Origin of the sequence: Streptomyces sp. NPDC058741, assembly GCF_042746715.1 — a bacterium.
Taxonomy (GTDB): Bacteria; Actinomycetota; Actinomycetes; order Streptomycetales; family Streptomycetaceae; genus Streptomyces.
Map to the genome: position 1 here is coordinate 1 of NZ_JBHYQH010000015.1, position 56,865 is coordinate 56,865.

At 73.4% G+C, this 56,865-nt stretch carries 45 protein-coding genes and 2 pseudogenes (1 of these 47 only partly in view); 20 read left to right on the top strand and 27 right to left on the bottom strand.

The window, feature by feature from the left end:
• The first annotated feature begins 1,167 nt into the window (after positions 1-1,167).
• A complete protein-coding gene (locus ACFW6P_RS14730) occupies positions 1,168-1,962 on the top strand; it encodes an MIP/aquaporin family protein (protein WP_386359254.1) in 795 nt (264 codons plus the stop codon).
• 21 nt (positions 1,963-1,983) lie between these two features.
• Positions 1,984-3,504 carry a glycerol kinase GlpK gene (gene glpK / locus ACFW6P_RS14735; protein WP_386423807.1) on the top strand — a complete coding sequence of 507 codons (1,521 nt, stop codon included), beginning with the start codon at positions 1,984-1,986 and terminating at the stop codon, positions 3,502-3,504.
• Between the two features lie 85 nt (positions 3,505-3,589).
• On the opposite strand, the gene ACFW6P_RS14740 is transcribed toward glpK, so the two are convergent.
• From ACFW6P_RS14740 to ACFW6P_RS14760, 5 genes are read right to left on the bottom strand one after another with little or no spacing between them, the layout of a single operon-like run.
• Positions 3,590-4,195 (bottom strand): ATP/GTP-binding protein, encoded by a 606-nt coding sequence (locus tag ACFW6P_RS14740; RefSeq protein ID WP_386359256.1) that lies wholly within the window; start codon positions 4,193-4,195, stop codon positions 3,590-3,592.
• Positions 4,176-7,838: a hydantoinase B/oxoprolinase family protein gene (locus tag ACFW6P_RS14745; RefSeq protein WP_386423809.1), complete on the bottom strand. Its 3,663-nt coding sequence runs from the start codon at positions 7,836-7,838 to the stop codon at positions 4,176-4,178. Before ACFW6P_RS14745 ends, ACFW6P_RS14740 begins: the two co-directional genes overlap by 20 nt.
• 24 nt (positions 7,839-7,862) lie before the next feature.
• Positions 7,863-8,258 (bottom strand): DUF742 domain-containing protein, encoded by a 396-nt coding sequence (locus ACFW6P_RS14750; RefSeq protein WP_386359258.1) that lies wholly within the window; start codon positions 8,256-8,258, stop codon positions 7,863-7,865.
• Positions 8,259-8,267: 9 nt separating this feature from the next.
• Positions 8,268-8,702, bottom strand: a complete 435-nt coding sequence (locus tag ACFW6P_RS14755) for a roadblock/LC7 domain-containing protein (protein WP_386359259.1) — start codon at positions 8,700-8,702, stop codon at positions 8,268-8,270.
• Complete coding sequence (locus tag ACFW6P_RS14760; protein ID WP_386359260.1) at positions 8,699-11,755, bottom strand: nitrate- and nitrite sensing domain-containing protein; 3,057 nt, start codon at positions 11,753-11,755, stop codon at positions 8,699-8,701. Before ACFW6P_RS14760 ends, ACFW6P_RS14755 begins: the two co-directional genes overlap by 4 nt.
• Positions 11,756-12,160: 405 nt before the next feature.
• On the opposite strand from ACFW6P_RS14760, the gene ACFW6P_RS14765 reads away from it, so the two are divergent.
• Positions 12,161-12,781: a hypothetical protein gene (locus ACFW6P_RS14765; protein ID WP_386423811.1), complete on the top strand. Its 621-nt coding sequence runs from the start codon at positions 12,161-12,163 to the stop codon at positions 12,779-12,781.
• Between the two features lie 132 nt (positions 12,782-12,913).
• A complete protein-coding gene (locus ACFW6P_RS14770) occupies positions 12,914-13,690 on the top strand; it encodes an IclR family transcriptional regulator (protein WP_386359262.1) in 777 nt (258 codons plus the stop codon).
• 93 nt (positions 13,691-13,783) lie between these two features.
• On the opposite strand, the gene ACFW6P_RS14775 is transcribed toward ACFW6P_RS14770, so the two are convergent.
• The 4 genes from ACFW6P_RS14775 to ACFW6P_RS14790 form a co-directional block, all read right to left on the bottom strand.
• Positions 13,784-18,415: a hypothetical protein gene (locus ACFW6P_RS14775; protein ID WP_386423813.1), complete on the bottom strand. Its 4,632-nt coding sequence runs from the start codon at positions 18,413-18,415 to the stop codon at positions 13,784-13,786.
• Positions 18,416-18,450: 35 nt separating this feature from the next.
• On the bottom strand, positions 18,451-19,332 hold the full coding sequence (locus tag ACFW6P_RS14780) for a hypothetical protein (protein ID WP_386359264.1): 882 nt from the start codon (positions 19,330-19,332) through the stop codon (positions 18,451-18,453).
• A 31-nt stretch (positions 19,333-19,363) separates the two neighbouring features.
• On the bottom strand, positions 19,364-20,890 hold the full coding sequence (locus tag ACFW6P_RS14785; RefSeq protein WP_386359265.1) for a hypothetical protein: 1,527 nt from the start codon (positions 20,888-20,890) through the stop codon (positions 19,364-19,366).
• 68 nt (positions 20,891-20,958) lie between these two features.
• Positions 20,959-21,654, bottom strand: coding sequence for a GntR family transcriptional regulator (locus ACFW6P_RS14790; RefSeq protein ID WP_386359266.1), 696 nt, complete (start codon positions 21,652-21,654; stop codon positions 20,959-20,961).
• A gap of 170 nt (positions 21,655-21,824) precedes the next feature.
• Here ACFW6P_RS14790 and ACFW6P_RS14795 point away from each other — a divergent pair, with 170 nt between their 5' ends.
• The 5 genes from ACFW6P_RS14795 to ACFW6P_RS14815 are packed head-to-tail and all read left to right on the top strand — an operon-like array spanning position 21,825 to position 26,203.
• Positions 21,825-23,126, top strand: a complete 1,302-nt coding sequence (locus ACFW6P_RS14795; protein ID WP_386359267.1) for an MFS transporter — start codon at positions 21,825-21,827, stop codon at positions 23,124-23,126.
• Positions 23,123-23,950 (top strand): putative hydro-lyase, encoded by an 828-nt coding sequence (locus tag ACFW6P_RS14800; RefSeq protein ID WP_386359268.1) that lies wholly within the window; start codon positions 23,123-23,125, stop codon positions 23,948-23,950. Before ACFW6P_RS14795 ends, ACFW6P_RS14800 begins: the two co-directional genes overlap by 4 nt.
• 14 nt (positions 23,951-23,964) lie before the next feature.
• A complete protein-coding gene (locus ACFW6P_RS14805; protein ID WP_386359269.1) occupies positions 23,965-24,723 on the top strand; it encodes a LamB/YcsF family protein in 759 nt (252 codons plus the stop codon).
• A complete protein-coding gene (locus tag ACFW6P_RS14810) occupies positions 24,720-25,337 on the top strand; it encodes an allophanate hydrolase subunit 1 (protein ID WP_386423815.1) in 618 nt (205 codons plus the stop codon). The genes ACFW6P_RS14805 and ACFW6P_RS14810 overlap by 4 nt, the downstream gene beginning before the upstream one ends.
• Positions 25,334-26,203: a biotin-dependent carboxyltransferase family protein gene (locus ACFW6P_RS14815; protein ID WP_386359271.1), complete on the top strand. Its 870-nt coding sequence runs from the start codon at positions 25,334-25,336 to the stop codon at positions 26,201-26,203. Before ACFW6P_RS14810 ends, ACFW6P_RS14815 begins: the two co-directional genes overlap by 4 nt.
• A gap of 41 nt (positions 26,204-26,244) precedes the next feature.
• Here the strand turns inward: ACFW6P_RS14815 and ACFW6P_RS14820 are convergent.
• From ACFW6P_RS14820 to ACFW6P_RS14840, 5 genes and pseudogenes are all read right to left on the bottom strand, one after another.
• A pseudogene (locus tag ACFW6P_RS14820) lies at positions 26,245-27,022 on the bottom strand (SGNH/GDSL hydrolase family protein).
• Positions 27,023-27,126: 104 nt separating this feature from the next.
• Positions 27,127-28,284 carry a glycosyltransferase gene (locus ACFW6P_RS14825; protein WP_386359280.1) on the bottom strand — a complete coding sequence of 386 codons (1,158 nt, stop codon included), beginning with the start codon at positions 28,282-28,284 and terminating at the stop codon, positions 27,127-27,129.
• A 131-nt stretch (positions 28,285-28,415) separates the two neighbouring features.
• Positions 28,416-29,543 carry a glycosyltransferase family 4 protein gene (locus tag ACFW6P_RS14830; protein ID WP_386359272.1) on the bottom strand — a complete coding sequence of 376 codons (1,128 nt, stop codon included), beginning with the start codon at positions 29,541-29,543 and terminating at the stop codon, positions 28,416-28,418.
• 183 nt (positions 29,544-29,726) lie between these two features.
• The gene (locus ACFW6P_RS14835; RefSeq protein ID WP_386359273.1) at positions 29,727-31,145 is read right to left on the bottom strand and encodes a HEAT repeat domain-containing protein; all 1,419 of its coding nucleotides are present in this window, start codon (positions 31,143-31,145) and stop codon (positions 29,727-29,729) included.
• Between the two features lie 300 nt (positions 31,146-31,445).
• Positions 31,446-31,838, bottom strand: coding sequence for an ankyrin repeat domain-containing protein (locus ACFW6P_RS14840; protein ID WP_386359281.1), 393 nt, complete (start codon positions 31,836-31,838; stop codon positions 31,446-31,448).
• A gap of 297 nt (positions 31,839-32,135) precedes the next feature.
• Here ACFW6P_RS14840 and ACFW6P_RS14845 point away from each other — a divergent pair, with 297 nt between their 5' ends.
• Both ACFW6P_RS14845 and ACFW6P_RS14850 read left to right on the top strand, forming a co-directional pair.
• Positions 32,136-32,330, top strand: coding sequence for a hypothetical protein (locus ACFW6P_RS14845; RefSeq protein ID WP_386359274.1), 195 nt, complete (start codon positions 32,136-32,138; stop codon positions 32,328-32,330).
• Between the two features lie 51 nt (positions 32,331-32,381).
• The gene (locus tag ACFW6P_RS14850) at positions 32,382-34,100 is read left to right on the top strand and encodes a hypothetical protein (RefSeq protein ID WP_386359275.1); all 1,719 of its coding nucleotides are present in this window, start codon (positions 32,382-32,384) and stop codon (positions 34,098-34,100) included.
• A gap of 6 nt (positions 34,101-34,106) precedes the next feature.
• Here ACFW6P_RS14850 and ACFW6P_RS14855 read toward each other — a convergent pair whose 3' ends face one another.
• The gene (locus tag ACFW6P_RS14855) at positions 34,107-35,606 is read right to left on the bottom strand and encodes a PLP-dependent aminotransferase family protein (RefSeq protein ID WP_386423817.1); all 1,500 of its coding nucleotides are present in this window, start codon (positions 35,604-35,606) and stop codon (positions 34,107-34,109) included.
• A 99-nt stretch (positions 35,607-35,705) separates the two neighbouring features.
• On the opposite strand from ACFW6P_RS14855, the gene ACFW6P_RS14860 reads away from it, so the two are divergent.
• The 4 genes from ACFW6P_RS14860 (at position 35,706) to ACFW6P_RS14875 (ending at position 39,158) form a co-directional block, all read left to right on the top strand.
• Positions 35,706-36,359, top strand: coding sequence for a YitT family protein (locus tag ACFW6P_RS14860; RefSeq protein WP_386359277.1), 654 nt, complete (start codon positions 35,706-35,708; stop codon positions 36,357-36,359).
• Entirely contained in the window at positions 36,356-37,123 is a 768-nt protein-coding gene (locus tag ACFW6P_RS14865; RefSeq protein ID WP_386359278.1) for a glycerophosphodiester phosphodiesterase, read from the top strand. Before ACFW6P_RS14860 ends, ACFW6P_RS14865 begins: the two co-directional genes overlap by 4 nt.
• A 50-nt stretch (positions 37,124-37,173) precedes the next feature.
• On the top strand, positions 37,174-38,517 hold the full coding sequence (locus tag ACFW6P_RS14870) for an MFS transporter (protein WP_386359279.1): 1,344 nt from the start codon (positions 37,174-37,176) through the stop codon (positions 38,515-38,517).
• Between the two features lie 266 nt (positions 38,518-38,783).
• A complete protein-coding gene (locus ACFW6P_RS14875; RefSeq protein ID WP_003977404.1) occupies positions 38,784-39,158 on the top strand; it encodes an RNA polymerase-binding protein RbpA in 375 nt (124 codons plus the stop codon).
• A 125-nt stretch (positions 39,159-39,283) separates the two neighbouring features.
• On the opposite strand, the gene fxsA is transcribed toward ACFW6P_RS14875, so the two are convergent.
• The 4 genes from fxsA to ACFW6P_RS14895 form a co-directional block, all read right to left on the bottom strand.
• On the bottom strand, positions 39,284-39,859 hold the full coding sequence (fxsA, locus tag ACFW6P_RS14880) for an FxsA family membrane protein (RefSeq protein ID WP_386358116.1): 576 nt from the start codon (positions 39,857-39,859) through the stop codon (positions 39,284-39,286).
• A gap of 82 nt (positions 39,860-39,941) precedes the next feature.
• Positions 39,942-40,745 (bottom strand): polyprenol monophosphomannose synthase, encoded by an 804-nt coding sequence (locus ACFW6P_RS14885; protein WP_386358117.1) that lies wholly within the window; start codon positions 40,743-40,745, stop codon positions 39,942-39,944.
• Positions 40,746-41,269: 524 nt separating this feature from the next.
• The gene (locus tag ACFW6P_RS14890) at positions 41,270-42,871 is read right to left on the bottom strand and encodes an amidohydrolase (RefSeq protein ID WP_386423819.1); all 1,602 of its coding nucleotides are present in this window, start codon (positions 42,869-42,871) and stop codon (positions 41,270-41,272) included.
• Positions 42,872-42,956: 85 nt separating this feature from the next.
• Complete coding sequence (locus ACFW6P_RS14895; protein WP_006136660.1) at positions 42,957-43,397, bottom strand: Lrp/AsnC family transcriptional regulator; 441 nt, start codon at positions 43,395-43,397, stop codon at positions 42,957-42,959.
• 268 nt (positions 43,398-43,665) lie between these two features.
• Here ACFW6P_RS14895 and ACFW6P_RS14900 point away from each other — a divergent pair, with 268 nt between their 5' ends.
• Together ACFW6P_RS14900 and ACFW6P_RS14905 are read left to right on the top strand one after the other, a co-directional pair.
• The gene (locus ACFW6P_RS14900; RefSeq protein WP_386358120.1) at positions 43,666-44,100 is read left to right on the top strand and encodes a hypothetical protein; all 435 of its coding nucleotides are present in this window, start codon (positions 43,666-43,668) and stop codon (positions 44,098-44,100) included.
• Positions 44,101-44,300: 200 nt separating this feature from the next.
• Entirely contained in the window at positions 44,301-44,543 is a 243-nt protein-coding gene (locus ACFW6P_RS14905) for a hypothetical protein (RefSeq protein WP_386423821.1), read from the top strand.
• Here ACFW6P_RS14905 and ACFW6P_RS14910 read toward each other — a convergent pair.
• Positions 44,506-45,678: an acyl-CoA dehydrogenase family protein gene (locus ACFW6P_RS14910; RefSeq protein WP_386358123.1), complete on the bottom strand. Its 1,173-nt coding sequence runs from the start codon at positions 45,676-45,678 to the stop codon at positions 44,506-44,508. The two genes, ACFW6P_RS14905 and ACFW6P_RS14910, sit on opposite strands and share 38 nt — an antisense overlap.
• Before the next feature lie 333 nt (positions 45,679-46,011).
• Between ACFW6P_RS14910 and ACFW6P_RS14915 the strand changes: the two are divergent.
• Positions 46,012-47,285: pseudogene (locus ACFW6P_RS14915) on the top strand (glycoside hydrolase family 18 protein).
• Positions 47,286-47,335: 50 nt separating this feature from the next.
• Here the strand turns inward: ACFW6P_RS14915 and ACFW6P_RS14920 are convergent.
• Positions 47,336-47,992: a TetR/AcrR family transcriptional regulator gene (locus ACFW6P_RS14920; protein WP_386358124.1), complete on the bottom strand. Its 657-nt coding sequence runs from the start codon at positions 47,990-47,992 to the stop codon at positions 47,336-47,338.
• Positions 47,993-48,153: 161 nt separating this feature from the next.
• The gene (locus ACFW6P_RS14925; RefSeq protein WP_386423823.1) at positions 48,154-49,533 is read right to left on the bottom strand and encodes a peptidase C39 family protein; all 1,380 of its coding nucleotides are present in this window, start codon (positions 49,531-49,533) and stop codon (positions 48,154-48,156) included.
• 208 nt (positions 49,534-49,741) lie between these two features.
• Here ACFW6P_RS14925 and ACFW6P_RS14930 point away from each other — a divergent pair, with 208 nt between their 5' ends.
• Together ACFW6P_RS14930 and ACFW6P_RS14935 are read left to right on the top strand one after the other, a co-directional pair.
• The gene (locus ACFW6P_RS14930; RefSeq protein ID WP_386423825.1) at positions 49,742-50,398 is read left to right on the top strand and encodes a uridine kinase; all 657 of its coding nucleotides are present in this window, start codon (positions 49,742-49,744) and stop codon (positions 50,396-50,398) included.
• A 430-nt stretch (positions 50,399-50,828) separates the two neighbouring features.
• Positions 50,829-52,691, top strand: a complete 1,863-nt coding sequence (locus tag ACFW6P_RS14935; RefSeq protein ID WP_386358188.1) for an AAA family ATPase — start codon at positions 50,829-50,831, stop codon at positions 52,689-52,691.
• A gap of 20 nt (positions 52,692-52,711) precedes the next feature.
• On the opposite strand, the gene ACFW6P_RS14940 is transcribed toward ACFW6P_RS14935, so the two are convergent.
• The 5 genes from ACFW6P_RS14940 to ACFW6P_RS14960 form a co-directional block, all read right to left on the bottom strand.
• Positions 52,712-53,788: a hemolysin family protein gene (locus tag ACFW6P_RS14940; protein ID WP_386358128.1), complete on the bottom strand. Its 1,077-nt coding sequence runs from the start codon at positions 53,786-53,788 to the stop codon at positions 52,712-52,714.
• Positions 53,785-55,119: a hemolysin family protein gene (locus ACFW6P_RS14945; RefSeq protein WP_386358130.1), complete on the bottom strand. Its 1,335-nt coding sequence runs from the start codon at positions 55,117-55,119 to the stop codon at positions 53,785-53,787. The genes ACFW6P_RS14940 and ACFW6P_RS14945 overlap by 4 nt, the downstream gene beginning before the upstream one ends.
• 240 nt (positions 55,120-55,359) lie before the next feature.
• Complete coding sequence (locus ACFW6P_RS14950; protein WP_386358131.1) at positions 55,360-55,812, bottom strand: PH domain-containing protein; 453 nt, start codon at positions 55,810-55,812, stop codon at positions 55,360-55,362.
• A gap of 13 nt (positions 55,813-55,825) precedes the next feature.
• On the bottom strand, positions 55,826-56,677 hold the full coding sequence (gene hisG, locus ACFW6P_RS14955; protein ID WP_386358134.1) for an ATP phosphoribosyltransferase: 852 nt from the start codon (positions 56,675-56,677) through the stop codon (positions 55,826-55,828).
• Between the two features lie 47 nt (positions 56,678-56,724).
• Positions 56,725-56,865: the 3' portion of a phosphoribosyl-ATP diphosphatase gene (locus ACFW6P_RS14960; RefSeq protein WP_137305876.1), read on the bottom strand. The gene runs 132 nt beyond the window's last position; only the last 141 of its 273 coding nucleotides appear in the window; its start codon lies off the right edge, out of view; the stop codon is at positions 56,725-56,727.

Genomic DNA, 56,865 nt, shown 5'->3' on the forward strand with positions numbered 1-56,865 from the left:
CGGCCGCGGCCGGAGACCCGACCGTGCGCCGCGGCGGCCACCGCGACCGGCCCTCGGCCGGCCGCTCCGGGCGCGGGCCTGGGAGCGCAGGGCGTCGTGGCCGCCTGCGCCCTGGTCGCCGCCCGCGGCCGGCTCATGCATCCGGACCGAGGCGGCGTTCACCTCATCTCGTCGATCGGAGCACGGCACCGCTCGGCGCTGCCCCCGGCATCGTCCGCCGCGGCGACGACACCCGCGGCTTCCAGGTCCTGCCCCGCCGCCGGGTCGTGGAAGGATCCTTCGCCCGGTGCCCGCGCAACCGGCGCCTGGTCCGGCACTACAAGCGGCGCACCGACACCAGCGAAGCCGTCGTCCTGTGGCCGATGACCATGCTCATGAGCCGCCGCCCGGCACCCGGGTGCGGGCGGCGTGAACCTGCCCGGCTCGTGTTCCACCAGCCGGCCCCGTTCCACCAGCCATTTCAGCCGTGCCCTCGCGCCTTCGACGCGGGAGGCGGAGGCTCTGTCCCAGCCCAGCACCACCGCTGCCCGCCGGCACCTGGCCCGGGCGCATGCGGCCGCCTGCGGCGGTCCGCGGATCCGTACGGAAGGGCCGCGCAGGCCGGGCAGGAACCGGGCGGGTCTCGTCCGGTTGAGAAACCGCCAGGCCAGGTGGATGCTGGACACTAGCCAGCGAGGTGTCAGGTACGGGCTGAGCGGTCGCCGAGGCGGAGCTCAGCGAGGGCCGGACACCGAGTGGAGGCCGGACATCCGAAATCCAGGCCGCGCGGCTCACCTGGGGCGCGCGGGTCCCGAGCAGATCTGAACAACGACCCGACCGGGCCGTCGAGGCCGTGCAACCGGCCCCCGGCCAGACGCAGCCCGGCGACCGTCGCATGGCCGACAACCGTTGCGGTCGACGACCTTGACGCCCTTCTGGCGCCGGTGCACCTTGCCGGCGTCAGCCGACATCGCCGTCCGTGGTCGGCGCATTCCGGCAGTGCGGCGCGTGGGCGCGCCAGCGCCAAGGCTCCCTCCCCCACGGGCGGTTCGGCTGCGACGGCACGCTCGTCACGAATGCCGGGCGGGGCACGGGACCCCCCTGCCTTCGGCTGAAGTAGCCATGGGAAACGCACCCTGCACGTGAGGACCGGGGCGTACCGTCCCGGGCCACGGCCTAGGAGCCGCCATGAGTAACTGGGACATCTATGTCGGCGAACTGATCGGCACGACGATACTGATCCTGTTCGGCGCGGGCGTCTGCGCCGCCGTCACCCTCAGATTCTCGAAGGCCCGGGCCTCGGGCTGGATCGTCATCGCGTTCGGCTGGGGTTTCGGCGTCCTGGCCGGCGCCTACACCGCCGCGCCGCTTTCCGGCGGCCAGATCAACCCAGCGGTCACACTGGGGCTGGCCGTGGACACGGGTGTGTGGGACAAGGTCTGGATCTACCTGCTCGGACAGATCTCGGGCGCGATGCTGGGAGCCATCCTCACCTACCTGGTCTACTTCGCGCAGTTCCAGGCCAACGTACGGCAGACGGGCACCACGGAAGGGACGCTCGAGGAACCGGTCCCGACACTCGGTATCTTCTCCACGATCCCGGAGATCCGGAACCCGGTCGCCAACCTGATGACGGAGATCCTCGCGACCATCTCCCTGGTTCTTCCCATCCTCGCCCTGGCGGGTAACAACAGGGTCGTCAAGGGCGTCGGCATCGGCCCCGTCCCGGGCGCGGCCGGTATCTACGGCTCCGGCATCTCGATCCTGCTGGTGGCCCTGCTGGTCGTCGGCATCGGCCTCTCGCTCGGCGGGCCCACCGGCTACGCGATCAACCCGACACGTGACCTCGGTCCGCGCATCGTGCACCAGTTCCTCCCGATCCCCAACAAGGGGACGTCCGACTGGGGGTACTCCTGGGTGCCCGTCATCGGTCCCGCGATCGGCGGCATTCTCGGGGCACTCATCTACAACGCAGCCTTCTGACCCAGCGATCTAGGGGTAGCCATGACGGACAACTCCGAGAAGTACGTCGCAGCCATCGACCAGGGCACCACCTCCAGCCGCTGCATCGTCTTCGACCACGACGGCGCGATCGTCGCCGTGGACCAGCGCGAGCACCGCCAGATCTTTCCCAAGCCGGGCTGGGTGGAGCACGACGCCACCGAGATCTGGTCCAAGGTGCAGGCGGTGGTGGCCGGGGCACTGGCCAAGGCCGGGCTGCGCGCCGACCAGCTGAGCGCGCTCGGCATCACCAACCAGCGCGAGACCACCCTGCTGTGGGACCGCACGACGGGCAAGCCGGTGCACAACGCCGTCGTCTGGCAGGACACGCGGACCGCGGCGCTGTGCAACCGGCTGGGCGGCTCGGACGGTCAGGACCGTTTCCGCCGGCAGACGGGCCTGCCACTCGCCACGTACTTCTCCGGGCCCAAGGCGGCCTGGCTGTTCGAGAACGTGCCCGACCTGCGGGCCCGGGCCGAGCGGGGCGAGGTAGCCTTCGGCACGATGGACTCCTGGCTGATCTGGAACCTCACCGGCGGCACGGACGGCGGACGGCACGTCACCGACGTCACGAACGCCGGGCGCACCATGCTGATGGACCTGGAGACACTCCAGTGGGACTCCTCGATCCTCGAGGCGATGGGCATCCCGGAAGCCGTGCTGCCCGAGATCAAGTCCTCCTCGGAGGTGTACGGAACGGCCGTCGGGCAGCTGGCCGGTGTGCCCGTGGCGTCCGCGCTGGGTGACCAGCAGGCGGCCGTCTTCGGGCAGGCCTGCTACGACGTCGGCACCGCGAAGAACACCTACGGCACGGGCAGCTTCCTGCTGCTCAACACCGGCAACCGCCCGGTACCGTCCAAGAGCGGGCTGCTGACCACGATGGGCTACAAGATCGGCACGGAGGCGCCGGTCTACTGCCTGGAGGGGTCGATCGCCATCACGGGCGCGCTGGTGCAGTGGTTCCGCGACCAGCTCGGCATCATCCGGACCGCCGACGAGATCGAGCCCCTGGCGGCCAGCGTGGAGGACAACGGCGGCGCGTACATCGTGCCGGCCTTCTCGGGCCTGTTCGCGCCGTACTGGCGCTCGGACGCACGCGGCGTCGTCACCGGCCTGACCCGCTACGTCACCAAGGCGCACCTCGCGCGCGCGGTGCTGGAGGCGACGAGCTGGCAGACGCGCGAGGTCGTGGACGCCATGTACCAGGACTCCGGCGTGCACATCACGACCCTGAAGGTCGACGGCGGCATGACGAAGAACAACCTCCTGATGCAGCATCAGGCGGACGTGCTCGACGTGCCGGTGGTGCGGCCCAAGATCTCCGAGACGACCTGTCTGGGCGCCGCGTACGCGGCCGGTCTGGCCACCGGTGTCTGGAACGACCTGGACGAACTCAAGGCGCACTGGCAGAAGGACGTCGAGTGGACGCCGTCCATGGACGCGTCGGTGCGGGACCGCGAGTACCACAACTGGCACAAGGCCGTGGAGAAGAGCTTCGGCTGGGAGGAGCACGGCGACAGCTGAACCACGCGCGCGTGGCGGGTCGTTCCCGGGCGGCGGCCCGTACCCCGGCCGGTGGGGGTACGGGCCGTTCCCGCCTGCCGGTGGGTCAGCCGCTCACCGTCTGGCGGCGGCCGGCCGCGTACGCCATCGCGTGCTGGACCACTCCGACCAGCGCTTCCTTGACCGACTCGCGGTCGCGGGCGTCACACATCATCAGCGGCACGCCCTCGTCGAGGTCGAGGGCCTGACGGACGTCCTCGACCGGGTAACGGGGAGCGCTCTCGAAGCAGTTGACGCCGAGGAGGAAGGGGATCGAGCGCCGTTCGAAGTAGTCGACGGCGGCGAAGCAGTCCTCCAGGCGGCGGGTGTCGGCGAGCACGACGGCACCGAGCGCGCCCTCGGAGAGCTCGTCCCACATGAACCAGAAGCGCTCCTGGCCGGGCGTGCCGAAGAGGTACAGCACCAGGTCCTCGCGCAGGGTGATGCGCCCGAAGTCCATGGCCACCGTCGTGGTGTGCTTCCCTTCGACACCGCTGATGTCGTCGACCGGGCGCCCGGCCTCGGTGAGCAGTTCCTCGGTGCGCAGCGGCCTGATCTCGCTGACCGCGCCGACGAGCGTGGTCTTGCCCACGCCGAAGCCGCCGGCCACCAGGATCTTGAGCGTGACGGGCTCGACCGGAGGCTTCCCGCGCTCAGAACGCCCGAAGATCATCGATCTCTTCTCCTGCTTGATGGGTGTCGGGCGAGGGAGGGCCGTAGCCTCCGCCGCCGGGGGTTTCGATGACGAGTACGTCGCCGGTGAGGACGTCCGCGCAGTCGCTGCCGCCGATTTCGGTCACCGTGCCGTCGGCGCGTTCCACCCGGTTGGCGCCGAGCGCGCCCGGCTCACCGCCCGCCATGCCGTACGGAGGGACACGGCGGTGCTGGGACAACGTCGAGACGGTCATGGGCTCCAGGAAACGGATGCGGCGCACGGCCCCGTCCCCGCCGCGCCAGCGTCCGGCGCCGCCGCTGCCGCGCCGGACCGCGAACTCCTCGAGGCGCACGGGCAGTCGCCATTCCAGGATCTCCGGGTCGGTGAGGCGGGAGTTGGTCATGTGGGTCTGGACGACGGGTGCGCCGGGGAAGCCGTCGCCCGCGCCGGAGCCGGAGGCGACGGTCTCGTAGTACTGGTGGCGTTCGTTGCCGAAGGTGACGTTGTTCATGGTCCCGGAGCCCTCGGCCTGGACGCCGAGCGCCGCGTAGAGGGCGCCCGTGATGGCCTGGGAGGTCTCCACGTTGCCCGCGACGACGGCGGCGGGCGGCTCGGGCGCGAGCAGGCAGCCGGGCGGTACGACGATCCTCAGGGGACGCAGGCAGCCGTCGTTCAGGGGGATGTCGTCGGCGACGAGCGTGCGGAAGACGTACAGGACGGCCGCGTTGACGACCGCGAAGGGGGCGTTGAAGTTGGTGGGCAGCTGCGCGGACGTGCCCGTGAAGTCGATGGTCGCGGCCCGGTTCCCGTGGTCCACGCGGACCGTCACGCGGATGACGGCGCCCGAGTCGGTCTCGTAGGCGTACGCGCCGTCGTCCAGGGCGTCGATGACGCGGCGCACGGCCTCTTCGGCGTTGTCCTGGACGTGGCGCATGTAGGCCTGGACGACGTGGAGGCCGAAGTCCTCGATCATGTGGCCGACCTCGTCGACGCCCTTCTGGTTGGCGGCGATCTGGGCGCGCAGGTCGGCGAGGTTGGTCTTCGGGTTGCGGGAGGGGTACGGCGCCTCGGTGAGGAGCCGGAGGGTCTCCTCCTCGCGGAAGCGGCCGTTCTCGGCGAGGAGCCAGTCGTCGAAGAGGACGCCCTCCTCCTCGATGGTGCGGCTGTCGGCCGGCATGGAGCCGGGGGCGATGCCGCCGATCTCGGCGTGGTGGCCGCGCGAGGCCACGTGGAAGAGGATCCGGGGGTCACTATCCGTGCCGGCCTGCGGAGTGGTGGCGAAGACCGGGGTGATCACGGTGACGTCGGGCAGGTGCGTGCCGCCGTGGTACGGGTCGTTGACGGCGTAGGTGTCGCCCGGGCGCATGCGGGAGCCGCGCCGGCGGATGACCTCCTTGACGCTCGTGCCCATCGAGCCCAGGTGGACGGGGATGTGCGGGGCGTTGGCCACCAGGTTCCCGTCGGGGTCGAAGAGGGCGCAGGAGAAGTCCAGGCGTTCCTTGATGTTGACCGACTGGGCGGTCGATTCGAGGCGCGCGCCCATCTGCTCGGCGATGGACATGAAGAGGTTGTTGAAGACCTCGAGCCGGACAGGGTCGACTTCCGTAGCCAGGCGGGAACTCTGCGTGACCGCGGCGCGTTCCATGACCAGATGCCCCTCGCCGGTCGCAGCGGCCCTCCAGCCGTCGTCGACGACGGTGGTGGAGCCGGCCTCGGTGATGATCGCGGGGCCGGTGACGGTGTCGCCGGGGGGAAGGTCCTCGCGGTGGTGGAGGGGGACGTCGCGCCACGTGCCGCCGGTGTGGAGGCGGACGGTGCGCGGCACGGCGGGAGCGCGGCCGGCGCTGCCGCCGGTGGGGGCCTCGTGGGGGGCGAGAGCGGAGAGATCGGGGGGTTCGGTGATGCCGGTGGCTTCGACGGAGAGGGCTTCGACGACGATCGGGCGGTCGAGGGTGAAGGAGTACGTGGCGCGATGACGTTCCTCGAAGGCGTGCCGCATCGCGTCGGGACCGGTCAGCGCGACGGTGAGGGTGGTGTCGGTGCCGTCGTAGCGGAGCTCCGCGCGGCGGGTGGTCTCGATGTGCTCCTCGGGGACGTCCTCGGCGAGGAGTTCGGCGCGGGCCGCGGCTTCGAGGGCCTCGGCCGTCCTGAGGACGGCGGGCATCGAGGCGGGACCCAGGGGTGCCTCGACGGACTGCTCGCGCATGGCGGTGGTGTCGGCGAGGCCGATGCCGAGCGCGGAGAGGACACCGGCCATGGGCGGCACGAGGACGGTGCGGATACCGAGGGAGTCGGCGACCATGCACGCGTGCTGGCCGCCGGCGCCGCCGAAGGTGGTGAGGGCGTAGCGGGTGACGTCGTGGCCCTTCTGCACGGAGATCCGCTTCACGGCGGAGGCGATGTTGGCGACGGCGATCTGCAGGTAGCCCTCGGCGACCTGCTCGGGGGTGCGGTCGTCGCCGGTTCTCTCGCTGATCTCACGGGCGAGGGCGGTGAAGCGGTCGCGGACGAGGGCCTCGTCGAGCGGCTCGTCGCCGCCGGGGCCGAACACGTTCGGGAAGTGGGCGGCCTGGATGCGGCCGAGCATGACGTTCGCGTCGGTGACGGCGAGCGGGCCGCCGCCCCGGTAGCAGGCCGGGCCCGGGTCCGCGCCCGCCGAGTCCGGCCCCACGCGATAGCGGGAGCCGTCGAAGTGCAGGACGGAGCCGCCGCCGGCGGCGACGGTGTGGATGTCCAGCATGGGGGCGCGCAGCCGGACACCGGCGATCCGGCTGGTGAAGACGCGTTCGTACTCCCCCGCGAAGTGCGAGACGTCGGTGGAGGTGCCGCCCATGTCGAAGCCGATGACGCGGTCGAAGCCGGCGAGCTGCGACGTGCGGGCCATGCCGACGATGCCGCCGGCCGGCCCGGACAGGATGGCGTCCTTGCCTCGGAACTGCCCGGCCTCGGTGAGGCCTCCGTTGGACTGCATGAACATCAGCCGGACGCCGTCGAGCTCGTCGGCGACGTGCCGGACGTAGCGGCGCAGCACGGGCGAGAGGTAGGCGTCGACGACGGCGGTGTCCCCGCGGGGGACCAGCTTCACCAGGGGGCTGGCCTCGCTGGAGAGCGAGATCTGCGGGAAACCGATGCGGGCGGCGAGCTCACCGACGGCCTGCTCGTGGGCGGGGTGGAGGTGGCTGTGCACGCAGACGACGGCGACGGCCCGGATCCCGTCGTCGTACGCCTCCTGCAACGGCCCGGCGAGGGCGTCGAGGTCGGGTGCGCGCAGGACGGTGCCGTCGGCGGCGATCCGCTCGTCGACCTCGACGACCCGCTCGTGGAGCAGTTCGGGCAGGTCGATGCGTCGGGCGAAGATGCTGGGGCGGTTCTGGTAGGCGATGCGCAGGGCGTCGCGGAAGCCGCGGGTGATGACGAGCAGGGTGCGTTCGCCCGTGCGTTCCAGGAGGGCGTTGGTGGCGACCGTGGTTCCCATGCGCACGGCCTCGACGGGCTCGGCGGAGCCCGCGAGAAGGGTGCGGACGCCCTCGACGGCGGCGTCGGTGTAGCGCGCCGGGTTGTCGGACAGGAGTTTGTGCGTGAGCAGCCGGCCGTCCGGGCGCCGCCCGACGACGTCGGTGAAGGTGCCGCCCCGGTCGACCCAGAACTGCCAGCCAGTCACGTCAGTACCCCGCTTCCGCGCTGCTCACAGCGCCCGGAGACCGTTGATCACGTCGCGCAGAATACTCTCGTCCGGCAGTTCGGCAGGTGGTACGGGCCGGTTCACATGGACGAACTCCGCGTCCACGAGATCGCCGATGAGGACCCGTACCACCCCGATCGGCAGGTCGAGTTCCGCTGCGAGTTCGGCGACCGACTGCGGGGCGTCGCGGCACAGCTCGACGATGTCCACATGCTCCGGGGAGAGCATGTGGTCCGTCTCCGGGTCGTCCGCGTGCGGTTCCGCGACCACGACCGCGATCAGGTCCAGGCGGTGCTGGCCCTGGCTGCTGGTGCGGCCGCGGGTCATGGCGTACGGGCGGACGACCGGTCCGGCTTCGTCGTCGAACCAGTGGCTTCTTCCCTGACCGTCAGCGCTCATGTCATCCCACTACCCGCCTGCGGGCAGCTCGGTGCGCGGAGCGGCGCCCAGATGCACGCCCACCCGCTTCACCAGGAGCGTCATCTCGTAGGCGACCTGGCCGACGTCCGAGTCGGCGTCGGCCAGGACGGCGAGGCAGCTGCCGTCGCCGGCGGCGGTGACGAACAGGAAGGCGTCGTCGAGCTCGACGATCGTCTGGCGGACGCTGCCGGCCTCGAAGTGGCGTCCCACGCCTTTGGCGAGGCTGTGGAACCCGGAGGCGACGGCAGCCAGGTGCTCGCTGTCCTCCCTGGTCAGGTCCTTGGACACTCCGGTCGGCAATCCGTCGCCGGAGAGCACGAGTGCCTTGCGGATGCTCGCGACGCGGTCCACCAGGTCGTCGAGGAGCCAGTTCAGCTGGCCCTTGTCGGTCGCGGTGTGGCCGGTCGCCTTCGGTGCGGTCATCGCCCGTCCCCCTCTGTCGTTCCTTGTCGTGCTGCGCCGCTGTCGGCGGCATCGCCCGCGGCGTTCTCGTCACGGCCGCGCCGCCAGCCGCGCTGGAGCGAGGCCATGCGGTCGCGTACTTCCTCGGCGTCGCGGTCGGCGGGCTCGGCCCTGTTCCCCGTACGGGGAACAGGGCCCCGCTTCAGCTGCGGCGCCAGGCTGGCCTGCCGGACGCGCCGGGGCAGCGGCGCCGCGCCGGGGCCGTCCCCGAGCCCCGCGGTTCCGGGGCCGGAGCCCCGCGGCGGAGAACCGGCTCCCTGTCCCAGGGGCCGGCCCGTGGTCTCCTGCGGGCTGCCCGAGCGGTGGTCGGAGGCGCCGGGACCGCTCGTGGAGGTCTCGGCGCGGCGGGGCAGCTTGGGAAGAGTGGACGGCTCCGACCGGTCGCGTGGGACGCCGGGCAGGGCCGGGGAGTCGGTGCGGTCCTTGTTCCGGCCCGCCGCGCCGATGCTCCGGCGGGCGGGCTCCGTCCCCCCGCGGGTCGGCAGCGGGGGCGGTGTCTCCGGCCGCTCCTCGCCGGCACGGCCACCGGTCGCGGAGCCTTCGGTGCGGCGTGGGACGGGCAGCGCGGACGGGGGCTCCGGGCCGGACCGGCCGCTCGGGGTCCCGTCACCGCGGCGCCGGGACGGCAGCGGGGACGGGGGGCCGGGCTCGGGCCGTCGGGCGCCCGTGGTCTCCTCGTCCGTCTTCGCGCGCCGGGGGCGCTGCTCGGTGACCGGGCGGCCGTGGGAGCTGACCAGCTTGGGGGTGTGGCGGCGGGACAGCGGAACCGCGGCGTTGAGCTCGTCGGCGTCGGTCCCGTCGCGTGCGCCGCGGGCGTCGGTGGCCGGAGGGTGGCCGGGGCGGCGTCCGGAGGTGTCGTCCTGGGCGCGGGTGAGGGAGTGGCGGGGGCGGAACAGGCCGCCGTGTTCGCCGGCCTCGTCGCCGAGGGCGCCGGGGAAGTCGCCGATGGCGTCGAGATCGACGGGGACCTCGAGCTCGACGGGTCCGTCCAGCAGGGAGACCGGCAGTCCGGGCCGCTGCGCGGATGCCTGGGACAGGGCGGCGCGGCGGCTGTCCTGCGGTTCGCCGTCCGGGGCGAGCCGGGGGCGGTCGAGCCGGAAGCCGATGCCGTTGGTGTCGGGGACGTCGTCCGTGAGCAGCGCGTCGGGAATGAAGACGACAGCCGTGGTGCCGCCGTACGGGGAGGGCTGCAGGGAGACGCGGACGTTCTGCCGCTGGGCGAGACGGCTGACCACGAACAGGCCGAGCCGGTCGGTGTCGGACGGTTCGAACTCCGGCGTCTCGGCGAGCCGGAGGTTGGCGTCCAGCAGTGACTCGGCCGCCATGCCGAGGCCCCGGTCGTGGATCTCGAGCGTGAAGCCGTTGGCGACGCGCTCGCCCAGGACCTGGACGGCGGTGTGCGGCGGGGAGAACACGGTCGCGTTCTCGAGGAGTTCGGCCACGAGGTGGGTGAGGTCGGCGACGGCCGGGCCGGTGACGGCGATACGCGGAAGGCGGCGGACCTCGATGCGCTCGTAGTCCTCGACCTCGGCGACGGCGGCGCGGACGACGTCCATCAGCTGGACGGGCTTGCGCCACTGGCGTGAGGGCGCGGCGCCGGAGAGGATCACGAGGCCCTCGGCGTGCCGGCGCATGCGGGTGGTGAGGTGGTCGAGGCGGAACAGGTCTGCGAGTTCCTCGGTGTCCTCGGTGCGGCGCTCCATGGCGTCGAGCAGGGTGAGCTGCTTGTGCAGCAGGACCTGGCTGCGGCGTGCGAGGTTGACGAACACCTCGGAGACGCCGGCGCGCAGCTCGGCCTGTTTGACGGCGGCCTCGACGGCGGCGCGCTGCAGGGTGTTGAGCGCCTGGCCGACCTCGCCCATCTCGTTCTTGTCGTATTCGAGGCGAGGGACCTCGGTCTCGACGTCGACCTGCTCTCCGGCGGAGAGCCGGCGCATCACGCTGGGCAGCCGCACACCTGACGCCTCGTGGGCCTCCAGGCGCAGCTGCCGCAGGTCGCGGACGAGGGCGCGGCCGATGCGCACCGACAGGAGGAGGGAGAGCAGGAGGGCGATCAGACCGAGGGCTCCGGCGATGACGGCCTTGGTGATGACGCCGACGGCCACCGGGTGGACGCGGTCCTGGTAGCGGTCGTTCGCCTGGTCGTTGAGGGTACCGAGTTCGTCGAGGACGTTGCCGGCGGCGCTGTCCCAGCTCCTCGCGGTGACACCGCGGGGGGTTCCGGCGCCGGAGTCGAGCGCCGCTTCCTCGGCCACGCGCAGGGGGGCGGTGGAAGCGTTCTTCCAGAAGCTCTCGTAGCGGTCGCGCTCCGCGACGGGCAGCAGCGGCAGGCTGACGTCGTACATCTGGGTGCGCTGGGCGACGAGGTCGGAGATGTCGCGTTCCTCGGAGCGGGAGATCCTGCCGACGATCAGGGCGGAGCCGAGCAGGGCGTCCTCGCGGGCGAGCAGCTCACGGGCGCGGGCGAGATGGACCAGCGCGCGGTACTGCTTGTCCAGTTCGACGTTGTCGACGACGTGGAGGTTGGCGAGGAGGACGTAGCAGGGGTCGACGAGCCGGTTGTAGAGATCGAGGGCCTGGGAGCGGTTGACGGTGCCGTCCTCGACGCTGCGGCGCAGCGACTCGATGCCCTCGAAGGCGTCCAGGACGGCGGTCAGCCGCTCGTCGGTGTCCTCGCCCGTGGCGTCGCGGACATCGGGGTTGCGGGCGTTCTCCCGGATGCCGCTGACGGCTTCGTCGGTGGCGGTGCGGCTGCGGCGGAGCGCGGCGAGTCCTTCGGAGGCTCGGGGGTCGGCGAGGTAGACCAGGGTCTGGCGGCGTTCCTCCTGCAGGACGCGGACGGTGTCCTCGATGGGGTAGCCGATCTTCTCGACCACGGACGACACGTTGAACAGGTCGGCCGCCTCACGCCCCGTGAGCACCGTGGCGAAGGCCCAGATCGCGGTCAGGGACACCAGCGGCACGAGAAGCAGCGCCACGATCTTCCGGCGGATGGACTTCCCGCGAAAGCGCATGGCCTCCCCCAGCTCGGGCCCCCCGGGGCTACCCGGGGGTACACATGTGCGTCAACAAACGGCGCGAGCCTACTACCGACGGCCGGGGATCTCGAAGACCCATCCGGAGCCTGAACTTCCGCGCCACGGAGGGGTGATGGTGAGTTGTCCGGGCATTGCGGGAGTTGTCTCCCCGAAACCGGTGGTGGCTGCGTGGTCCCATCTCCGCGGTCGGCCAAGCCGGTTGGCTGGATTCTTTCGGTCCGGGGGAATCTTCCCGAGGGGTTGTTCGTCCTTCCCTTCGGGGAACGGGGACGGAATCGGTCACAGGAGCCGCGTCCCGCGTCCGGGCGGCGTAAAACAGCGCAAGCCGGGCAGCCACTGGGAAGCACGGGTCTTCGGGTGCGAGCGAGCGGCATGCTGGCGGTGGGGAGTGACACGGTGATAAGCACGGCGGAGCGACGCGAGGCGTCCAAGGGCGGCGGGGCGCGCGTGAGGGGGCGTCGGGAAACCGGGGCAGCCGGCCACGAGGAAGCGGCCGGGGCGACCGCCCGGGTGCGCGAGGCTGCGGCCCCGCCGCAGAGGGGCTCGTCCCTGATGTGCCAGGAGGGGGCCCGGACCTCCGGGCCGGGGCGCGAGGTCCGCGAGCAGCGGTACTGCCGGCCGCTGTGGGTCGAGGAGCCGGCGCGGCGGCGCCGGCTGCCGGATCCGGTCCGGACGGCGGCCGTGCGGGCGGTGCTCATCATCGCCGTGACCCTGATGCAGGCGATGGTGGCCTTCCTGTGCACGATGACCGGGTCCTGGCTGGCGTTTCCCATGGTGATCAGCAGCGTGGTCAGCACGATCGTGGCGACCTGGGGGGTCCTCGACGTCTGGGTGACGCGTCAGGTCTGGAACCAGCGCAACGGCGTGGTGTCCACGCCCAGCAGCACGGCGAGGGCCCTGCGACGCGAGCGCCGCAGGGCCCGGCGCCGGACGCGTGCCGCTGAGCGGGCCCAGGGACGGATACGTGAACGGCGCGGAGCCGGGCAGCTGTCCCACTCGTGAGGGCGTCCGGGTCGCTTCGGTACGATGACGTGTCACTTCGCGCGGGAACAGGTGCCGTGCGCAACACAGTCCGCGCCCGCTGGTGTTCCGCGGATGCCGCCCCGAAGGGCCGGCAGGCGGTGAGAGTGGGCCATGACCGAGAGCGCTGGGACGCCGGGCGGCACGGCGAGCGTGGTCCAGTCGCTGGATCGCGCCGTGAGCGTGCTGGAGATCCTCGCCCGGCGCGGTGAGGCGGGCGTCACCGTGGTCGCCGATGAGCTGGACGTGCACAAGTCCACGGTGTTCCGGTTGCTCGGCGCCCTGGAGAACCGCGGGCTGGTGGCCCGGACGGCGGACCGCGGCACGTACTGCCTGGGCGCCGGCCTGCTGTGCCTCGCGGGGACGGTGGAGGTGCGGCTCGATGTCTCCGAGGAGGGCGTCCCGGTGTGTCGGGAGCTCGCGGACGAGCTGGGCGAGACCGCCAACCTGGCGGTGCTGGACGAGGACGCGGCGGTGAACATCATGCAGGCCCGGGGCACCGCGTCCGTCACCGCGCAGAACTGGCTCGGCCGGCGCACCCCGCTGCACGCCACGTCCAGTGGAAAGGTGCTGCTCGCACACCTGGAGCCCACCCGGCGCGAGGCCCTGCCGGCGCGCCCGCTGCCCCGGTTCACGGAGCGCACGGTCACGGCGGCGTCCCTGCTGCGCGAGGAGCTGGAGACGGTGGCGCGGGTGGGGTACGCCCTCACGGTCGAGGAGTTGGAGATCGGCCTGGCCGCAGCGGCGTCCCCGGTCCGTGCTCACGACGACCACGTCATCGCCTCACTCAGCGTCTCGGGGTCGGTGTACCGGCTGAGCCCGGAGCGGCTCGCGGAGCTGGCGGAGCGGACCGAGGCGGCGGCAGCCGAGCTGTCCCGCCGTAGGTGCTGAGGGTTCTGAACTCGCGTCAGCCGAGCACCCCTCGGACGCGGCTGCCGCTCCCGCACCGGCCGGCCGCGTCGCCGAACTCCCCCCACAGCACTCCTACGGCGTCTCGGACGCCGGGCGCTTGAACATCCTGGTCGCGGTGATCTCGCTGTGGACCGCCTCTCCCGCTTGCGGCTGCTGCGGCAGGCCCGGGCGGAGGTGCTCCTCGACGCTGATGTACTTCAGGCCGGCCCTCAGGTCGGCGTCGTTGCGCATCCTGACGACGAGCGGGAACTCGGCCAGCGCGGTGGTGTCGAACAGGCCCGTGGTGTAGAGGAGCTGGACGCCCAGGGCGTCCGAGACCGCACGCTGCAGTTCCAGGAGGTAGGTGGCGTTGGCGCGGCCGATGGGATTGTCGAGGAACAGCGTGCCGGCGTGCCGGTGCTTGTCGCGGCCCCGGTCGTTCGAACGCAGGGCGGCCATGGTGCAGTACAGGGCGATGGCGGCGGTGAGGAGCTGGCCGCCGGAGAAGACGTCGCCCATCTGCCCGACGGGGACGCGCTCGGCGCGCAGCACCGCGTCCGGCTTGAGGATCTCGACGGCGACGCCCTTGGGCTGCAGGGCCGCGGCGACCCCGCGCAGCAGCAGGGACATGCCGTCGCGCCGCAGGTCGGAGTTCTTCTTCACGGCGGCGCGGGTCGCCTCGTCGACGACCTCGCCGAGCCGCTCGGTGAGCACGGCCTGGTCGGGCTCCTCGAATCGGATGCGGAGGAACTCCTGCCCCGACCACTCGCCGAGGCCCTCCGGCAGCCGGGAGAGCCGCTGGGCGGAGCGCAGGGTGGCCAGGGCGGATTCGACCAGTCCGCGCAGCCGGTCCACGATCGAGTCGCGGTTGCGCTCCAGCTGCTCCAGCTCGTCGGTCAGGACGCGGAGCCGGGGCGCGAAGGCGTCGGCCCACTTCTGGGCGTGTTCGGGCAGCGCGGAGGCGGGCAGTTCGCGGATCTGCTGGCGTGCCGGGGTGCGGACCTGTTCGTAGCGCGTGGAGTTGGCGTGCCTGACGAGGATGTCACTGGCCTCGCGGACGGCGGCCTCGGCGGCGGACAGGTCGGCGGCGCAGCCGCGCAGGGATCGGCGGGTCTCGGCGGCCGCATGCCGGGCCTCCTCCGGGCTGCCGGGGTACGGCTCGGTCTCCTCCTGCTCCTCCTCCGTGGCGTGCTCGCGCAGCAGGTCGCGGAGCAGGGCGGCGATCTCGTCGAAGCCGCTCGCCGCGTCCTCGGCGGCGCGGTGGGCGTCGAGGAGTTCGGCGTGGGCCTCGCGGGCCTGGTTCAGCGCCTCGGTGCGGGAGGCGAGTTCGGCCGTGGCGGTGCGCAGCAAAGTCTGGGCGTGCTCGGCGTCGCGGGGCCGGAGGTCCTCGGGGAGCTCGGTGTGGGTCTCGCCGTCCTCGGGGGCGAGCCGCTCCGCCTCGCCGCGCAGCCGGCCCAGTTGCTCGCTGGCGCTCGACATCCGGGTCTCCAGGAGCTGCACCAGTTCCTCGGCGCGGGCGGCGGCGGCCTGGCGGCTGGGGCCGTCGGACCCGTCGGGGGATTGGAGGAGCTGCTCCGCGCGCGTGCGGACCTTGTTGCTCAGCCGGTCCAGCTCGGCGCGGGCCGCGCTCTCGTCGCTCTCCGCGCGGGCCTGCTCGGCCCGCAGGTCGGCGCCGACGCCGACCTTCTCGTACACCTGGGACGCGGCCCGGTAGGCCTCGCGCAGGGCGGGCAGGGAGGCCTTGGAGGACTGGGCGTCGCCCTCGGGCACGTCGTCGGGGGCGCCCGCGATCTCGGAGCGCTCGGCACGCAGGGCGCGGGCGGTGCGGCGGGCGTCGTCGGCGGCGCGCTGGGCGGCGCGCCGGTCCTCGTCGGCGGCCCGGGCACGGTCCAGGAAGGCCTGGGCACCGGCCTCGGACTCGGCGGCCTCGTCGGCCAGCTCGCGGAGCTTGGCCTGCCAGCCGGCCCGCTCGCGCAGCCGGAAGGCGAGTCCGGCGAGGGCGTCGGCGGACCGGCGGGCCTTCTGGGCGGCCTCCTGCCGTTCGTCCCGGACGCGGGCGGCCTCGGCGGCGGCCTCGTCGGCTTCGGCCCGTACGGTGCGCGCCTCGGCCAGTTCGGCCTCGCACTCCTCGGCGAAAGCGCGGGTGTCGTGCGCCGTCCGGGCCAGTTCGGCCAGCTGCCCGGCGGGGCAGCCGGTGCGCCAGGAGGCGAGCCGGGCGGCCAGCTCGCGGTCCTTGCCGAGCCGGGCGGCGAGGGTGCGGATCTCCTCGTCGCGCGCGGTCGCCCGGGCGCGCAGGGCCTGCCGCTCCTCGTCCGCGGCGTGCTCGTCGTGCATGGCCGGGTTCGGCGGGACGAGGAACACGTCGCCGCTGCCGGTGTCCGCGGCGCGTGCCGGGGCGAGCAGGGCGGCGGCCGTGCCCACCGCCACGGCGGAGCGCGGCAGGAGCGCCGCGTCGCCCAGGGCCTCGCGGGCGCGGGCGTGGGAGTCCGGGTCGGTGATGATCACGCCGTCGACGAGCTCGGGCCGGGCGGCCAGCACGCGCGCGTGGTCGGCCGGGTCGACGGCCTGGGCGAGGTAGCGCCAGCCGGGCAGCGCCGGGATGCCGTGCTCGCCGAGGAACTCGACCGTGGCCAGCACGTCCGGGCCGGGCGGCAGCAGGCCGCCGTCGCCGAGCGCCCCGAGGATGCGGGAGTCGTCGGCCGCGGCCGTGCGCAGTTCGAACAGCTGGCGTTCGGCGGAGGTGACGGCGTCCTCGAGCAGGTCGCGCAGGTCGGCGGCGAAACGGTCCAGTTCTTCGGCGCCGAGCCCCTGCTCGCCGGAGCCGGACGGGGCGGGCTGCTCACCGCCGTGGCGGGGCTGCGGGATGCCCGGGCGGGTCCCCGGGGCCAGGCCGAGCAGTTCGGTCAGCCGTTCCTCTCCCGCCAGCGCCTCGGCGGTGCGGCGCTCTGCCTCGTACGACCGCTGCGCCGCGGTCGCCGCGTCGGCCGCGCGGGCCGCGGTCAGCTCGGCGCGGGACTCCGTGGCGGCCGCCTCGCGCGCGTGCCCGGCGGCCCTGCGGGACGCCTCGCGGGCCGAGTCCCAGGCGGCGACGGCGGTCTTCTCGGCGTCGCTGGCGGCGAGGGCCGCGCGGGCCGGGTCGGCGTCCGGGGCGGAGTCGTCGAGCCAGCCCGCCCTGACCGCCTCGGCGGTCTCCTGCTCGACCTCGACGAGGCGCTGCTTGAGATGGCCGATCTCACTGCGGGCGCGCTGGGCCCGCGTGGCGGCGGCGGTGGAGTCCCGGTAGGCCGCGTCGCTGACCTCCTGGAGGGCGGCGGACCGCTCCTCCTCCTCGTTGGCCTGGTTCTCGGCCTTCCCGGCGGCGGCGTGCAGCGCCCGTACCAGGTCGACGGCGGCCCGGGAGCGGGCGGCCAGGGCGGGGGCGGCGTCCCGCTCCGCCTCCTGGATCGCCGCCGAGACACGGGTGACCCGGTCGGAGGCGGCGCGGTGGCGCAGGACGGCCTCGGCGGCCTGCCACGCGGCGTACAGCGTGCGGGCGTCGGCGAGCTCGCGCTTCTGTGCGGCGGCGGACTTCTCCGCGGCGGCGAGGGCCAGGGAGGCGTGCCGGTAGGCGAGTTCGGCGGCGATGAGCGCGCTGCGCTCGCGGGTCGTCTCGGCGTGCGTGACGGCGCGCGCGGCGGCGGTGACCCGCTGCGCCAGGTCGGCGGCCCGGGCCCGCTCCCGCACGCCGCGGGCGGACAGCCTGCGGGCCAGGGTCCGCGTGCGGCGCTCGGCCCCGGCGTGGACGTCCCGGGCGCGGGAACGGGTCTCGGCGGCTTCGACGATTCGCCCGAGCAGGTCGACGGACCCGGCGGTGAAGTCCCGTTCGGCCATCAGCTCGGCCCGCCGGCCCAGCTTGTTGCCGAAGCCGCTGACGAGGTCGGCGAGTCCGTCGGTGTCGCGGGTGTCGGTGACGGCGCGCAGCAGCAGGTCCGTGAAGTCGGCGTCCTTCTTGACCGCGAAGAGACCGGCGGCCTCGCCCTCGTCGGCGTTCATCTCGCGCTGGTAGCGGAACAGTTCGGGGTCGAGGCCCAGGTCGCCGAGGTGCTCGATCCAGCGGTCGTGGATCTCCTCCCAGTGCACCTCCAGGTGCGGGTACGTCTTGCCCGCCTCGGTGAGGGCGTCGCGGAAGCCCTTCATCGTGCGCCGCCGCCCGCGCGCTCCCGACTGGCCCTCGGCCGGGGGCCGTACGGAGGTGGACTCGGCGACGGGAAGGCCGTCCAGGCTGAGCCCGGGACCGGGCCGGAAGGAGTACCAGGCCTCGGCGAACTTCCGCGGGTCGTTGGAGACCTGGCGGCCGCGCCACTCGCTGACCTTGCCGACGACGACGCACTCACCGGTCAGCACGTGCTGCCACTCCAGCGCGACGTGCCCGCAGTCGTCGGCGAGCAGGAACTTGCGCAGCACGCCGGAGCTGGCTCCGCCGAGGGTGTTGCGGTGGCCCGGCAGCATCACGGAGAAGATCAGCTTGAGCAGCACCGACTTGCCGCCGCCGTTCTCCAGGAAGAGCACACCGGCGGGCGCCGGCCGGCGCGGTGGGCCGACGGGCTCCTCCTCGAAGAACTCCGCCTGCGTGGGCGCGGGGTCGGGCACGATCCCGCCCACGCCCCGCAGGTCGAGCACGGTGTCGGCGTAGCGCGCACCGGCGGGCCCGATGGAGTAGAGGCGGACGCGGGACAGCTCGTACATGGCGGACTCTCGTAAGTCTTCGTGAAGTGGGGGGGTCAGGAGGAGTGGAACGGCAGCCCGGCTTCGGCGACCAGGTCCAGGGCGTCGCCGTCCTCGGGGGGCAGCAGCGTCGCGGTGCCGTCGGTGACGGGGACGACGCCCAGCTCCAGCAGCTCCGCCAGGGCGGCGCTGCCGGCCATGTCGCGCACCTGGAGCTGGTAGCGGGCGGTCGTGCGGTACGTGCCGCCGTTGTCGTCGCCGGTGCGCTGCAGGAAGCCGGAGTCGGTGAGGAACGCGACGGCCTTGGCGACGATGCCGGTGGTCGAGCCGGCGAGCCTGCGGGCGTCCTTGGTGGCGCCGGTCGCGCTGCGCCGCACCCAGATCCGCCACGCGGCCTCCAGGCCGGGAGCGTCGGTGGCCGGATCGGTGTTCTCGCCCTGCTCCGCGGCGCGCTCCTCCAGGCGGCGGCAGACCTGGCGCACGAAGGCGTCGACGCCGTTGACCGTGATCCGGCCGATGTAGCCCTCGTCGGCGAGGTCCTCGGGGCGCGGGAACGCCAGGGCGGCGACGGCGAGATGGGCCAGTCCGTGCAGGAACCGGTCGCCGCCGTCGGCGGAGGTGCGACGCGCGTAGTCACCCATGCGGACGGCGAAGACCGAGTCCTCGGCGGCGGTCACGGCCATGCCCGCGCGCGGGGACACCTCCAGCACGACCAGTCCCAGTCCGGTCGCCACGGCGTCGGCGAGCCGCGCGAACGGCGGGTTCTCGCGGTAGCGCCGCAGCAGGTCGGCGTACTCCTGGTCGCGGGCGGGCTGCAGTTTGGGCTGGAGCCCGAAGGACACGAGCCGCGCCGCGTCGGCGGCGTCGGCGGGAGTGACAGGGGCAGTGGCCGCGGGGGCCGCTCCCTCCGGCTCGCTCCACTCGACATGCTCGCTCACGGTCGGGACTCCTTGTGCCTCTCGAACTGACTCATGCTGCTTCCGTCCGGTCCGCCGCCATCCCCGCCGCATCCAGCAGCGCGGTGCCGACGACGAGGTCCGCGCCGCCGAACTCCGGGTCGTCGAGCTCGGCCCCGTCGTCCACGGCGAACAGCAGCTTCTGCTCGCCCTGGCGGTAGGCCGTGCCGACGGGCGGGCTGGCGGCGTGCACCGCCAGCAGGGCCACCAGGTAGGGCAGCTCGGGATCCCGCCGGCGGGCCTCGGCCAGCAGCCCCGACAGCCTGCGCGGGGCGTCCGCCGGCAGGTCGAGCAGCTCCTGGGCCGCCGCCATCTGCTCCTCGCTGAACCGGCTGTCGTCCGGGGTGGCGATGAGGTCCGGCTCGGGCATCTCGGCGCCCAGGTGCTCCCGCTCCACCGGAGGCGTCAGCAGGATGTCGACGAGGTCGGCGACCCGGACGGACACCGGTGTGCGCAGCCCGGTCCCGCGGCGGAAGAACGCGTCCGTGACCCGGACGGCCCGCTCCAGCGGCAGGGGCAGGACGGGCGAGACGAGATGCCCGTAGAGGTCTATTCCGGAGGTGGTCGTCGGTGTGGCGAAGGCCTGTCGGTCCTGCTCGGCGCGGAAGAGCGGCCCGGCCTCCAGCAGCCGTGACTGCAGCTGCGTGTGGCGCCGGATGCAGTCCTTGACGATGTCGACCAGCTCGGCGGCGCGGCGCTTCTGCTCGGGGTCCTCGGACTCGTCGCGCGCCTTGCGGATGTTGGTGAGGATCGCGTTCTCGTGGCGGTAGCGGTCGGCCACGTGCTCCAGGGCCTCGGCGATCATGTCGGGGACCGCCTGGAGCCAGTCCACCGCGCGGACGTTGCGCCGGGTGGCGTCCAGGGCCCTGCGCAGGGTCTCCGAGTACTGCACGGTGCGGTAGCGGGCCTGCTCGGCCGCGAGCTGGGCGTCGGCGAGCCGGCCGCGGCTGATCAGCACCTCCAGCTTGACCTCGGCGGCGATCTGCGCGCTGGTGACGTCCGTGTCGAGGGCGCCGACGAGGACGTTGACCGCCTCGTCGGTCGTGCGCAGGTAGACCGTGCCGCCGGGGCCGGGGACCTCCTCGATCAGCTTGAAGTCGTAGTCACGGCGCACATAGGTGCCGTCCGCGCCGAACGTTCCGTACACCGCGCGGAAGCCGCGGTCGACGCTGCCGACGTTGATCAGGTTCTCCAGGACCCAGCGGGCCACCCGCTCGTGCTCGGCGGCGGGGCGCTGCGGGGCCTGGGCGGCGATGCGCGGGCCGAGGCGGGCGACGATCTGGTCGTGCTCGGCGCCCGTGTCGAAGTCCATGGTGAGGGTGACCAGGTCGATGGCCGCGAGGGCGACCTCCGCCATGCCGTAGACCGAGTACTCGCCCGCGAGGTTGGCCTTGCGCACGTCCAGGTCGTGCAGCGGCGCGGTGCACGCGAGCGCGCGCAGGCGCCGCGCCAGACCCTCGTCGGCGGCCGGCCCCGGTGCGGGGCGCGGCCCCGCGCCGAGCTGGGGCGGAACGCTGTCCGTCGATGCAGGCGAAGTCACGGTGCACAGAGTAGGTCCTGGGTCTGACATCGGCCCAAACGGCGCGGTGCGCCTCCGGCCGTCCCGCCTCAGGCGTCCTCGCCCACCCGTTGCCGGTAGACCTCGACGACCCGGTGCAGGGAGTCGTCGAGGTAACCGGCGAGAAGGCGCTCGGCCTCCTTCCGGTCACCATCCTGAAGGGCCTGAAGTATCGCGACATTTCGTGCGATGTAAGGCTCGTGCAGCCGTTTCGGCTCGTCCACCACGTGGAAGGCCAGCCGCAGTTCGGCGAAGACGCTGCGCATCAGCTCGGCCGTGCGCTCGCTCCCGGCCAGCGCCACCAGCTCCCGGTGGAAGTGGATGTTGGCCGTGCCCACACCGTTCCAGTCGCCTTCCCGGGCCGCCCGGCGCCCCTCTTCCACGGCGCCGGTGAGCCCGTCCAGCCCGTACGGCGGCTCGCCCAGGCCGCGGACCACCGCGCACTCCACGAGCCGGCGGGTGCGGTAGATGTCCTCGACGTCCTCCACGGTCAGGACCCGGACGAAGACGCCCCGGTTCAGCTCGTGGACGAGCAGCCGCTCGTGCGTGAGCAGCCGGAACGCCTCGCGCAGCGTGTTGCGGGAGACCCCGAGCGCGCCGCCGATGCTGTCCTCCGACAGCCGGGTGCCGGGCGGGAAGTACCCCTCCGCGATGCGGCTCCTGAGGATGTCCGCGACCCGTTCGGCGGTGCTGGTGCGCCCCAGCAGGGCCCGGTCGTCGGCGAGGCCCTTCAGCTGCTCTGCCATGCCGGAATTCAATCGCAGATCCCAAGAACGAACCAACATGGGTATTGAGGGATCGTTGAACAATCCTCTACGGTGCTACGCACGGCGCCGCCTCCCGCACCACGGCGCCGACCGCTTCCGTACGGCACGGCTCCCCGAAGCACCCTCCGTCCTTCTTCTGCGAGGTGCCCATGAGCACGACCCCTCCGCCACAGGCCCTGACCGACGACACGCGTCCCGCGAACACCGCACACGCCCCGGACGACGGGGCGTTCGGCTGGCTGCGGGCCCTCGGCCCGCGCGGCCGCCGCGCGTTCGCCGGCGCCTTCGGCGGCTATGCCCTGGACTCGTACGACTACTTCACGCTGCCGCTGAGCATGGTCGCGCTGGCGGCGTACTTCGGCCTGAACAGCGGCCAGACCGGCCTGTTCACCACGGTGACGCTGGTGGTCTCCGCGGTCGGCGGCGCCCTCGCGGGCATGCTCGCGGACCGTGTCGGCCGTGTGAAGGCGCTGATGCTGACGGTCATCACCTACGCGGTCTTCACGGTCGCCTGCGGTTTCGCGCCCGACTACGAGACGCTGCTGGTCTTCCGGGCGCTCCAGGGCCTCGGCTTCGGCGGGGAGTGGGCGGTCGGCGCGATCCTGGTCGCCGAGTACGCGAGCGCGAAGAACCGGGGCCGTACGCTCGGCGCGATCCAGAGCTCCTGGGCCGTGGGCTGGGGTCTGGCCGCGCTCGTCTACACCCTCGTCTTCACCGTCGCCGACGACGACCTGGCCTGGCGCATCATGTTCTGGACCGGGGCGCTGCCCGCGCTGCTGGTGATCTGGGTGCGGCGCAGCGTGCACGACGCGCCCGAGGCCGCCGCGGCGCGCGAACAGAGCGCGGAGAAGGGCTCGTTCAAGGCCATCTTCAAGCCCGGCCTGCTGCGGATCACGATCTTCGCCGGGCTGCTGTCGACCGGTGTCCAGGGCGGCTACTACACGCTGGCCACCTGGGTCCCGACGTACCTCAAGACCGAGCGCGACCTGTCGGTCGTCGGCACCGGCGGCTATCTGACGTTCCTGATCTCGGGCGCCTTCACCGGCTACCTGACCGGCGGCTACCTCACCGACCGGCTCGGCCGACGGCGCAACATCTGGCTGTTCGCGCTGCTGTCGGCGGTCTGCATCCTGGCGTACGCGAACATACCGAGCGGCGCCAACGCCCTGGTGCTGGTGCTCGGTTTCCCGCTCGGGTTCTGCATGTCGGCCATCTTCAGCGGCTTCGGGTCGTACCTGAGCGAGCTGTACCCGACGGCCGTGCGCGGCACGGGCCAGGGGTTCACGTACAACACCGGGCGTGCGGTGGGTGCCGTGTTCCCGACGACGGTCGGGTTCCTGGCGGACAGCTGGGGTGTGGGCGGCGCGCTGGTCTTCGGTGCGATCGGCTACGGCGTCGCGGCGCTGGCCCTGCTCGGCCTGCCGGAGACGCGCGGCAAGGAGCTGACGTGAGCCGCGCGGGCACCGAGGACCGTCCCGTGGTCCTCACCGACGAGCACGCGCGCGCGTGGAGCCCGCGAACGGCCCGGGCCCGCTTCCGCGACGGCCTCACCGGTCCCACCGCCGGTGTCGCGGCGGGCCACACCCAGGTCAACCTGATCTCGGTGCCCGCCGACTGGGCCTACGACATGCTGCTGTTCTGCCAGCGCAATCCGAAGCCCTGCCCGGTCCTCGACGTCACCGACGCCGGATCCTGGACGACCGTCCTCGCCGAGGGCGCGGACCTGCGCACCGATCTGCCGCGCTACCGGGTGTGGCGGGACGGCGAGCTGGTGGACGAGCCGACGGACGTGCGCGCCCACTGGCGGGACGACCTGGTGTCGTTCCTGATCGGCTGCAGCTTCACCTTCGAGTGGGCGCTGGGCGAGGCCGGCGTGCCGATCCGCCACGTCGAGCAGGGCCGCAACGTCCCGATGTACGTGACGAGCCGGCAGTGCCGTCCGGCGGGGCGGCTGCACGGGCCGCTGGTGGTGTCGATGCGGCCGGTGCCGCCGCGGCACCTGTCGGCGGCCATCCGGGAGAGCAGTCTGCTGCCCGCGGTGCACGGCAGCCCCGTACACTGCGGCGACCCCGCGGGCCTCGGCGTCGACGACCTCGGCCGCCCCGACTTCGGCGACCCGGTGGACGCCGAACCGGACGACATCCCGGTGTTCTGGGCGTGCGGAGTGACCCCGCAGGCGGCCGTGATGGCCTCGCGCCCGCCGTTCGCCCTCACCCACGCCCCGGGGCAGATGTTCCTCACCGACGCCCGCGACGAGCAGTACCGCGTGGCCTGACAGGAGACACGACCGTGACCTCGATCGACCTCAACGCCGACCTCGGCGAGGGCTTCGGCCGCTGGCAACTCACCGACGACGAAAGGCTGCTGTCCGTCGTCACCAGCGCCAACGTGGCGTGCGGCTTCCACGCAGGGGACGCGGCCACCATGCGCCGGGTGTGCGAGCTGGCGGCCGTCCGCGGGGTCCGGATCGGCGCCCAGGTGTCCTACCGGGACCTGGCCGGGTTCGGCCGGCGCGCGATGGACGTGCCGTCGGCCGAGCTGACGGCCGAAGTGGCCTACCAGGTCGGCGCGCTGGAGGTGTTCGCCCGCGCGGCCGGTGCCCGCGTGTCCTACGTCAAACCGCACGGCGCGCTCTACAACCGGGTCGTGCACGACGAGGAGCAGGCCGCCGCGGTCGTCGACGGCGTGCTCCTCGCGGACGCCGCCCTGCCGGTGCTCGGCCTGCCCGGCTCGCGCCTGCTGGAGCTGGCGGGGAAGGCCGGACTGCCCGTGGTCGGCGAGGCGTTCGCAGACCGCGCGTACACCGACGCGGGCACCCTCGTCCCCCGCACGCAGGAGGGCGCGGTGGTCACCGACCCCGACGCCGTCGTGGAGCGGTCCCTGGGCCTGGCCCGCTCCGGCGAGGTCGTCTCCCGCTCGGGGGCGCGCGTCGAGGTGCGCGCGCGGTCCCTGTGCCTGCACGGCGACACACCGGGCGCGGTGGATCTGGCGCGCCGGGTGCGGGAGCGGCTGGAGGCCTCGGGGGTCCGGGTGGAGGCCTTCGCATGAGGGTCCTGCCCGTCGGCGAGGACGCCCTGCTCGTCGAGGTCTCCTCGGGCCAGGAGGCCCAGGCCCTGCACGCGGAGCTGCTGCGGCGCCGCGCGGAGGGCTCGCTCACGGCCCGCGAGATCGTCCCGGCGGCCCGTACGGTCCTCCTCGACGGCCTCGACTCCCCCGCCCGGCTGGCGGCCGAACTGACCGCCGCCGATCTGCCGCCCGCTCCTCCCCACGCGCGCGAGGTGGTCGAGATCCCCGTGCGCTACGACGGACCCGACCTGGCCGACGTCGCCGCGCACTGGGGCGTGCCGGAGCGGGAGGTGGCCCGCGTCCACGCGCAGACCGAGTTCCGGGTCGCCTTCTGCGGCTTCGCCCCCGGCTTCGGCTACCTCACGGGCCTGCCGCCCCGCTACGACGTCCCCCGCCGCTCCACCCCGCGCACGGCCGTCCCGGCCGGGTCGGTGGCCCTGGCCGGCCCGTACACGGGCGTGTATCCGCGCTCCTCGCCGGGCGGCTGGCAGCTGATCGGCACGACCGACGCGGTGCTGTGGGACCACGCGCGCGTGCCGGCCGCCCTGCTGTCGCCCGGTACGCATGTGCGGTTCGTCCCCGAGGCGGGCGCATGACGGACCGCGCGCTGGCCGTCGTACGAGCCGGGGCCCTGACCACCGTGCAGGACCTGGGGCGCCCCGGGCACGCCCACCTCGGCGTGCCGCGCTCCGGGGCGCTGGACCGGCCCGCAGCGGACCTCGTCAACCGGCTGACCGGCAATCCCCCTGGCGCGGCGGTGCTGGAGACGACCCTCGACGGCTGTGCCGTACGCCCCCGTTGCACCGTCACCGTCGCCGTGACCGGGGCGCCCTGCCGGGTCACTGTGGACGGCCGGCCCGTCGCCTGGGGTGCGCCGGTGCGCGTACCGGCCGGGACGCTGCTGGACGTCGGCCCCGCCCGGTCGGGCGTACGCACCTATGTGGGCGTCTCCGGAGGCATCGCCGTCGAGCCCGTCCTCGGCAGCCGCTCGACCGACCTGCTGTCGGGGCTGGGTCCGGCCCCGCTCACGGACGGCACGGTCCTGCCGCTGGGCCGGCCGAGCGGCGCGCACGCGCGCGTGGACGTCGCCCCGCAGCCGGCGCCTCCGGCCGAACTGGTCCTGCGGGTGACGCTCGGCCCGCGCGACGGCTGGTTCACCTCCGGGGCCGTGCGCACCTTCCTCTCCCGCGCCTACCGGGTGTCCTCGGCGAGCAACCGCATCGGTCTGCGCACGGAAGGACCCGCCCTGGAGCGCTCCCGGTCCGGGGAACTCCCCAGCGAGGGCATGGTGCTGGGAGCCGTCCAGGTGCCGCCCGACGGCAGGCCGGTGGTGTTCCTGGCGGACCATCCGACCACCGGGGGCTATCCGGTCATCGCGGTGGTCCGCCCGGCCGACCTGCCGGCCGCCGCCCAGGCGGTTCCCGGCACGCCGGTGCGGTTCGTGGCGGTGCGCCGGCGCTGAGGGGTGTCGCACGGCACGGTGCCGCGCGGCGACGGACCTGTTCAGGCGGCGTCCGGCTGTTCCGCCACCGACAGAGCGGCGAGAGCGACGGAGACGGCGGCGGAGGCCCGCAGGGCGAGCCGGGCGCTCGTCCGCCGGGCGCGGTGCCGCAGTTCGTCGGCGGGGAGGGCGAGGAGCTGCGGCAGCAGGTCGGTGCACCGGCGGGCGACCCGGCCGGTGCCGACCGTGGCCGGCCAGGACAGGCTCGCCGACCCGCCCGGGACGGGAGACTCCGGCTCGGGCGAGGGCGCGGGCCCGGCGGCGATGCCGTACTCCGCGAGCAACGTGTCGAAGCGCAGGGCGAGTTGCCGGTGCCCCCGCTCCGAGGGACGCAGCCGGTCCGCGCTCCCCAGCGCCCGGTCGGTGATCCGGTCGCCCGCGCAGGCGTGCAGGTGCGGGGCCCCGTACCGCGCGGACAGGGCGTGCACCACCGTGTTCACGGCCCGTTGCCGCCGGGCGGCGGACGGGCCGGCACCCCCGGCAGTCCCAGCGTGGTGCCCGGGTCGGCAGGCAGGCGGTGAGCAGGATGGCGCCCTGCGCGGTGAGGGCCGCGTAGACCCGGTCGAGCCGGGCGGTCACCGCCCCGATGTCGAAGGTGCAGCGCAGGGTGTCGTTGACGCCGACGACCACGGATACGAGGTCGGGCCGCAGCTCCCGCGCGGCGGGCAACTGCCGCTCCAGCACGTCCCGGGTCTGGGCCCCGCTCACCGCGAGGGCGGTGAGACGGGCCGGCCGCGCGGCGAGCCCCTCCGACAGCAGGGCGGCCCAGTCGCGCCACACCCCTGCCCCGACGGCGTCTCGCAGCCCCTCGGTCAGCACGTCACCGAGGGGCTGCGAAGCGCGGGGACACCTCCCACCGCGCAGGCACCGCGAGGCCCTCGGTCTCACGCCACTCCCCCTGTCACGGGCGGGCGTACGGGCCACGCCGGAGCGGCCGCGTCATGGGCGGCGAGGAACGCGCCGACCGCCGTGTCCCAGCCGAAGCACTCCGCACGCGCGCGTGCCGCCTCGCGCCGGTCCGCCTCCGGACGCTCCAGCAGCAGGTCCACGGCGTCCGCGAACGCCTCCGCGGAGTCGTCCGCGACCGCCCCGGCGGAACCGATCAGCTCCGGGAGCGCCGACGACGCGCTCGCCACCACGGGCGTACCGCAGGCCATCGCCTCCAGCGCGGCGAGTCCGAAGGTCTCGGCCGGCCCGGGCGCCAGGGCGACGTCGGCGGACGCCTGGAGCGCGCTCAGCACAGAGCGGTCCGAGACATGCCCGAGGAAGGTGACCGGCAGGGCGCTCTCGTGTGCCCGCCGGGCGAGCCGGGCCCGCAGCGGGCCGTCCCCGGCCACCACCAGCACCGCCGGGCGTCCGCGCCGCCGCAGCGCCTGAAGGGCGTCCAGTGCCGTGCCGGGCCGCTTCTCCACGGACAGCCGGGAGCACATCACCAGCAGCGTCTCGTCCGCGCGTGCGTGCCGCGCCCGCAGCCAAGGGTCGTGCAGCCCCGGGTGCCGTCGCGCCAGGTCGACACCGAGCGGAGCGCGGACCACGTTGCGTGCCCCGATGCGCACGAACTCCCGCTCGGCGAACTCGGTGGTGCACACCACGCGCGTGTACGTGTGCGCGGTGCGGCGGTTGAGGGCGTCGGCGGCGCGCCGGGCGGCCCGCTCTGGCAGGCCCCAGGTGCGCAGTACGCCGTCCGCCGTCTCGTGGGAGACCATCACGGCGGGCACCCGGGCGCGTCGCGCCCATGCGCCGGTCCACCGCAGGGTCGTACGGTCGGACACCTCCAGCCGGTCCGGCGCGAGGTCCTCCAGGAGCCGCGCCACGCGCCGCCTGTCGGCGAGGACGCGGTAGCCGCCGGTGCCGGGCAGCAGCGGGCCGGGGAGGGTGATCACGCGCCCCTGCTCGGTCTCCTCGTCGCCGACCCGCTCTCCGGGGACCACCAGGACGGGCTCGTGCCCGGCCTCCTGGAAGCCCTTGCCCAGTTCCCGCAGGGCGGTGCGCAGCCCGCCGGACGCGGGCGCGACGAAGTTGGCGAGCCGGACGATGCGCAGCGACCGGCCGTTCCCGCCGTCCGTACCCCGCCCGTCACTCGGGCTGCCGACGTCGCCGGAGGCCTGCCCGTCGCCTGGGCCGTTCACGCCGCCGGAGCCCTTGCCTCCCGCTCGCGAGCCTTCCGCCGCACTTATGCCGCCACCGCCGTCCGGCGCCCGGTGAGCACCCGCGCGTAGTGCCCGATCAGCCGGTCGCCGACCGCCGCCCAGGTGCGCCCCTCGACCGTGGCGCGCCCGGCGGCGCCGAAGGCGGCCCGCAGCCCGGGCTCGGCGGCCAGGGCGCGCACCGCGTCCCGTACGGCGGTCGCGTCGCGCGGCGGCACCAGCAGCCCGGTCCGCCCGTGCGCGACCAGGTCGAGCGGTCCGCCGGCGGCGGGCGCCACCACCGGCAGGCCGCTCGCCATGGCCTCCTGGACGGTCTGGCAGAAGGTCTCGAAGGGGCCCGTGTGCACGAACACGTCGAGCGAGGCGAAGACACGGGCGAGGTCGTCACCGGTGCGCCGGCCCAGGAAGACCGCGCCCGGCAGGGCCTGTTCCAGCGAGGCCCGGCTGGGGCCGTCACCGACGATGACGAGCCGGACGCCCTCCAGTGCGGCGGCCCCGGCGAGGAGTTCGACCTGCTTCTCGGGGGCGAGCCGGCCGACGTAGCCGACGATCGGCTCGCCGCCGGGGGCGAGCGCACGGCGCAGTGCCTCGTCGCGGCGGTCGGGACGGAACCGTTCCGTGTCGACGCCGCGCGGCCACAGCTCCACCCGGGGCACACCGTGGGCCCGGAGGTCGTGCAGGGCCGCGCTGGAGGGGGCGAGGGTGAGGTCGGCGGAACCGTGCACCGAGCGGATGCGCCGCCAGGCGGCGGCCTCCCCGGTGCCCATGTAGGTGCGGGCGTATCCGGCCAGGTCGGTCTGGTACACGGCGACGGCGGGAACACCGAGCCGGGCCGCCGCGGCCATGCCGCGCACGCCGAGGACGAAGGGACTGGCGAGGTGGACGACGTCGGCGCGGTGCTCTGCGATCGTGGCGGCCAGGCGGCGGCTGGGCAGGGCGACGCGGACCTGGGGGTAACCGGGGAGCGGCAGGGAGGGGACGTGGACGACGGGGCACGGCGCTTCGGCGCCGGGCCTGCTGCCGGGTGCGGGGGCCGGGGCGACGACGACGGGGGCGTGACCGCGGTCGACGAGGTGCCGGGCGGTCTGGAGCGCGCAGTGGGCCACGCCGTTCACGTCGGGGGGAAAGGATTCGGTCACGATGACGACACGCATACCGGTGTTGTCGCCGCGCCGGACGTGACCCCGTCGACGTGGATCTTTCCGGACGAGGAACGTCCCATGAGCTTCTGAGGCGCGCTCGCGCAGGTCAGACGGTGTCCACACCGCGCTGACCAGCGAGTCACCCCGTGTTCACCTCGGCGGCCTGAATCCGCCCGGGCATCGTCGCTCAGAGGATCACACGGCGGTCTCCTCGGGCCCGATCCGGCTGCGCACGGCCGTCTGCACCTCGTCCTCCTCGGCCGGGTCGGCGGCGAGCCGGCGCAGTCGCTCGACGACGCGGGTGTCTCCGGTCTCGGCGTGCCGGGCGGCGAGTCCGCGGGTGGTCTCCTCGCAGTCCCAGAGGCATTCGACGGCGAAGCCCGTGGCGAAGGAGGGGTCGGTGGCGGCGAGGGCGCGTGCGGCGCGGCCGCGCAGGTGGGAGGAGGCGGTCTCGCGGTAGACGTGGCGCAGGACGGGCGCCGCGCAGGCGATGCCGAGCCGTCCGGTGCCGTCGACGAGGGTCCACAGGGTCGGGGCGTCGGGGCCCTCGCCCCGCACGGCCTCGCGCAGCGCGGCGAGGACCTGGTCGCGGTCCTTTGCTCCGCCCCGGCAGGCGAGGACGCGTCCGGCGGCGGCGCCCAGCGCGTCCGGCCGGCCGGCCCAGCCGCGGGCCCGGTCGACGGCGGCGAGGGAGCGCATCCGTTCGAAGGCGTCGACGGCGGCGTCCACGACGACCGTGGAGCCGGTGGCCACGGCGCCTTCGATCAGGTCGAGGGCGGCGGGGTCGTTGCTGTCGGCGAGGTAGCGCAGGGCCGTGCAGCGGGCTCCGTCGGTGCCGTCCCCGGCCGTCCGGACGATCTCGGGCCGGTCGTCGGGGCCCGCGACGGCGGTGAGGCACCGGGCGGCCGGCACATGGAGCGCGGCGCCCCTCTCCAGGCCCTGCTGGGCCCATTCGAAGACGGCCCGCACGCTCCAGCCGGGGCGCGGGCCGGGCGGTCGCATCTGCCGCTGCCAGCGGTCGAAGCAGCCGGTCTCGTGAGCGGCACGCACGCGCGTGGCGACGGATGCGCGCGGATCCTCGGCCCACAGCCGCCACGGCCGGGGCTCGAAGGCGTCCCGGACGGCGGCGGCCAGCTCGGCGTCGCCCTCCGGATCGGCCGGAAAGCGCGCGAGGACGGGGGCGGCGAGGGCGCGCAGGCCCGCGTCGTCGTCCCTGAGGGCCAGCTCGTCGAGGGCCCAGGCCCAGTTGGAGCCGTGGGCGGCGTACCTGCGCAGCAGTTGGAGAGCGTCTCGCCTGCCGTAGGAGGCGAGGTGGCCGAGGACGGCGAGGGCGAGTCCGGTGCGCGACTCGTCCGTGTCGAGGACGTCCTCGGCGCCGAAGAGGTGGGCCTCGACCTCGTCCAGTTCGCCGTTCAGGTCGAGGAAGAGCCGTGCGTAGTAGAGGGAGCGGTTCTCCACCTGCCAGTCGTGGCGGGGGTCGCGCAGCACGCAGTGGTTCAGCGCCGCGAGCGCCTCGGGGCGCGGGGCGGTGAGCGCGTGCAGCGTGCCGTCGCCGCGGCCCCGCTGGAGCAGGCCGAGCAGCGTACCGCTGGGCGCTATGACCGGATCGAACATGGGAAACAGCCTCACATCAAGCGTCGACGCAACCGGGGACGTGTACTACCTGGCCGCGCGACAACACGCCGGAGTGCCCGCCGTTTCCTGCTTGCTGTAGACCATCTTCCTCTGCCTCTCGTCGGTGGCCCTTGCGGACCGCGTCACGGCCCGCGCGGTGCGGCAACACCTGCCCAACCATCACGTCCGTGAACCACGTCGTCATGATGACCCGGCACTTCCGTCTGCCGCGACCGAAATTTCGGCGGCCCTGTACCGCCTCCCCCGTTGTGTGTGTCGTTGCAGGTCAGACTGGTCGGCTCAGTGCTGGCCGAACAGTTCGAGCAGTTCCGTCCGGCCGAACATCCGGGCCGTGTCGACCGCCGAGGGCGTACCGGCGGACGGGTCGGCGCCGCCTTCCAGGAGGGCCTTGACGACGTCCGTCTCGCCCTTGAAGGCCGCTCCGGCGAGCGGGGTCTGGCCCCGGTCGTTCACCCGGTCTGCCTCGGCGCCGCGGGAGAGCAGCGCGCGCACCGCGTCGGAGTGGCCGTGGTAGGCGGCGAGCATCACGAGCGAGTCGCCGCGGTCGTTGGTGAGGTCGGCGGGAACACCCGCGTCGACGTACGCCACGAGTTCCTCGGTCCGTCCCCGCCGGGCCAGATCGAAGATCTTGGTCGCCAGCTCCACGACCTCGGGGTCGGGGACTTCGGTCATCGGCCGGACCGCCTCTCCAGTACGCGTCACGTCGGCTGTGTACGCCTCGGGTGGCACAGCCGTACGGGTGAATCGCCAGGGTACTGGCTCGCGCCTCACATGACCCGATGTGCCCGAGGTGAAGATCACCGCAGACCCGGCGCACCGCGACAGCCCAGCTCAACCCGGTCAAGGACTGCTGCGCCGGTTGGGGAAAATCATCCACTTTCAACCCGGTTGCACCTTTTATCGTATGGATACATCCTGTGAGCCTGGAAGTACTCATGGTGACTGTCCCCGCGAACCAGGAGAACCCACATGATCCTCTCGATCTCTTGCGTGGTCCTGCTCGGCATCGTCCTCTTCGTCTTCTGCCGCAAGGACGGCCTGAAGGCCTCCCACGCGGTGGTGGCGATGCTCTTCGGCTTCTACCTGGCGAGCACGGCCATCGCCCCGAGCATCAAGGCGGGCGGCGAGAGCCTGGCGAGCCTCCTCAACGGCATGAAGTTCTGACGCCCCCACCCCCGTACGCATCCCGCTCGCACGCACCTCCTGGAGGCAGCAGTGGCCCGGCGCCCCCTCCCCCGCATTCTGAGCAACGGCAGCGCGCAGCTCGCCCGGAGCCGGGAGCTGGCCCGGACGGCCGCCGACAGCGCCACGGACATCCTCCATCCGCTGATCGCGATCGCGCGGGGTCTGCGCCGGCTGGCATCCGCCGGGCGGCGCAGATGGACCGCGACCCCGAAGGAGAAGCGGGGGGCGCTGCTGTTCCTGGCGGCCTCCGTGGTCCTGGTGGTGGCTCTGGTGCCGTACGGACCGCTGCTCGCCGCCGTCACCCTGATGGCGGCGGCGGCCTGGCAGGGCCGGGACCGCGCACCGGCGGCGTCCGACGGGCCCGACGAGTCGCAGAGCGAGCGCCTGAGGTCCCTGTACGAGGCGCTCGTGCCGTACTTCTCCTCGGCCGACGACCCGGAGCCGCTGTACGCGCACGGCGGCGCGTGGGACAAGGTCTTCCCCACCTACTCGTTCGACGGCGGCGGCCGGATCTCCCACCTCGTCGTCCGCTACCCGGCGTACTTCACCGACGGCGAGGCCGAGGCCCGGGCCCGGATCGAGCACCTCCTCGTGGCCAAGTCGGGCCGGGGCCGTGAGTACCACTTCACCTGGGACGAGGAGGGCAACCAGTTGACGGTCGCCGTGCTGGCGCCGCTCCCCGACGACATCACCGCCCAGCGTTTCGTCACCACCCCGGGCGAGACGGTCCTCGGCTTCACCGACCCGACCCGGGTCCGCCGCACGCTGCCGCTCACCCACGGCGGACAGCGGCGCGACGTGCCCCCGGTCGTCTGGCGCACGGGACTGCGTTCCACCGAGCCGCACCTGCTCGCCCTGGGCCAGCCCGGCAGCGGCACCTCCACCCTGCTGCGGTCGATCGCCCTGCAGGCCCTCCAGCACGGTGACGTGGTGATCGTCGACGGCGGCGGCACCGGCGAGTACGCCTGCCTGACCGGACGGGACGGCGTCCTGGCCGTCGAGTGCGGCCTCTCCGGGGCGACGGCGAGCCTGGAGTGGGCCGCCACCGAGACGGAGCGCCGTCTCATCGCCGCGAACCGCGCCCACCAGGCGGGCCACCCGCCACCCGACGACACCAAGCGCCCGCTGTGGATCCTGCTGGACCGCCCGACCGCGTTCACCCATCTGGCCGCCGCCGAGGACGACCGCAAGGACCCGCAGTTGCTCCTCCAGGTCCCCCTCCGGCACGGCCGCCCGGCCAACGTGACGGTGGTGATCGCCGACCAGCTGGACAGCCTCGACTCGCTCGGCGAACCGGTGCGCCGGCACACGCGGGCGCGGGTGGTCCTCGGCCCCGCGACGGCGGACCAGCTCGAGTCGGTCCTGGGCGCACCCCCGCGCACCACCCCGGTGGACGAGGTCCCGCCCGGCCGCGGCTACGCCCGTCTGGGCACGGGCCCGGTCCACCGCGTCCAGGTACCGGCCACCCCCAACCCCTACGACGACGCGACGCCCGACGCCCACCGCGAGGCGGTCCTGGCACTCCTCCCGCCGCGCACGACACCGGCGGACGGCGAGACGGTCCCGGAACCGGCCCCGGCCCCGGCGGACCGGGAACCGGAGCCGGAACCGGTCGCGGCGTTCGAGCGGACGGCGCAGGCAGCGCAGGCTCCGGACGCGCAGCCCGACCCGGCGCCGGTCCTGACCAAGGAGCCGCTCCCGGACCCGGTAGCGGTCCTCACGAAGCCGACGGAGGCGAAGTCGACCTAGTCACGGTCAGGCCACGAAGGTGCGCGGCGCCTCGGCACCCCCGACCCCGCCGCTCTCCACCAGCGCGGCCGCCGCGGCCAGCCGCACCGCCGCCTCCTCGGCCACCGCCCCGCCCACGGTGAACGGCAGGCGCACGTATCCCTCGAACGCACCGTCCACCCCGAACCGGGGCCCGGACGGCACCCGCACACCCACGCGCTCCCCCGCCTCCGCGAGCCGCGATCCGGAGAGGCCTCCGGTGCGGACCCACAGCGTGAGCCCGCCCCGGGGCACCTCGAACTCCCATCCGGGCAGCTCCCGCCGCACGGCGGCCACCAGCTCGTCGCGGTTCTGCCGGGCCTGCTCCCGCCGGACCTCCACGGCCTGCTCCCACCCGCCGGTCCCGAACAGCCAGTTGACCGCCAGCTGCTCCAGCACCGGCGTCCCCAGGTCGGCATAGGCGCGTGCCGCGACCAGGGAGCGGATCACGTCCGGCGCGGCCCGCACCCAGCCGATCCGCATACCGGCCCAGAACGCCTTGCTCGCCGAACCGACCGTGATCACGGTCGACCCGGCCGGGTCGAAGGCGCACACCGGCCGCGGCATCCGCACGTCCGGGTCGAGCCACAGCTCGGTCATCGTCTCGTCGGCGATCAGCACGGTCCCCGCGGACCGCGCCTGGTCCACCAGCCGCCGCCGCTGGTCCTCGTCCGCGAGCGCCCCGGTCGGGTTGTGGAAGTCGGCGACGACGTACGCGATGCGCGGCGCGGCGTCCCGCAGGACCTGCCGCCAGCGGTCCATGTCCCACCCCGCGAGGCCCTCGGCCATCGCCACGGGCACGAGACGTGCCCCGGCCTCCCGCATCAGCTGGAGGATGTTCGCGTACGAGGGCGACTCGACGGCGATGCGCTCCCCCCGTCCGCCGAACAGGTGGCAGATGGCGTCGATGGCGCCCATGGCCCCGGTCGTCACCATGATCTGCTCGGGCATGGTCGGGATCCCGCGCGCGGTGTAGCGCTCGGCGATCATCGCCCGCAGCGCGGGCAGCCCTGCGGGGTAGTCGCCGTGCGTGTGGGCGTACGGCGGCAGCTCCTCCAGGGCGCCCTGGACCGCCCGGGTCAGCCACGGCTCGGGCGCCGGCAGAGCGGCGCAGCCGAGGTCGATCACCGAGCCCAGGGCCTCCGGCGGGAGCGGCTCCAGCCCTCGGGCGGGCAGCGGGTTCCCTGCGGGGACGGCCGTCCAGCTGCCCGCGCCCCGGCGCGACTCCAGGAACCCCTCGCCGCGCAGCGCCTCGTAGGCGGCGGCCACCGTCGTACGGCTGACGGAGAGGGAGAGGGCCAGTTCGCGCTCGGCGGGCAGCCGGGCGGCCACCGGCACGCGGCCCTCCAGCACGAGCAGCCGGATGCCGTCGGCCAGTGCCCGGTAGGCGGGCGGCCGGCGAGTGCCGGGCCCTGCCGGGCGGTCCTGCTGGGACTTGAGCAGCCGGGCGAGCTGTGCCGCCCCCACGGCCGAGGTCCACTGCGCCATCGGAATCAGTCCACCTTCCCCGGATTGGCCCTGGATGGCTTCTCCATTCAAGCCACAGGGTGTCATGCGGCAGTCCACTACCACCACAGGGGGCACATCATGTCCACGCGGGGGCGTCTCGCCCGGCGGCTGATCCAGCTCTACGTCGGTCTCGCGCTGTACGGGGCGAGCTCGGCGCTGCTCGTCCGGTCGGGGCTCGGACTGGAGCCGTGGAACGTGCTGCACCAGGGCCTCGCCGAGCGCACGGGTCTGCCGATCGGCGTCGTCCTGACGATCGTGGGCGCCGTGGTGCTGCTCGCGTGGATCCCGCTGCGCCAGCGACCGGGCCTGGGCACGATCTCCAACGTGCTGGTCATCGGCATGGCGATGGACGCGACGCTGGCCCTCGTCCCCGACGCGCAGGGCTGGGCGCTCTGCGTGGCGCTGATGGCGACGGGGATCGTCCTGAACGGCGCGGCGACCGGACTGTACATCGCGGCCCGCTTCGGCCCGGGCCCGCGCGACGGCCTCATGACCGGCCTGCACCAGCTCACGGGCGTCTCGATCCGCCTGGTGCGCACGGGCATCGAGCTCACGGTCGTGGCGACCGGCTTCGCCCTGGGCGGCACCGTCGGGGTCGGCACGCTGCTGTACGCGGTGTCGATCGGCCCGCTCTCCCAGGTGTTCCTGCGCGTGTTCGCCGTCCACCCGGCACCCGGCGGCAGCACCGTCGTTGCCTCCGGTCGACCAGGAGGAGCGATACTGCGTCCGTGACCTCGCGGATACGCCATCCCTACCTCGACCATCCCGGCCCGATCCCCTTCGCCCACCGGGGCGGGGCCGCGAACGGCCTGGAGAACACCGTGCGGCAGTTCCGCTCCGCCGTGCAGGCGGGGTACCGCTACATCGAGACGGACGTCCACACCACCCTGGACGGCACCCTGGTGGCCTTCCACGACGAGACGCTGGACCGGATGACGGACGGGGCGGGCCGGATCGCCGACCTGCCGTGGCGGGAGGTACGCCACGCGCGCGTGGGCGGTGTCGAGCCGGTGCCGCGGTTCGAGGAGCTCCTGGAGACCTTCCCCGAGGTGCGCTGGAACGTCGACGTGAAGGCGGAGGCCGCCCTCCTGCCCTTCCTCGACCTGGTCGAGCGGACGAACTCCTGGGACCGGATCTGCCTCGGCTCGTTCTCCGAGGCCAGGGTGGTGCGCGCCCAGCGGCTGGCGGGCCCGCGCCTGGCCACGTCGTACGGCACGCGGGGCGTGCTCGGTCTGCGGCTGCGGTCCTGGGGACTGCCGGCCGCGGTGCGCCGTTCGGCGGTCGCGGCCCAGGTCCCGGAGATGCAGTCCGGCATCCAGGTCGTGGACCGGCGTTTCCTGTACACGGCCCACGCGCTCGGGCTCCAGGTGCACGTGTGGACCGTCGACGACGCCGCGAGCATGCACCGGCTTCTGGACCTCGGTGTGGATGGCATCATGACCGATCACATCGACACGTTGCGCGAGGTCATGGAGGACCGCGGCGTCTGGGTCTGAGACCCCGGGGCCCCGCGCCTTCACGCGTGCACGGGGAAGCGAGGGCACGGGTGGGCACCGAAACCCTGCGGACACCGCCCGCCGACGGGGCGGATCTCAGGCGCGAGCAGCGCGGCTGGTACTTCTACGACTGGGCGTGTTCCGTCTACTCGACGAGTGTGCTCACCGTCTTCCTCGGCCCGTACCTGACGTCGGTCGCGGAGTCGGCCGCAGACGCCGGCGGGTACGTCCACCCGCTGGGCATCCCGGTGCGCGCCGGGTCCTTCTTCGCGTACTCGGTGTCCCTGTCGGTGATCGTGGCCGTGCTGGTGATGCCCCTGGTGGGTGCCGCCGCCGACCGCACCGGACGCAAGAAGCCGCTGCTCGCGGCCGCCGCCTACCTCGGGGCCACGGCCACGGCGGCCATGTTCTTCCTGGACGGTGACCGCTATCTGCTCGGCGGGGCCCTCCTGGTCGTCGCGAACGCCGCCCAGTCGGTGGCGATGATGCTGTACAACTCCTACCTGCCACAGATCGCCCCACCCGAGCAGCGGGACGCGGTCTCCTCCCGCGGCTGGGCCTTCGGCTACGCGGCGGGCTCCCTGGTCCTCGTGGGCAACCTGGTCCTCTACACGGGGCACGAGAGCTTCGGCCTCTCGGAGAGCGCGGCGGTCCGCGTCTGCCTGGCCTCGGCCGGCCTGTGGTGGGGCGCCTTCGCCCTGATCCCGCTGACCCGGCTGCGCGACCGCAGGACCGTTCGGCGCGAGGCGGCGCTCCCGGGTTTCCGGCAGCTCGCGGCGACCGTCCGCGACATGCGCCGCCATCCGCTGACCCTGGCGTTCCTGCTGGCCTACCTCGTCTACAACGACGGCATCCAGACGGTGATCTCCCAGGCCTCGGTCTACGGCTCCGAGGAACTCGGCCTCGGGCAGTCCACCCTCATCGGCGCCGTGCTGCTGGTGCAGGTGCTGGCGGTCGCCGGGGCGCTGACGATGGGCAGGCTGGCCCGGAGGTACGGGGCCAAGCCCACGATCCTCGGCTCACTGGTCGCCTGGACGGGGACGCTCGCCGCCGGGTTCTTCCTGCCCGCCGGGGCGCCGGTGTGGTTCTTCGTCCTGGCCGCCGGGATCGGCCTGGTCCTCGGCGGCAGCCAGGCGCTGTCCCGCTCCCTGTTCTCCCATCTCGTCCCGCCCGGCAAGGAGGCCGAGTACTTCTCCGCGTACGAGATGAGCGACCGCGGGATGAGCTGGCTCGGGCCGCTGCTGTTCGGGCTCACGTACCAGCTGACCGGGAGCTACCGGGACGCGATCATCTCGCTGGTGGTCTTCTTCGTCCTGGGGTTCGCCCTGCTCGCCCGGGTCCCGGTGCGGCGTGCGATCGAAGAAGCGGGGAATCCGGTTCCCGAGAGGATTTAGCACTCGAGACGAAAGGGCTGTAGTGTACGCGTTTGGCCTGCCAGACGTACCGTTACTGCGCGTCAAAGATGCCGAAACGGCGCGTCACATCTGCTAGCAGATGTGACAAACCGGGCACTGGTGGGTACAACAAGGGCGGCTACGACGGCGACGCATGACCCGGAACGGGACTCGGAACGGGAATCTTTACCGCCGACCGGACGTTGACCGGATGACGACGACAGCGACACCTGTCCTGTGGGCGACAAGCCCGGGAGGCACGATTCATGAGTGAGCGAGCTCTTCGCGGCACGCGCCTCGTGGTGACCAGCTACGAGACGGACCGCGGCATCGACCTGGCCCCGCGCCAGGCCGTGGAGTACGCATGCGAGAAGGGGCACCGCTTCGAGATGCCCTTCTCGGTCGAGGCGGAGATCCCGCCGGAGTGGGAGTGCAAGGTCTGCGGGGCCCAGGCACTCCTGGTGGACGGCGACGGCCCGGAAGAGAAGAAGGCCAAGCCCGCGCGTACGCATTGGGACATGCTGATGGAGCGGCGCACCCGTGAGGAACTCGAAGAGGTCCTCGAGGAGCGTCTGGCGGTTCTGCGCTCCGGTGCGATGAACATCGCCGTTCATCCCCGGGACAGCCGCAAGTCGGCGTAAGTCCCTCCGGGGACCTGGCCGACGCAACTGAGCGTCATGAGACCGCGGGCGCCGTACGTCACGTACGGCGCCCGCGGTCTTGTACGTACGCGCGCGGCCGGGCCGGAGCCCGTGAGCCCGAGGGCTCAGTGCATCAGCGGCGGGCGCTGCCGCTGCTCCGGGGAGTCCCCCGGCTCGTCCCGGACGACCTCGCCCTGGACGACCTTGCCGTCGGGCCGGTACATCCGGGCCTGCTGGAAGGCGCCGCCCAGGCTGCCCGGGTCGGCCTCGCGGAGCTTGCGCTCGAAGGTGCGCTCGGCGGAGCGGCTCACGGCCTTCTGCACCGGGGGCAGCAGCAGGAGCAGTCCCGCCGCGTCCGACATCAGGCCGGGGAGGATCAGGAGCAGACCGCCCAGCATCGTCAGGCCGTTGCCCTCACCGGTGGACCGCGCCTCGGGCAACGCACCGCTCTGCTGCTGTTGCAGCGCCTCGGACAGCTTCCGGAAGGCGCGCCGGCCGGCCCGCTTGATGACCACCGAACCGAGGACGAGGCCCGCGAGCAGGATCAGGAGCACCACGAACCCGCTCGTCGCGCTCGCGACCATCGTGAGCAGCCAGATCTCCAGCACGAGCCACACGGCGAGCCCCAGCGGCAGGAACGTGCGCAGCCGGGAACGCCGGGGCCGGGCGGGGTTCCTGGGGGTCTGAGCGCCAGTCGTCATGCGTCCAGTGTGCCTGGCCGCGGTTCAGCGCGGGATAAGGCCGCCATCAGCGGTTTCCGCGAGGCGGCGGTCGCGGGCGGGGCTACGGCCTCGCCGGCTTGCCGCCGCGTCCCGTGACCTTGCCGACCCGCTCCCCGACGCCCCACGCCGTGACGCGCCACAGCGCCTCGACGAGGATGTCGCGGCTCATCTTGGAGTCGCCGAGCTCGCGCTCGACGAAGGTGATGGGCACCTCGATCACGTGGTAGCCGGCCTTGACCGCGCGGCGGGCGAGGTCGACCTGGAAGCAGTAGCCCTGGGAGGCGACGTCGTCGAGGCCGAGGCCCTCCAGGGTCTCGCGGCGGAAGGCCCGGTAGCCGCCGGTGACGTCGCGCAGCGGCAGGTCGAGCGCCAGCCGGGAGTACAGGCTTCCGCCCCGGGAGATCACCTCGCGGGACTTGGGCCAGTTGACCACCCGGCCGCCCGGCACCCACCGCGAGCCCAGCACCAGGTCGGCGCCCTTGAGGGCGGTGAGCAGACGGGGCAGCTCCTCCGGCTGGTGGGAGCCGTCGGCGTCCATCTCGACGAGCACGCCGTAGTCGCGCTCCAGACCCCAGCGGAAACCGGCGAGATAGGCCGCGCCCAGGCCTTCCTTGCCCTGGCGGTGCAGGACGTGGACCTGGTCGTCCTCGACGGCCAGTTCGTCGGCCAGCTTGCCCGTGCCGTCCGGGCTGTTGTCGTCGGCCACGAGCACGTGCGCCTCGGGGACGGCCTCCCGCACCCGGCCGACGATGCGCTTGATGTTCTCCGCCTCGTTGTAGGTCGGGATGATCACCAAGGCCGTGCCGAGCGGGCCGAACTTCCGCCCCTGGGCTCTTGCCGCCGGGGTTCCGTCGCCGTCGTTCACTGCTGCCCCTTCATGTCCGTACGCAGGGGTCCACCATAGTGGCCCCCGCCTGCGCCGACGTGACAGGACGTTCGAATCGTGGTGTCGAATGCGCGGGGAGCGCGCCCGCGGGTGGGAGCGTCCGGCGGATGGGGGCCCGGCGCCCTTCGGGCCGGCCTGGGACCCGCTGGCTGCGGATCGATCCAAAGCCGTTGTCTACTGAGCGCCCGGGCCCCACCCGGGTCACACCTCCCCGACCGGCAGGAGCGTTCCCTCGGCGCTTCGCCGGCCTGAGCCTGGCGTCCAGTGGCGGTGCCCCGGTGCGGCACACCGTCCCTGACCCGGCGGCGCCGCGGCGAGTGCGCGGACGGTCCCCGGTCGGGCGTCCGGTGGTGGACCCGGCCGAACCTACCGGCCCCCCGCGGCCGCCTGTCAACAGCCGTCCCACCTGCGCTTCGTGCGGTAACGCCCAGGTCAGAGCAGAGGATGCGCAGGTCGCGCACCGAGGGGGCGGCGTGCGGCTTCACGCCCGCCACCCCCGTAGATCACTCGCCCGGCCGTACGAAGACCGTGTGTCCGCCCACCACGGTGCGCAGGCAGACGGGCAGGTCGGAGCCCGGCGTCAGGTCGGGCAGCCCCGGGGTGCCGGAGCGGGGGTCGGTCGACCAGCGGGCGACCCGGTCGTCCGGGGCCTGGACGACGAGTTCGCCGGTGCGCCACACGGCGTAGTCGGCCGGGGCGCCGGGCACCAGCACGCCCGCGTCGTCCCGTCCGACGGCCCGCCAGCCGCCGCGGGTGTGCGCCGTGAACGCGGCGCGCACGGAGACGCGGTGCTCCGGGGTGCGGTGGAAGGCGGCGGCCCGGAGCGTGCCCCACGGGTCGAGCGGGGTGACCGGGCTGTCGGAGCCGAAGGCGAGGGGCACCCCGGCCCGCAGCAGCGCGGCGAAGGGGTTCAGACCGCGGGCCCGCCCGGGGCCCAGCCGCTGCGCGTACATGCCCTCCTCGCCGCCCCACAGGGCGTCGAAGGCCGGCTGCACGGACGCGGTGAGGCCGAGTTCGGCGAAGGCCGCGATGGACTCGGGGGTGAGCATCTCGGCATGCTCCACCCGGTGCCGGGCGGCCCGGATCCGGGCGAGGCCCAGCTTCTCGGCGGCGGCACGCACTCCCTCCACGACGGCGTCCACGGCGGCGTCCCCGATGGCGTGGAAACCGGCCTGGAGCCCCGCCTCGGTGCACGCCACGACGTGCGCGGCGACCGCGGCGGCGTCCAGGTACGCCCGGCCGGTGTGCGCGGCGTCGCGGTACGGCCGGTGGAGGCAGGCGGTGTGCGAGCCGAGGGCCCCGTCGACGAACAGATCCCCGGCCGCGCCGACCGCGCCCAGCTCGCGCGCCTTGGCGACGTCCTGCTCGGCCCAGTAGCCGACGACACGCGGCCCGGGCTCCTCAACGGCCAGGCGCAGCAGCCCGGTGAGGTCGTCCTCGGAGGAGATCTCCGGCCCGGCGCACTCGTGGAGGGTGCCGATGCCGAGGGAGACGGCGTGCGCGAGGGCGGCCTCCTGGGCCTGGACGCGCTGCCGGGGTGTGACGGCCCCGAACGCGGCGGCCCGGACGGCGTGATGCGCGTCGGCCGTGAGCGGTCCGTCCTCCCGGTCGGCCTCGGGGACCAGGTCGAGCAGGGCCGTCGTGACGACCGCCGAGTGCACGTCGATCCGGCTGAGGTAGAGCGGCCGGTGCCCGGTCGCCTCGTCGAGTTCGGCTCGCGTCGGGGGACGCCCGCCGGGCCAGCGCGCGGAGTCCCAGCCGTGCCCGAGCAGCACCCGGTCGCCGGGGTGGGCGGCGGCGAAGTCCCGTACGAGGGAGAGGGCGGTCTCGAGGGAGTCGGCGTTCGACAGGTCGAGTCCGGTCAGGGCGAGGCCGGTGGCCGTGGTGTGCACGTGTGCGTCGGTGAAGGCCGGGGTGACGAGCGCGCCGTCCAGCTCGACGACCTCGTCGACGCCCTCCGCGAACGCGTCGGCGGCCCCTTCGGAACCGACCCACGCGATCTGCCCCCGCTCGACGACCATCGCGGTGGCGAAGGGGTCGGCGGGACTGTGCACCTCACCGCGACGCAGCAGAACGGTCTTCGTCGACGCACTGGACTCACTCATGGAGGACAGTCTCACAGGCGTGCTTGCGGCACCCGGCGAAGGGGCACGGGCAACGGCGCCACCGGCCGCGCCCGGAAACCGGTGATCAGATCCTGGGCGGCCGCGCCTCGTACGGCGTGGACAGCACCACGGTGGTCCGGGTCGAGACGCCCGCCAGCGACCGCACCCGTGCCAGCAGCTCCTCCAGTTCGTGCGGTGTGGCCACCCGCACCTTGAGGATGTAGTTCTCGTCCCCCGCCACGCTGTGGCACGCCTCGATCTCCGGTACGCCGGCCAGCCGGTCCGCGATGTCGTCCGGCGCGCTCGGGTCGAACGGCTTCACCGAGATGAACGCCGTCATCGGCAGCCCCACGGCCTCCGGGTCGACGACCGCCGCATAGCCCCGGATGACCCCCCGCTGCTCGAGCCGCCGCACCCGCTGGTGCACGGCCGACGTGGACAAGCCCGTGGCCTTGCCCAGGTCGGTGTAGCTCATCCGCCCGTCCTTGACGAGCAGCTGCACGATCTGTCGGTCCAGCTCCTCCATGGCGCAAGAACCTACAGGGCCGCTGACCGCCTCCGGTACCTCGGCCGCCGGGGCCATGTCCGGTTCGGGAGGCGGGCGGAAGGCGGCCGTCGGCGCTGCGGGGGACAAAACCGCCGGAGCGGGCACCCGCGAGTGCCGTGTGACGAACGCCACACCCTTCGAACAGTCTCCGTGATGCCGTCGTGATTACCACCCAGGGGTGACGGGAAGTGCTTGCTGTGGTCGAGGCCGCAGCGCCTGAACGGCCCAGCCCGAGGGGGAGAACCCAATGCAGAGTCTTAAGCGCCCTGGTCGCACCGCGCCCAAGCGGCACCAGCTCGTCGTCGAGCCCGAGCCGGAGGGTGTCGAACCCGACGCCTACGACGAAGAACTCGACGCCTACGACACCTTCGAGATGTTCCGGGTCGTCTGCCCGGACTGCGCGCAGCCCATCGCCCTCCTGGCGGACGAGGAGGTGCTTCCCGAGCACGCGCTGTGCGCCTCGCCCTGGAACCCGTTCGGCCTCACGGTCTGTGCCGGAACCGGCCGCAGGGCGGCGGACGCCCGCCCCGCGGACGAGTCCGTGGAGCCCCAGGAGCAGGACACCGCCCTGCTGCTGACGCTCCCTCAGGGACTCGACTGGCGGACCCAGCCCTTCTCGCACGTCGGCGGACCGGGCTCACGCCCCATCAGGGTCCCCGTGATGCGCCGCCAGGCGGCCTGAGCACGGGCTTCCCCGCCCGCTCGCTCCACTCCGGCGACTGCCCCGCGCCACGGTCGGCGGACCGCCGTGGTGCGGGACCGGCGTGCCCGCTCACCCGGAGTGCGCGCCCGGCCAGGAGACACGACGGACCGGACGCCGCTGAACGCACGCCCGATTCCGCCCGCGGGTGACCCGTCCGGCCTCCGTCGCGTTGCCCAGGCATGACCCCCATCTCCTCAGCGACCGGGCGTCAGCGCCTGCTGTTCGTCCCGCCGCCCGCACAGTCGGTTCGACCGCCACGTCTCCAGGACCCGCCGATCTACCGCGACCTGATGCGCACCTGGGCCGAGGGCGGCCGCACCCTGCCGGGCCGGCACGACCCGGAGTGGACGCGGCTCGCGGCGCCCTGGCGGGGCCTCGACCAGTTCAGCGCGTCTCTGGACCCACCACATGGCGGGCGATGACCATCCGCTGGATCTGGTTGGTGCCCTCGACGATCTGCAGCACCTTGGCCTCGCGCATGTAGCGCTCGGCCGGGAAGTCGGCGGTGTAGCCGTAGCCGCCGAGGATCTGGACGGCGTCGGTGGTGACGCGCATCGCCGTGTCCGTGCAGTGCAGCTTGGCCATGGCCGCCTGCCGGGTGAAAGGCCGGCCGGCGTCGCGCAGCCGGGCCGCCGCCAGGTAGAGCGCGCGGCCGGCCTCGATCTGCGTCGCCATGTCGGCGAGCATGAAGCGCAGCCCCTGGAAGTCGGCGATCGGTCTGCCGAACTGGCGCCTCTCGGTCGCGTACCGCAGCGCCTCGTCCAGCGCCGCCTGCGCCACGCCGATCGCGCACGCCGAGATGCCGAGCCGCCCGGCGTCGAGGGACGACAGGGCGATCGCGAAGCCATGGCCCTCCTCGCCGATGCGCCGGGCGTCGGAGACGCGGACGGCGTCGAAGTGGACCTGGGCCGTGGGCGAGCCCTTCATGCCCATCTTCTTCTCGGGCGCCGCGGCACTGACCCCTTCCGCGTCGCCGGGGACCAGGAAGGCGGTGATGCCGCGCGGCCCCTCCTCGCCGGTGCGGGCCATGACCGTGTAGAAGTCGGCGATCCCGCCGTGGGTGATCCAGGCCTTGGTGCCGGTGATCACCCAGTCGTCGCCGTCGCGCACGGCCTTGGTGCGCAGGGCCGCCGCGTCCGATCCGGAGTGCGGCTCGGAGAGGCAGTACGCGCCCAGGGTGGCGCCGCCGAGCATCGCGGGCAGGTGCTCGACCTGCTGCTCCTTGGAGCCGTGGGCGGCGAGGGCGTAGGAGGCCAGGGTGTGGACGCTGACGCCGAGACCGACGGTCAGCCGTGCCGCGGCGAGCTCCTCCAGCACCTGGAGGTAGACCTCGTAGGGCTGCTCCCCGCCGCCGTACTCCGCGTCGTACGGCAGGCCGAGCAGGCCGGACCGGGAGAGCAGGGTGAACAGCTCGCGCGGGAAGCGGCCGGCCTCCTCCTCCTCGGCCGCGTGCGGGGCGATCTCCTGGGCCGCGATGTCGCGGACGAGTGAGATCAGGTCCCGGGCCTCCTCCGTGGGCAGTTGCCGGTCCACCGGCTGCGGGGCGCGGTCGGGCATGGCGACGCTCTCCTCCCTGTCGGGCACTGGCGGTCGGGCCCATGGGTGGGGGGCGGCGCCGCCTGGTCGTTCTGGTGCCTGGCCGATGCTTGCAGTCCCGGGTCGCGGAAGCTGCTGACAGCGGCTGTGCGCTGTGAGTATGCCCGATCGGAGGCATCCCGTCACCAGTTAACGACCGCTCACTTCAAGAATGGCCGAGCATCCCCCCGGCGGGGACATTGCTACGCACCATTGACCCAACTGGTCTAGTCCTCCTACCGTTTGGCCCACCGTTTCACCGCGTCCATGCCAATGGTCGCGCGCGCTCTCCCCTCCCCCACGAGGAGGCACCAAATGCAGACCCCCCACACCTCCCGCTTGCGGGCCGTCGTGTCCGCGGTCTGCTGCGCCGTCCTCGGCGTCGGCCTGCTGGCCGGCGCGGGCACCTCCGCCACCGCGGCGACCTCGGCTCAGGAGGCCGCCGCGGACGCGAAGGCCGCTAGCGCGGCCGAGGCCGGCGGAGCCAAGGTCATCGGCTACTTCACCGAATGGGGCACCTACGACCGCAAGTACTACGTCAAGAACATCGAGACGTCCGGCTCGGCGGACACACTCACGCACATCAACCACGCCTTCGGCAACGTCAGCGGCGGCAAGTGCGCCATGGGCGACGGCTACGACGGCTACGCGGCCACCGACCGGGCCCACACAGCCGCCGTGTCCGTCGACGGCCAGGCCGACACCTGGGACCAGCCGCTGCGCGGCACCTTCAACCAGCTGCGCGAACTGAAGAGGAAGCGCCCGGACCCCAAGGTCCTGTGGTCCTTCGGCGGCTGGACCTGGTCGGCCGGCTTCGGGGAGGCCGCGAAGAACCCGGCCGCGTTCGCCCAGTCCTGCTACGACCCGGTCGAGACTCCCGGTGGGCCGACGCCTTCGACGGCATCGACATCGACTGGGAGTACCCGAACGCCTGCGGCGCCACCTGCGACACCAGCGGCAAGGCGGCCCTCCGCGACGTGATGCAGGTGCTGCGCGCCGAGTTCGGCGCGCAGCACCTGGTCACCGCGGCGATCACCGCCGACGCCACCCCGGGCGGCAAGATCGACGCGGCGGACTACGCGGGCGGCGCACGGTACGTCGACTGGTACAACCCGATGACGTACGACGTCTTCGGCGCCCGGGACGCCGCGGGACCGCCCGCCCCGTACTCGCCGCTGACCTCGTACTCCGGCATCCCGAAGGCGGGCCACCACACCGCGGCGACCATCGCCAAGCCCAAGGTCGTCGGTGTCCCGGCCTCCACGCTGCTGCTCGGCATCGGCTTCTACGGCCGCGGCTGGACCGGCGTGACCCAGGCAGCACCCGGAGGCACCGCGACCGGCCCGGCGGCGGGCACGTACGAGCAGGGCATCGAGGACTACAAGGTGCTCAAGGACAGGTGCCCGGCGACGGGCAGGGTGGCCCGCACGGCCTACGCCGGGTGCGGCAGCGAGTGGTGGAGTTACGACACCCCGGCGACCCTCGCGACCAAGATGGACCACACGGACCAGCAGGGCCTGGGCGGCAGCTTCCTCTGGGAGCTGAGCGGCGACACCGCGAACGGTGAGCTGATCAAGGCCATCAGGTAGAGCGCCGTGCGTGGGGCGGGGGGTCCGCAGCGGACCCTCCGCCCCTCTTCTCACGCGCCCCGGCCGGCCGGCTGCGGGGCGGGGTAGGCGGGGTCGAGCTCCTCGATCGCGCGCAGGGCGCCGCCGAGCGTCCTCACCAGGAGCTCGCACATGGTCTCGCGGGGGAGCTCCGGGTCGTCGATCCATTCGAGGGTGGCGCCCTCCACACTGCACACCCAGGCCAGCAGGCCCATGCGCGCCAGCGGGGTGATGTCCAGTCGGCCGTACGCGCCCTCGGCGATGGTGGTGACGACGGCCGTGCGCACCCCGTCGCGCAGGGCGTGCACCTCGGTGTCGAAGCCGACCCCGCCGCTGACGATCGTGCGGTACGCGGCCTGGTTGTGCTCGGCGTAGCGCAGGTAGCTGTCGATGGTGCGCTGGACCCGGTCCACGGACGGCAGTTCCTGGCCGCCGGCCGCCCGGGTGAGCAGCTCGGTGACGGAGTCCTGGATGATGGCCAGGTAGTAGCCGCGCTTGGACTGGAAGTAGTAGTAGATCAGCCCCTTGGCGACGTGTGCCTGCCGGGCGATGTCGTCCATCGACAGGGCGTCGTACGACGTGTCGGCGAACAACCTCCGCCCGATGGCGATCAGTTCGGCTCGGCGCGCCGTCGAGCGCTCGGTACCTCGGGCTCTGGGGCGCGCGGCAGGCTGTGGACTGATATTCAATTTCGACCCTGGTCTCACGGGCGGGGGCGGGACATCCGCAGTATGGCAGGTCGCACAGCGGGCTCGTGGGTCAGGTCACAGGGCCCCGGGGCCGTGCCGAAGCGGCCCGGTTCGGGGCCCGGGCCGCTCCACGACGGCGGTTCGGCGGCGGGCGGATGCGCTCAGGCGCGTACGCCCACCGCCGCCAGCGCCGTGCGCTGCGCCGCGCTCGGGCGCGCAGGGAAGTAGAGGTAGCAGACGCCTCCCGTGCCGGAGACGACCTTGCCGGTGGCGTTGTACCGCTTGGTGCGCAGCCAGATGTTCTCGAACTCGCGCCGCCGGTAGACGCGCCGCACGGCCTCGTTGCTCTCCGAGGCGGGGTCGTTGGCGATCACGTCCCCGTCGGCGGTGAAGCCGATCACGGTCATGAGGTGCCCGGCCGTGCCGTAACCGGCCCCGGTCAGCTCCTCCTTGAGGAAGGACTGGGAGGTGATGGCCGGGATGCCGGCGGCGATCAGCGTCTCCAGGTCGGTGAGCGAGCCGAGCCGGGTGACCACGCCCTGGAGGTCCTCGAAGGTGGCCGCGTAGGCGGCGTTGAAGGGCCAGTTGCCGCAGCCGGCGTACTGGTGGTCGTAGGTGAAGCGGGCCGCGTGGCACACCTGCGGGTCGGCGTACGACGGGTCGACCCAGGCCAGTTGCCCGGGGGTGAGGCGGCCGCCCCAGTACTCGATGATCATTTGGGAGGACGTCGGGCTGCACCAGGCCTCGCCGCCGTTGTCGTACTCGGGGTACCGGCCCTTGTGGATCTCCTGCGAGTACCGCGGGACGTCCAGTTCCCCGGACATGCCGGGCGAGGAGGCGGGGACGGTGAACCGGTCGGGTACGTCCGAGGCCATCGCGCCGGTCCGCCACACCTGGGGGGTGGCCTGGGTGCCGGGCTTGCGGTACAGGGTCAGGCGCAGCCGGTAGGAGGCGAGGCGCAGGCCCGTCGACGGGTCGTCGATCGCCAGGGTGTCGGTCCAGACGGTGCTCCTGCCGTCGCTCTGGTCGTCGACCGAGGTGCTCCGGACGTCGCGGTCGCCGGAGGCCCAGCGGCCCATGACGTACCAGGGGGTGCCGGTGCCGTCGGTGTAGGTGCCCTTGATCTCGGCCTGGAGCCAGGTGCCGGAGGGGGTGTGCGCGTTCCAGGAGACGACCGCCTCCGTCGCCGGGACGGAGAGGAGGTGGACGGGGGACGTCCAGGTGCCGTACTCCCAGGAGGCGGTGGTGCCGGTGTGCGGGTCCGTGTAGGCCCTGGTGCCGGCGGGTGTCGCGATCACCAGGCCCGGGCGGGTGCCGGCGACGGCACGGGTGCCCCGGCGGGTGCCGGAGCGCCAGTCGGCGTGCGACGTCCAGGCCCGGTTGTCCACGGCGCGGGCCGGGACCGCCCGGGCCGCGTCCGCCGGATCGGTCGTCATGGAGGTCTCGGGGCCGGCGGCCGCCGGCCCCGCGCTCGCGGTGACGGCTGCGGCGACGGCGGCGGCCAGGACGATTCTGCGGGACGGCTGTTCGACTCTGCTCATGGTGAGCCCCCGGTGGTCGGAGTCGGGCAGGGCGGGGCAGGTCCGTTGCACGGGCGGTCGCACCGTGCGTGCGCCACATAGCAGCACAGCCCGCCCGGTCCTGCCAGCACTTCGGGCCGCGCCACGCCCATCAATATTGGCGTCGACCGGTGGCGGCGGCCGTCGGTCTCGTCGTACGGGCGCCCCCCGTGGTTAGAGTGCTGGCGAGATGAACGCGCCCTTCCGTCCCGCACCGGGATCCTCCGTCCGCGACCTGGCCTGCCGGATCCGCCGCCTTCCCCCCTCCTGCGGACCGGTCCGGCTCGTCGGCGTCGACGGGCACGCCGGCTCCGGGAAGAGCACGTTCAGCGGGGAGTTGGCGGGTGAGCTGGGCGGCGCGCCCGTGCTGCGCCTCGACGACATCGCCAGCCACGACGAACTGTTCGACTGGACCGGACGGCTGCTGGACCAGGTGATCGAGCCGCTGTCGCACGGCCGGACCGCGCACTACGCCCCCTACGACTGGCGGGCCCGCCGCTTCGGCCCGCCGCGTCCGCTGCCGCCGGCCCCGGTGATCCTCCTGGAGGGCGTCGGGTCGGGGCGCCGCGCGCTGCGCCCCCGTCTCGTCCTGCTGCTGTGGATGGAGCTGCCACGCGAGGAGGCCTGGGCCCGGGGCCGGTCACGGGACGGGGAGGAGCAGCGGGGCTTCTGGAACGGATGGATCCCGGCGGAGCGCCGGCACTTCGCGGACGACCCCTCGCGGCCCTTCGCCTACCTCCTGGTGCGGCAGCGAAAGGCGGGGTACGAGGTGCTCGCGGGGCCCGCCGGGACCGCTGGACCGGACCACTCCGTGACGCAGGGTGACGAGCCGCCCGCAGTGCGCTGAAGTGGTGAAGACCGGTGCGGAACAACTTCCCGGAGTGTGTCAACTCTGCTTGACCGGGGCCCCGTACAGGTCTTACGTTCTCGATGTGCGGTATCGGAGCCGCCCCATGACGCGAAGCCCCCGGTTGTTCCCCCGTGATCGGGGGCTTCGTTCCGTCCTCTTCCGGGTTTTCGGGCCCCGCGCGGCGCCGAACGCTCACCCTCGGTCACCACCCCGCTCAGGGCCGCGGCCGCTCCCACCTCGCAGAACGCCGCGTGAGGCCCTCTACGGACGCGCCGCCCCCGCAGGTACGATGCCCTCGTCGCGACCTGCGGACGGTTGCTGCGCGCCAGGCGCAACTCCCTTCCGTGGCTCAGCGGTTCGAGCAGGGCAGTCGGCCGGGGGACGGCTCGTTGGCATACCGACGGGGGCACGGTTCGTGGGGGACGTGATGGACTTCGGCACGCAGGGCCCTCAAGCCCCGGCCGACCTCGCCTGGCTGCGGGGCATCGACGCCTACACCATGGGCGCCTATCCGCAGGCGGAGGAGGAGTTCCGCGCCGCCGTGCGGATGGATCCCGCCATGGCCGACGGCTGGCTCGGGCTGCACGCGCTGCGCGTCGACACGGCGACCGCGCTGCTGAGGATGTTCCGGCACCGGGAACGCTTCGGCGAGCAGCGCACCCGCTACCGTCGCACCCTCAACTCCTGGTACTGGCTCGGCTGGTGGGTGCAGCCGGTGCTGGAGAGCCCGCGGGACCTGCTGCTCGCGCACGCCTCGCACTGGCTGGACGGGCGCCACGTCCCCGAGCTGGACCGGGCCCTCGCGGGACTGCCCCCGGTCGACAGCGACCACCAGGTGCGCTTCCTGCACGCCTGCCGCGCCTACCTCGTCAAGGACTGGGAGCAGCTGGTCCGCCACACCGACCCGCTTCTCGACGATCCGGTGCTCGGCATCGAGGCGGGCCTGTTCGGGGGCATGGCCCGGGTCCGGCTGGAGATGTACGGGCAGGCCGAACCGCTGCTGTCCGCCGCGCTGATGCGCTGCCGCAGCGAGCAGCCGCAGCGTAAGGAGCTGCGCTACTGGCTGGCCCGGGCCCACGAGGGCACCGGCCGCAGCGCCGCCGCGCTCCCCCTGTACCGGGCCGTGCACCGCGTCGACCCGGCCTTCATGGACACCTCCGCCCGGCTCGCCGCGATCGCCGAGGGCGACGGGTACGACGACTCCGCCGACCTCGCGGCGATCACCCTGCCCGGCATCGGCCAGGACACCGTGGACGGACCGGACGGGTTCGACCCCCTCTTCGGCCTGGAGGGGCGCGATCTGAGGCTGCCCGACCCGGAGCCGCCGGTCTCCGCTCCCCTGCCGCCGGTGGCCGATCCGGCGGTCCGCGCCAAGGGCGGCCCGGTGGCGTCGCTGCCCACCGGGCCGACCGACCCCGCTTTACTCGAGGAGGCGCTCGCCCAGCTTGAGTGCATGGTGGGGCTGGAGCCGGTGAAACGCCAGGTCAAGGCCCTCTCCGCGCAACTGAACATGGCCCGGTTGCGCGCCGGGCAGGGCCTTCCGGTCCAGCCGCCGAAACGCCACTTCGTCTTCTCCGGCCCCTCCGGCACCGGCAAGACCACCGTCGCCCGCATCCTGGGCCGCGTCTTCTACGCCCTCGGTCTGCTCGGCGGCGACCATCTCGTGGAGGCCCAGCGCGCCGACCTCGTCGGCGAGTACCTCGGGCAGACGGCCGTCAAGGCCAACGAACTGATCGACTCCGCCCTCGGGGGCGTACTCTTCGTCGACGAGGCGTACGCGCTGTCGAACTCGGGCTACGGCAAGGGGGACGCGTACGGCGACGAGGCGCTGCAGGTGCTGCTGAAGCGGGCCGAGGACAACCGCGACCACCTCGTGGTGATCCTGGCCGGCTACCCGGAGGGCATGGACCGCCTGCTGGCGGCGAACCCCGGGCTGTCGTCCCGCTTCACCACCCGCGTCGACTTCCCGTCCTACCGGCCCCTGGAACTGACCGAGATCGGCAAGGTCCTTGCCGCGGAGAACGGCGACCTGTGGGACGAGGAGGCCCTCGACGAGCTGCGGTCCATCGCCGGGCACGTGGTGGAGCAGGGGTGGATCGACGAGCTGGGCAACGGGCGGTTCCTGCGGACGCTGTACGAGAAGAGCTGCGCGTACCGGGACCTGCGGCTGTCGGTGTACCCCGGGGTCCTGGGCCGGGAGGATCTGGTCACGCTGCGGCTGCCGGACCTGATGCAGGCCTACGGGGAGGTGCTGTCCGGGCGGGGGCCGCAGGCTCCGCCCGGACTGTGAGGGACCGGCGTGGCGAGCCCCTACGTCGCCAGTACCTCCTCGCCGGACCTGGGTTCGGTCAGCCGGACCTCGCGCACCTCGCGGTGGGCCGGGTCCCGGACCTCACCCACCAGCAGTTCCAGCACGTCCTCCAGTGCCACGAGCCCGAGCACCTTCCCGGACGTGTCGGCCACCTGCGCCAGGTGCGTCGCGGCCCGCCGCATCACCGTCAGCGCGTCGTCCAGCGGCAGGTCGGAGCGGAGGGTCGTCATCGGCCGCCACAGCTGCTGCGGCACGGCCCGGTCCGAGTGCTCCAGATCCAGGACGTCCTTGACGTGCAGGTAGCCCATGAACGCGCCGTTGTCCGCGGCGACGGGGAAGCGGGAGTAGCCGGTGCGGGCGGTGAGCTCGACGATCCGGCCGGGCGTGACCGACGGGCTGACCGTCACCAGGGACTCGCGCCCCAGCAGGACGTCCGTCACCGGGCGGGAGCCCAGCTCCAGGGCGTCCTCCAGGCGCTCGGCCTCCTCGGGGTCGAGCAGCCCCGCCTGGCCCGCGTCCTCCACCAGCCGGTTCAGCTGCTCGCTGGTGAAGACGGCCTCGACCTCGTCCCTGGGCTCGACGTGGAAGAGCCGCAGGATGCACTGGGAGCAGGCGCCGAGGGCGGCGGTGACGGGCCTGCAGAAGCGGGCGAAGAAGACCAGGCCGGGGCTGAGCCACAGCGCGGCCTTCTCCGGGGCCGCCATCGCCAGGTTCTTCGGGACCATCTCGCCGATGACGAGGTGGAAGAAGACGACCGCGGCCAGGGCGATGACGTAGGTCAGCGGGTGGATCACGCCGTGCGGCAGACGGGCCCACGCGAAGACCGGCTCCAGCAGGTGGGCGACCGTCGGTTCGGCGACCGCGCCGAGGGTCAGCGAGCAGACGGTGATGCCGAACTGGGCCGCCGCCATCATCTGCGGCAGCCGCTCCAGACCGTAGAGGACCTGCCGGGCCCGGGCGGTGCCGAGCGGCTCGATCTGGCTGCGGCGTACGGAGACCAGCGCGAACTCGGCGCCGACGAAGAATCCGTTGGCGAGCACGAGCAGCGCGGCGAAGAGGAGTTGCAGGACGCTCATCGGGTGGCCTCCGCCCTGGCCGCCACGGGGGCGGTCCGCACGAGCCGGACCCGCTCCGCGCGGTAGTGGCCGACCTGGCGCACCGCGAGGCGCCAGCCGGGCAGCTCCGCCTTGTCACCGACGGCGGGGATCCGGCCCAGCAGGTCGGCGATCAGGCCCGCGACGGTCTCGTAGGGGCCCTCGGGGACGTCGAGGCCTATGCGCTGCAGCACGTCGACGCGGCAGCTGCCGTCGACGTCCCAGGCGGGCCTGCCGTCCTCCGGCGGGGCGGCGGCCAGCTCGGGCAGGTCGTGCCCGTCGTGCTCGTCGCGGACCTCGCCGACGAGCTCCTCGACGATGTCCTCCAGCGTGACGACGCCTGCGGTGCCGCCGTACTCGTCGACGACCACCGCGATGGGCTGCTCGCTGCGCAGCCGGGCCAGCAGGGGCCGTACGGGCAGGGTCTCGGGGACGAGCAGCGCCGGGCGGGCGATACGGCCCACGGGCGTGCGCAGCCGGTCCCGCACGGGCACCGCGAGGGCGTCCTTGAGGTGGACCATGCCGACGACCTCGTCGATCCGCTCCCGGTAGACGGGGAAGCGGGACAGGCCGGTGGCGCGGGTCAGGTTGACCACGTCCTCGGCGGTGGTGGAGGACTGCAGCGCGCTGACCTTCACGCGCGGCGTCATCACGTGCTGCGCGGTCAGCTCGCCCAGGGACAGGGTCCTCACGAAGAGGTCGGCCGTGTCCTGCTCCAGGGCGCCGGCCCGGGCCGAGTGGCGGGCCAGGGAGACGAGTTCGCCGGGGGTGCGGGCCGAGGCCAGCTCCTCGGCGGGCTCGATGCCCAGCGCCCGGACGAGCCGGTTCGCCACGGCGTTCAGGGCCGCGATGACCGGGCGGAACAGCCGGGCGAAGACGTGCTGCGGGCCCGCGACGAAACGCGCGACCTGCAGCGGCCGGGACACGGCCCAGTTCTTGGGCAGGAGCTCGCCGATCACCATCTGCACGGCGGAGGCCACCAGCATGCCGACGACGACCGTGACCCCGGAGACGGCTCCCTCGGGGATGCCGATCGAGGTGAAGGGGCCGTGCAGCAGCCCGGCGAGCGCCGGCTCGGCGAGCATGCCGACGACGAGGGAGGTGATGGTGATGCCGAGCTGGGTGCCGGAGAGCTGGAAGGAGAGTTCCTTGAGCGACTCGACGACGCGGTGGGCGCGCCGGTCGCCCTCGGCGGCGGCCTTCTCGGCTTCCGCCCGCTCGACCGTCACCAGGCCGAACTCGGCCGCCACGAAGAATCCGTTGGCGAGAATCAGCAGGAACGCGGCTGCCAGGAGCAGCAGGGGGATGGTCATGATGCCGCCGCCTCCGCACGGTCGCGGACACGGTCCACGCCATGTCGGCGGGGGGCGGCGCAGGTACTGCAGGACGATCCGTCCATCGCCGGAGAGGGTCACTCCTCGGTTAGCAGGAGCCCCTGGCGCACCGGGCGGGGCGGCAGGGGCGGAGGCGCATCCGTTCACGCCGTCCGCCCAACAGATTAATCAAGACACGGCCCGCGGCGGCAGTGGCGGCCGCCCGCCGGATGAGCCGCGTCAGCCCCGGCGCTGCTCGGGGCCGGCGACGGAACGGGCCTCGACGAGCGCCCGCAGGGCCCGCGCGTCGGAGAGGGCGCGCTGCTTGGCGAGGCCCGGCTGGATGCCCAGGGCGGGCAGGCTGGTGCCGTCGCTGAGGTTGAGGAACACCCAGGGGTCGCCGGGCCGGAGGGTCACCTGGAGGATCTCCGCCCACTCCAGCCGACGCTTGTTCGTGAGATTGACGACAGTGACACCGCCCTCGTCGGCGACGACCTTGGGCCGCGCCAGCAGGAGCAGCACGGCGTCCAGCAGGAGCGCCGTGAACACGAAACTGAGGCGCTCGCCGGGGCTGAGCCTGAGCATCATCGCGACGGCGGTGATCACCACGAAGATCGCGACGGCGGCACCGAGCAGCACCGCGCGGGTGCTGCCCGGCCGGAAGGTGACGGGCAGGGTGGGCAGGTCGGACATCGGTGTCGCCCCTTCAGAGACGGCAGGCGTGGATGGCCGTGGTCAGGATGGCCCGGGCGCCGATGTCGTAGAGGTCGTCCATGATGCGCTGCGCCTCCTTGGCGGGGACCATCGCGCGGACGGCGACCCAGCCTTCGTTGTGCAGCGGGGAGACGGTCGGTGACTCCAGGCCGGGGGTGAGGGCGACGGCCTTCTCGAGCTGCTCGACGCGGCAGTCGTAGTCCATCATCACGTACGTCCGGGCGACCAGGACGCCCTGCAGGCGCCGCAGGAACTGCTGGACCTTGGGGTCCTCGCCGTCGGCGCCGGTGCGGCGGATGACGACGGCCTCGGACCGCATGATCGGCGCGCCGACGACTTCCAGGCCCGCGTTGCGCAGGGATGTGCCGGTCTCGACGACGTCGGCGATGACCTGGGCGACGCCGAGCTCGATGGCGGTCTCGACGGCGCCGTCGAGGTGGACGACGGAGGCGTCGATGCCGTGGTCGGCGAGGTGCTTGGCGACGATGCCCTCGTAGGAGGTGGCGATCGTCCTGCCCTTGAGGTCCGCCAGGTCGCCGCCGACGGTGCCCGGCCTGGTGGCGAACCGGAAGGTCGAGCGGGCGAAGCCCAGCGGCAGGATCTCCTCGGCCTCGGCGTCGGAGTCGATCAGCAGGTCGCGGCCGGTGATGCCGATGTCGAGCTGCCCGGAGGCGACGTAGATGGCGATGTCGCGGGGGCGCAGGTAGAAGAACTCGACCTCGTTGGTCGGGTCGACGATCCGCAGTTCCTTGGACTCGCGGCGCTGCTGGTAGCCGGCCTCATGCAGCATCTCCGCCGCAGGGCCTGACAGGGAACCCTTGTTGGGGACGGCGATGCGCAGCATGAGGTCGGCTTCCTTTGCGTGGTGTCGGACGGGAACGGGGGTGCGGCTCAGAGGTGGGCGTAGACGTCGTCGAGGCTGATGCCACGGGCGACCATCATCACCTGGACGTGGTAGAGCAGCTGCGAGATCTCCTCGGCGGCTGCTTCCTTGCCCTCGTACTCGGCGGCCATCCACACCTCGGCGGCCTC

Coding starts and splice junctions, on each gene's coding strand:
- ACFW6P_RS14935 (WP_386358188.1), top strand. CDS start 50,829: ATGGACTTCGGCACGCAGGGCCCTCAAGCCCCGGCCGACCTCGCCTGG.
- ACFW6P_RS14755 (WP_386359259.1), bottom strand. CDS start 8,702: ATGACCGCACCGAAGGCGACCGGCCACACCGCGACCGACAAGGGCCAG.
- ACFW6P_RS14795 (WP_386359267.1), top strand. CDS start 21,825: ATGAGCACGACCCCTCCGCCACAGGCCCTGACCGACGACACGCGTCCC.
- ACFW6P_RS14925 (WP_386423823.1), bottom strand. CDS start 49,533: ATGAGCAGAGTCGAACAGCCGTCCCGCAGAATCGTCCTGGCCGCCGCC.
- ACFW6P_RS14750 (WP_386359258.1), bottom strand. CDS start 8,258: ATGAGCGCTGACGGTCAGGGAAGAAGCCACTGGTTCGACGACGAAGCC.
- ACFW6P_RS14815 (WP_386359271.1), top strand. CDS start 25,334: ATGACGGACCGCGCGCTGGCCGTCGTACGAGCCGGGGCCCTGACCACC.
- ACFW6P_RS14875 (WP_003977404.1), top strand. CDS start 38,784: ATGAGTGAGCGAGCTCTTCGCGGCACGCGCCTCGTGGTGACCAGCTAC.
- ACFW6P_RS14860 (WP_386359277.1), top strand. CDS start 35,706: ATGTCCACGCGGGGGCGTCTCGCCCGGCGGCTGATCCAGCTCTACGTC.
- ACFW6P_RS14740 (WP_386359256.1), bottom strand. CDS start 4,195: ATGATCTTCGGGCGTTCTGAGCGCGGGAAGCCTCCGGTCGAGCCCGTC.
- ACFW6P_RS14900 (WP_386358120.1), top strand. CDS start 43,666: ATGCAGAGTCTTAAGCGCCCTGGTCGCACCGCGCCCAAGCGGCACCAG.
- ACFW6P_RS14945 (WP_386358130.1), bottom strand. CDS start 55,119: ATGACCATCCCCCTGCTGCTCCTGGCAGCCGCGTTCCTGCTGATTCTC.
- ACFW6P_RS14950 (WP_386358131.1), bottom strand. CDS start 55,812: ATGTCCGACCTGCCCACCCTGCCCGTCACCTTCCGGCCGGGCAGCACC.
- ACFW6P_RS14810 (WP_386423815.1), top strand. CDS start 24,720: ATGAGGGTCCTGCCCGTCGGCGAGGACGCCCTGCTCGTCGAGGTCTCC.
- hisG (WP_386358134.1), bottom strand. CDS start 56,677: ATGCTGCGCATCGCCGTCCCCAACAAGGGTTCCCTGTCAGGCCCTGCG.
- ACFW6P_RS14835 (WP_386359273.1), bottom strand. CDS start 31,145: ATGTTCGATCCGGTCATAGCGCCCAGCGGTACGCTGCTCGGCCTGCTC.
- ACFW6P_RS14770 (WP_386359262.1), top strand. CDS start 12,914: ATGACCGAGAGCGCTGGGACGCCGGGCGGCACGGCGAGCGTGGTCCAG.
- ACFW6P_RS14910 (WP_386358123.1), bottom strand. CDS start 45,678: ATGCCCGACCGCGCCCCGCAGCCGGTGGACCGGCAACTGCCCACGGAG.
- ACFW6P_RS14775 (WP_386423813.1), bottom strand. CDS start 18,415: ATGTACGAGCTGTCCCGCGTCCGCCTCTACTCCATCGGGCCCGCCGGT.
- ACFW6P_RS14790 (WP_386359266.1), bottom strand. CDS start 21,654: ATGGCAGAGCAGCTGAAGGGCCTCGCCGACGACCGGGCCCTGCTGGGG.
- ACFW6P_RS14840 (WP_386359281.1), bottom strand. CDS start 31,838: ATGACCGAAGTCCCCGACCCCGAGGTCGTGGAGCTGGCGACCAAGATC.
- ACFW6P_RS14895 (WP_006136660.1), bottom strand. CDS start 43,397: ATGGAGGAGCTGGACCGACAGATCGTGCAGCTGCTCGTCAAGGACGGG.
- ACFW6P_RS14890 (WP_386423819.1), bottom strand. CDS start 42,871: ATGAGTGAGTCCAGTGCGTCGACGAAGACCGTTCTGCTGCGTCGCGGT.
- ACFW6P_RS14845 (WP_386359274.1), top strand. CDS start 32,136: ATGATCCTCTCGATCTCTTGCGTGGTCCTGCTCGGCATCGTCCTCTTC.
- ACFW6P_RS14940 (WP_386358128.1), bottom strand. CDS start 53,788: ATGAGCGTCCTGCAACTCCTCTTCGCCGCGCTGCTCGTGCTCGCCAAC.
- glpK (WP_386423807.1), top strand. CDS start 1,984: ATGACGGACAACTCCGAGAAGTACGTCGCAGCCATCGACCAGGGCACC.
- ACFW6P_RS14760 (WP_386359260.1), bottom strand. CDS start 11,755: ATGCGCTTTCGCGGGAAGTCCATCCGCCGGAAGATCGTGGCGCTGCTT.
- ACFW6P_RS14930 (WP_386423825.1), top strand. CDS start 49,742: ATGAACGCGCCCTTCCGTCCCGCACCGGGATCCTCCGTCCGCGACCTG.
- ACFW6P_RS14905 (WP_386423821.1), top strand. CDS start 44,301: ATGACCCCCATCTCCTCAGCGACCGGGCGTCAGCGCCTGCTGTTCGTC.
- ACFW6P_RS14730 (WP_386359254.1), top strand. CDS start 1,168: ATGAGTAACTGGGACATCTATGTCGGCGAACTGATCGGCACGACGATA.
- ACFW6P_RS14855 (WP_386423817.1), bottom strand. CDS start 35,606: ATGGCGCAGTGGACCTCGGCCGTGGGGGCGGCACAGCTCGCCCGGCTG.
- fxsA (WP_386358116.1), bottom strand. CDS start 39,859: ATGACGACTGGCGCTCAGACCCCCAGGAACCCCGCCCGGCCCCGGCGT.
- ACFW6P_RS14830 (WP_386359272.1), bottom strand. CDS start 29,543: ATGCGTGTCGTCATCGTGACCGAATCCTTTCCCCCCGACGTGAACGGC.